The 57,671-nt window shown below is 38.7% G+C and carries 59 protein-coding genes, 1 pseudogene and 1 riboswitch (2 of these 61 only partly in view); of the genes and pseudogenes, 58 read left to right on the top strand and 2 right to left on the bottom strand.

Features of this window, described 5'->3' with window-relative positions:
• Positions 1–102: riboswitch (SAM riboswitch) on the top strand (it extends 6 nt beyond the left edge of the window).
• Between the two features lie 82 nt (positions 103–184).
• The 10 genes from LDX58_RS07265 (at position 185) to fni (ending at position 13,885) form a co-directional block, all read left to right on the top strand.
• The gene (locus LDX58_RS07265) at positions 185–1,303 is read left to right on the top strand and encodes a methionine biosynthesis PLP-dependent protein (protein WP_227936165.1); all 1,119 of its coding nucleotides are present in this window, start codon (positions 185–187) and stop codon (positions 1,301–1,303) included.
• A 14-nt stretch (positions 1,304–1,317) separates the two neighbouring features.
• On the top strand, positions 1,318–3,150 hold the full coding sequence (locus LDX58_RS07270) for a bifunctional homocysteine S-methyltransferase/methylenetetrahydrofolate reductase (RefSeq protein WP_227936166.1): 1,833 nt from the start codon (positions 1,318–1,320) through the stop codon (positions 3,148–3,150).
• Between the two features lie 29 nt (positions 3,151–3,179).
• Positions 3,180–6,632, top strand: coding sequence for a methionine synthase (gene metH, locus LDX58_RS07275; protein ID WP_227936167.1), 3,453 nt, complete (start codon positions 3,180–3,182; stop codon positions 6,630–6,632).
• Positions 6,633–6,869: 237 nt separating this feature from the next.
• Positions 6,870–7,892 carry a spore cortex-lytic enzyme gene (gene sleB / locus LDX58_RS07280; protein ID WP_372459122.1) on the top strand — a complete coding sequence of 341 codons (1,023 nt, stop codon included), beginning with the start codon at positions 6,870–6,872 and terminating at the stop codon, positions 7,890–7,892.
• A gap of 20 nt (positions 7,893–7,912) precedes the next feature.
• The gene (gene ypeB / locus LDX58_RS07285; RefSeq protein WP_227936168.1) at positions 7,913–9,262 is read left to right on the top strand and encodes a germination protein YpeB; all 1,350 of its coding nucleotides are present in this window, start codon (positions 7,913–7,915) and stop codon (positions 9,260–9,262) included.
• Positions 9,263–9,490: 228 nt separating this feature from the next.
• Positions 9,491–10,159 carry a flagellar brake protein gene (locus LDX58_RS07290; protein WP_227936169.1) on the top strand — a complete coding sequence of 223 codons (669 nt, stop codon included), beginning with the start codon at positions 9,491–9,493 and terminating at the stop codon, positions 10,157–10,159.
• 138 nt (positions 10,160–10,297) lie between these two features.
• On the top strand, positions 10,298–10,972 hold the full coding sequence (gene cmk, locus LDX58_RS07295) for a (d)CMP kinase (RefSeq protein ID WP_227936170.1): 675 nt from the start codon (positions 10,298–10,300) through the stop codon (positions 10,970–10,972).
• Entirely contained in the window at positions 10,973–11,557 is a 585-nt protein-coding gene (locus tag LDX58_RS07300; RefSeq protein ID WP_227936171.1) for a lysophospholipid acyltransferase family protein, read from the top strand.
• Positions 11,558–11,657: 100 nt separating this feature from the next.
• Positions 11,658–12,815 (top strand): 30S ribosomal protein S1, encoded by a 1,158-nt coding sequence (gene rpsA / locus LDX58_RS07305; protein WP_227936172.1) that lies wholly within the window; start codon positions 11,658–11,660, stop codon positions 12,813–12,815.
• A gap of 20 nt (positions 12,816–12,835) precedes the next feature.
• Positions 12,836–13,885 (top strand): type 2 isopentenyl-diphosphate Delta-isomerase, encoded by a 1,050-nt coding sequence (gene fni, locus LDX58_RS07310; protein ID WP_227936173.1) that lies wholly within the window; start codon positions 12,836–12,838, stop codon positions 13,883–13,885.
• Between the two features lie 63 nt (positions 13,886–13,948).
• Here fni and LDX58_RS07315 read toward each other — a convergent pair whose 3' ends face one another.
• A complete protein-coding gene (locus tag LDX58_RS07315) occupies positions 13,949–14,083 on the bottom strand; it encodes a YpzI family protein (RefSeq protein ID WP_227936174.1) in 135 nt (44 codons plus the stop codon).
• 139 nt (positions 14,084–14,222) lie between these two features.
• Between LDX58_RS07315 and LDX58_RS07320 the strand changes: the two genes are divergently transcribed.
• The 39 genes and pseudogenes from LDX58_RS07320 to LDX58_RS07510 all read left to right on the top strand — a co-directional run bounded on the left by LDX58_RS07320 (position 14,223) and on the right by LDX58_RS07510 (position 49,069).
• Entirely contained in the window at positions 14,223–14,837 is a 615-nt protein-coding gene (locus tag LDX58_RS07320; protein ID WP_227936175.1) for a YphA family membrane protein, read from the top strand.
• Between the two features lie 117 nt (positions 14,838–14,954).
• Positions 14,955–16,268 (top strand): ribosome biogenesis GTPase Der, encoded by a 1,314-nt coding sequence (gene der, locus LDX58_RS07325; RefSeq protein WP_227936470.1) that lies wholly within the window; start codon positions 14,955–14,957, stop codon positions 16,266–16,268.
• Between the two features lie 26 nt (positions 16,269–16,294).
• A complete protein-coding gene (gene plsY, locus LDX58_RS07330) occupies positions 16,295–16,927 on the top strand; it encodes a glycerol-3-phosphate 1-O-acyltransferase PlsY (RefSeq protein ID WP_227936176.1) in 633 nt (210 codons plus the stop codon).
• 5 nt (positions 16,928–16,932) lie between these two features.
• Positions 16,933–17,970 (top strand): NAD(P)H-dependent glycerol-3-phosphate dehydrogenase, encoded by a 1,038-nt coding sequence (locus LDX58_RS07335; protein ID WP_227936177.1) that lies wholly within the window; start codon positions 16,933–16,935, stop codon positions 17,968–17,970.
• A gap of 90 nt (positions 17,971–18,060) precedes the next feature.
• The gene (locus LDX58_RS07340; RefSeq protein WP_227936178.1) at positions 18,061–18,327 is read left to right on the top strand and encodes a stage VI sporulation protein F; all 267 of its coding nucleotides are present in this window, start codon (positions 18,061–18,063) and stop codon (positions 18,325–18,327) included.
• Between the two features lie 305 nt (positions 18,328–18,632).
• Positions 18,633–18,845 carry a DUF2768 domain-containing protein gene (locus LDX58_RS07345; protein ID WP_265416597.1) on the top strand — a complete coding sequence of 71 codons (213 nt, stop codon included), beginning with the start codon at positions 18,633–18,635 and terminating at the stop codon, positions 18,843–18,845.
• Positions 18,846–18,873: 28 nt separating this feature from the next.
• Positions 18,874–19,599 carry a YphF family lipoprotein gene (locus LDX58_RS07350; protein WP_227936180.1) on the top strand — a complete coding sequence of 242 codons (726 nt, stop codon included), beginning with the start codon at positions 18,874–18,876 and terminating at the stop codon, positions 19,597–19,599.
• Positions 19,600–19,823: 224 nt separating this feature from the next.
• Positions 19,824–21,302, top strand: a complete 1,479-nt coding sequence (spoIVA, locus tag LDX58_RS07355) for a stage IV sporulation protein A (RefSeq protein ID WP_227936181.1) — start codon at positions 19,824–19,826, stop codon at positions 21,300–21,302.
• Positions 21,303–21,514: 212 nt separating this feature from the next.
• Positions 21,515–21,733: a trp RNA-binding attenuation protein MtrB gene (gene mtrB, locus LDX58_RS07360; protein ID WP_227936182.1), complete on the top strand. Its 219-nt coding sequence runs from the start codon at positions 21,515–21,517 to the stop codon at positions 21,731–21,733.
• 118 nt (positions 21,734–21,851) lie between these two features.
• On the top strand, positions 21,852–22,640 hold the full coding sequence (locus tag LDX58_RS07365) for a heptaprenyl diphosphate synthase component 1 (protein ID WP_227936183.1): 789 nt from the start codon (positions 21,852–21,854) through the stop codon (positions 22,638–22,640).
• Between the two features lie 5 nt (positions 22,641–22,645).
• Entirely contained in the window at positions 22,646–23,371 is a 726-nt protein-coding gene (gene menG / locus LDX58_RS07370) for a demethylmenaquinone methyltransferase (protein ID WP_227936184.1), read from the top strand.
• Complete coding sequence (locus LDX58_RS07375; protein WP_227936185.1) at positions 23,368–24,231, top strand: UbiA-like polyprenyltransferase; 864 nt, start codon at positions 23,368–23,370, stop codon at positions 24,229–24,231. Before menG ends, LDX58_RS07375 begins: the two co-directional genes overlap by 4 nt.
• Positions 24,228–24,836 carry a UbiX family flavin prenyltransferase gene (locus LDX58_RS07380; protein ID WP_227936186.1) on the top strand — a complete coding sequence of 203 codons (609 nt, stop codon included), beginning with the start codon at positions 24,228–24,230 and terminating at the stop codon, positions 24,834–24,836. The genes LDX58_RS07375 and LDX58_RS07380 overlap by 4 nt, the downstream gene beginning before the upstream one ends.
• Positions 24,833–25,684, top strand: a complete 852-nt coding sequence (locus LDX58_RS07385; RefSeq protein ID WP_227936187.1) for a menaquinone biosynthetic enzyme MqnA/MqnD family protein — start codon at positions 24,833–24,835, stop codon at positions 25,682–25,684. The genes LDX58_RS07380 and LDX58_RS07385 overlap by 4 nt, the downstream gene beginning before the upstream one ends.
• A gap of 93 nt (positions 25,685–25,777) precedes the next feature.
• Positions 25,778–26,749, top strand: a complete 972-nt coding sequence (gene hepT, locus LDX58_RS07390) for a heptaprenyl diphosphate synthase component II (RefSeq protein WP_227936188.1) — start codon at positions 25,778–25,780, stop codon at positions 26,747–26,749.
• 187 nt (positions 26,750–26,936) lie between these two features.
• A complete protein-coding gene (ndk, locus tag LDX58_RS07395; protein WP_227936189.1) occupies positions 26,937–27,380 on the top strand; it encodes a nucleoside-diphosphate kinase in 444 nt (147 codons plus the stop codon).
• Between the two features lie 137 nt (positions 27,381–27,517).
• Positions 27,518–27,808 (top strand): annotated as a pseudogene (locus tag LDX58_RS07400) (CheR family methyltransferase); the annotation flags it as partial.
• Positions 27,809–28,010: 202 nt separating this feature from the next.
• Complete coding sequence (aroC, locus tag LDX58_RS07405) at positions 28,011–29,183, top strand: chorismate synthase (RefSeq protein WP_227936190.1); 1,173 nt, start codon at positions 28,011–28,013, stop codon at positions 29,181–29,183.
• Positions 29,183–30,277, top strand: a complete 1,095-nt coding sequence (gene aroB, locus LDX58_RS07410; protein WP_227936191.1) for a 3-dehydroquinate synthase — start codon at positions 29,183–29,185, stop codon at positions 30,275–30,277. The genes aroC and aroB overlap by 1 nt, the downstream gene beginning before the upstream one ends.
• Positions 30,270–30,641 (top strand): chorismate mutase, encoded by a 372-nt coding sequence (gene aroH, locus LDX58_RS07415; RefSeq protein WP_227936192.1) that lies wholly within the window; start codon positions 30,270–30,272, stop codon positions 30,639–30,641. The genes aroB and aroH overlap by 8 nt, the downstream gene beginning before the upstream one ends.
• Before the next feature lie 249 nt (positions 30,642–30,890).
• The gene (trpE, locus tag LDX58_RS07420) at positions 30,891–32,402 is read left to right on the top strand and encodes an anthranilate synthase component I (protein ID WP_227936193.1); all 1,512 of its coding nucleotides are present in this window, start codon (positions 30,891–30,893) and stop codon (positions 32,400–32,402) included.
• Positions 32,395–33,411: an anthranilate phosphoribosyltransferase gene (gene trpD, locus LDX58_RS07425; protein WP_227936194.1), complete on the top strand. Its 1,017-nt coding sequence runs from the start codon at positions 32,395–32,397 to the stop codon at positions 33,409–33,411. Before trpE ends, trpD begins: the two co-directional genes overlap by 8 nt.
• Complete coding sequence (gene trpC, locus LDX58_RS07430; RefSeq protein WP_227936195.1) at positions 33,404–34,177, top strand: indole-3-glycerol phosphate synthase TrpC; 774 nt, start codon at positions 33,404–33,406, stop codon at positions 34,175–34,177. The genes trpD and trpC overlap by 8 nt, the downstream gene beginning before the upstream one ends.
• Complete coding sequence (locus LDX58_RS07435; protein ID WP_227936196.1) at positions 34,161–34,799, top strand: phosphoribosylanthranilate isomerase; 639 nt, start codon at positions 34,161–34,163, stop codon at positions 34,797–34,799. The genes trpC and LDX58_RS07435 overlap by 17 nt, the downstream gene beginning before the upstream one ends.
• Positions 34,796–35,998 carry a tryptophan synthase subunit beta gene (gene trpB / locus LDX58_RS07440; RefSeq protein WP_227936197.1) on the top strand — a complete coding sequence of 401 codons (1,203 nt, stop codon included), beginning with the start codon at positions 34,796–34,798 and terminating at the stop codon, positions 35,996–35,998. The genes LDX58_RS07435 and trpB overlap by 4 nt, the downstream gene beginning before the upstream one ends.
• Positions 35,988–36,791 carry a tryptophan synthase subunit alpha gene (trpA, locus tag LDX58_RS07445; RefSeq protein ID WP_227936198.1) on the top strand — a complete coding sequence of 268 codons (804 nt, stop codon included), beginning with the start codon at positions 35,988–35,990 and terminating at the stop codon, positions 36,789–36,791. Before trpB ends, trpA begins: the two co-directional genes overlap by 11 nt.
• A 42-nt stretch (positions 36,792–36,833) precedes the next feature.
• Positions 36,834–37,934 (top strand): histidinol-phosphate transaminase, encoded by a 1,101-nt coding sequence (hisC, locus tag LDX58_RS07450; protein ID WP_227936199.1) that lies wholly within the window; start codon positions 36,834–36,836, stop codon positions 37,932–37,934.
• A 74-nt stretch (positions 37,935–38,008) separates the two neighbouring features.
• Positions 38,009–39,106 carry a prephenate dehydrogenase gene (locus tag LDX58_RS07455; protein ID WP_227936200.1) on the top strand — a complete coding sequence of 366 codons (1,098 nt, stop codon included), beginning with the start codon at positions 38,009–38,011 and terminating at the stop codon, positions 39,104–39,106.
• 11 nt (positions 39,107–39,117) lie between these two features.
• Positions 39,118–40,410, top strand: coding sequence for a 3-phosphoshikimate 1-carboxyvinyltransferase (aroA, locus tag LDX58_RS07460; protein WP_227936201.1), 1,293 nt, complete (start codon positions 39,118–39,120; stop codon positions 40,408–40,410).
• Between the two features lie 359 nt (positions 40,411–40,769).
• On the top strand, positions 40,770–41,729 hold the full coding sequence (locus tag LDX58_RS07465) for a hypothetical protein (RefSeq protein ID WP_227936202.1): 960 nt from the start codon (positions 40,770–40,772) through the stop codon (positions 41,727–41,729).
• 126 nt (positions 41,730–41,855) lie between these two features.
• Positions 41,856–43,109, top strand: coding sequence for a tetratricopeptide repeat protein (locus tag LDX58_RS07470; RefSeq protein WP_227936203.1), 1,254 nt, complete (start codon positions 41,856–41,858; stop codon positions 43,107–43,109).
• A 104-nt stretch (positions 43,110–43,213) separates the two neighbouring features.
• On the top strand, positions 43,214–43,762 hold the full coding sequence (locus LDX58_RS07475; RefSeq protein WP_227936204.1) for a ReoY family proteolytic degradation factor: 549 nt from the start codon (positions 43,214–43,216) through the stop codon (positions 43,760–43,762).
• Positions 43,763–43,896: 134 nt separating this feature from the next.
• The gene (locus LDX58_RS07480; RefSeq protein ID WP_227936205.1) at positions 43,897–44,358 is read left to right on the top strand and encodes a YpiF family protein; all 462 of its coding nucleotides are present in this window, start codon (positions 43,897–43,899) and stop codon (positions 44,356–44,358) included.
• A 235-nt stretch (positions 44,359–44,593) separates the two neighbouring features.
• A complete protein-coding gene (locus LDX58_RS07485; protein ID WP_227936206.1) occupies positions 44,594–45,094 on the top strand; it encodes a Rieske (2Fe-2S) protein in 501 nt (166 codons plus the stop codon).
• 15 nt (positions 45,095–45,109) lie between these two features.
• Positions 45,110–45,781, top strand: coding sequence for a menaquinol-cytochrome c reductase cytochrome b subunit (gene qcrB, locus LDX58_RS07490; RefSeq protein ID WP_227936207.1), 672 nt, complete (start codon positions 45,110–45,112; stop codon positions 45,779–45,781).
• 92 nt (positions 45,782–45,873) lie between these two features.
• Positions 45,874–46,656, top strand: a complete 783-nt coding sequence (locus tag LDX58_RS07495) for a menaquinol-cytochrome c reductase cytochrome b/c subunit (protein WP_227936208.1) — start codon at positions 45,874–45,876, stop codon at positions 46,654–46,656.
• Between the two features lie 74 nt (positions 46,657–46,730).
• A complete protein-coding gene (gene lhaT, locus LDX58_RS07500) occupies positions 46,731–47,330 on the top strand; it encodes a lipoprotein heptaprenylglyceryl N-acetyltransferase LhaT (RefSeq protein ID WP_227936209.1) in 600 nt (199 codons plus the stop codon).
• 154 nt (positions 47,331–47,484) lie between these two features.
• Positions 47,485–48,273: a sporulation protein YpjB gene (gene ypjB, locus LDX58_RS07505; protein WP_227936210.1), complete on the top strand. Its 789-nt coding sequence runs from the start codon at positions 47,485–47,487 to the stop codon at positions 48,271–48,273.
• 118 nt (positions 48,274–48,391) lie between these two features.
• A complete protein-coding gene (locus tag LDX58_RS07510) occupies positions 48,392–49,069 on the top strand; it encodes a zinc metallopeptidase (protein WP_227936211.1) in 678 nt (225 codons plus the stop codon).
• 47 nt (positions 49,070–49,116) lie between these two features.
• Here LDX58_RS07510 and LDX58_RS07515 read toward each other — a convergent pair whose 3' ends face one another.
• Positions 49,117–49,989, bottom strand: coding sequence for a YitT family protein (locus LDX58_RS07515; RefSeq protein ID WP_227936212.1), 873 nt, complete (start codon positions 49,987–49,989; stop codon positions 49,117–49,119).
• 149 nt (positions 49,990–50,138) lie between these two features.
• On the opposite strand from LDX58_RS07515, the gene LDX58_RS07520 reads away from it, so the two are divergent.
• The 9 genes from LDX58_RS07520 to panC form a co-directional block, all read left to right on the top strand.
• Positions 50,139–50,483, top strand: coding sequence for a nucleotide pyrophosphohydrolase (locus LDX58_RS07520; protein WP_227936213.1), 345 nt, complete (start codon positions 50,139–50,141; stop codon positions 50,481–50,483).
• Entirely contained in the window at positions 50,476–51,276 is an 801-nt protein-coding gene (gene dapB, locus LDX58_RS07525) for a 4-hydroxy-tetrahydrodipicolinate reductase (protein WP_227936214.1), read from the top strand. The genes LDX58_RS07520 and dapB overlap by 8 nt, the downstream gene beginning before the upstream one ends.
• Before the next feature lie 113 nt (positions 51,277–51,389).
• Positions 51,390–51,806 (top strand): methylglyoxal synthase, encoded by a 417-nt coding sequence (locus tag LDX58_RS07530; protein ID WP_227936215.1) that lies wholly within the window; start codon positions 51,390–51,392, stop codon positions 51,804–51,806.
• The gene (gene bshB1, locus LDX58_RS07535; protein ID WP_227936216.1) at positions 51,793–52,518 is read left to right on the top strand and encodes a bacillithiol biosynthesis deacetylase BshB1; all 726 of its coding nucleotides are present in this window, start codon (positions 51,793–51,795) and stop codon (positions 52,516–52,518) included. Before LDX58_RS07530 ends, bshB1 begins: the two co-directional genes overlap by 14 nt.
• Entirely contained in the window at positions 52,508–53,635 is a 1,128-nt protein-coding gene (gene bshA / locus LDX58_RS07540) for an N-acetyl-alpha-D-glucosaminyl L-malate synthase BshA (protein ID WP_227936217.1), read from the top strand. Before bshB1 ends, bshA begins: the two co-directional genes overlap by 11 nt.
• Positions 53,636–53,645: 10 nt before the next feature.
• On the top strand, positions 53,646–54,773 hold the full coding sequence (locus tag LDX58_RS07545) for a CCA tRNA nucleotidyltransferase (RefSeq protein WP_227936218.1): 1,128 nt from the start codon (positions 53,646–53,648) through the stop codon (positions 54,771–54,773).
• A gap of 3 nt (positions 54,774–54,776) precedes the next feature.
• Positions 54,777–55,757: a biotin--[acetyl-CoA-carboxylase] ligase gene (locus tag LDX58_RS07550; RefSeq protein WP_227936219.1), complete on the top strand. Its 981-nt coding sequence runs from the start codon at positions 54,777–54,779 to the stop codon at positions 55,755–55,757.
• 288 nt (positions 55,758–56,045) lie between these two features.
• Positions 56,046–56,885, top strand: coding sequence for a 3-methyl-2-oxobutanoate hydroxymethyltransferase (gene panB, locus LDX58_RS07555; RefSeq protein ID WP_227936220.1), 840 nt, complete (start codon positions 56,046–56,048; stop codon positions 56,883–56,885).
• Positions 56,882–57,671 carry the 5' portion of a pantoate--beta-alanine ligase gene (gene panC / locus LDX58_RS07560; RefSeq protein WP_227936221.1) on the top strand. 53 nt of this gene lie beyond the right edge of the window, so only the first 790 of its 843 coding nucleotides appear in the window; its start codon is at positions 56,882–56,884; its stop codon lies off the right edge, out of view. The genes panB and panC overlap by 4 nt, the downstream gene beginning before the upstream one ends.

Raw genomic sequence — 57,671 nt, forward strand, 5'->3', positions numbered from 1 at the left:
TCAAGAGAGACGGAGGGAATGGCCCTAGGATGTCTCAGCAACCAGCCAAAACATATGGTCAGGTGCTAATTCCATCAAGTCAAGAGACTTGAGAGATAAGGAGAAGAGCTTAATGATATAACCACCTTCTTCTTATGATTGAAGGTGGTTTTTTATTTTTTAGATTAAATTGGAGGATACAATTATGAACAGAGACAAACTTGAAACGATTTTAGTGCAATTAGGAAACCGATCTGAAGACAGAACTGGTACAATAAATACACCCGTTTACTTTTCAACGGCTTATCGACATACAGGAATTGGAGAATCAACAGGTTATGATTATTCACGTACGGGAAATCCGACCCGTGAAGTGGTTGAAGATGCCATTGCTAGACTAGAAGAGGGTGATAGAGGTTTTGCCTGTAGTTCAGGGATGGCTGCTATTCAAACGGTTTTATCTTTATTTGAGCAAGGTGATGAAGTTCTAGCATCTCAGGATTTATATGGCGGTACTTACCGTTTGTTTGAACAAGGATGGAATCGTTGGGGGTTATCATTTGTTTTCGCAGATCCAAGAAAGTTAGATCAGTTTGAAGAGTGTATTACCGAGAAAACAAAAGCCCTATTTATTGAAACGCCTACAAACCCGCTTATGCAGGAAGCTTCTATACCGGAATTAGCGAAAATAGCTCAAAAACATGGATTGCTTTTAATTGTCGATAATACGTTTTATACACCGTTATTGCAGCAACCACTCGTAGATGGGGCTGACATTGTTATACATAGTGCTTCCAAATACTTAGGTGGCCATAATGATGTCATTGCAGGATTAATCGCAGCTAAAGGAAAAGAGCTCTGTGAAAGAATCGGTTATTATCATAACGGCATAGGCGCTATACTATCTGCATTTGATTCGTATCTATTAATAAGAGGGATGAAAACTCTTGCCCTCAGAATGGATAAACATGAAGAAAATGCAAAAGCTCTTGTGCAGTATTTAGAAGAACAAGATGGAGTGACAGACGTTCTTTATCCAGGCAAGGGTGGTATGATTTCGTTTCGAATTCTGCATGAAGCTTGGGTAAACCCATTCCTTCAGCAGTTAAAGCTAGTCTCTTTTGCGGAGAGTTTAGGAGGGGTTGAGAGTTTAATGACGTACCCTGCCACGCAAACTCATATGGACATACCGGAAGAAATCAGAATAGCCAATGGTGTTTGTAATCGTCTCCTTCGCTTCTCAGTTGGTATTGAACGCGACAAAGACTTAATAGCTGATCTTGATCAAGCTTTTCGTTTTGTAAAAGAAAATATTCAGTCATAATGGGGGAAGAAGAAATGAGTTTTCTAAAACGAATAAAATCAGAAGTTTTGATTGGTGATGGAGCAATGGGGACATTGTTGTATGAGAGTGGTGTTGACCAATGTTTTGAAGAAGTTAATATACTTCATCCTGAAAAAGTTCTAAGTGTGCATAAAAAGTATGTCGAAGCTGGAGCTGATGTCATACAGACTAATACGTATGCTGCCAATAAATTAAAATTAGAGAAATATGGATTAGAAGGTCAAGTAAGAGAGTTGAATCGTGAGGCTGTGCAACTAGCAAAAGAAGCGGCAAATCAATCAGCCTATGTATTTGGAACGATTGGCGGGGTGAGACGTTTTCAGCTCGAGGAATGGAGCTTACAAGAGATTGAAGTTGCTTTTTCAGCTCAAATAAACGAATTATTAACAGAAGGTGTAGATGGCCTATTATTAGAAACATTTTATGATTTAGAGGAAGCAAAAATGGCGGTGAGTCTAGCACGGAAATTAACAAACTTGCCAATAGTCGTAAACCTATCACTTGGTGATGTAAGTGTCATGAATGGAGGCATTCCGATTTCGAGTGCTTTTGATCAGTTAACAGCAGTAGGGGCAGATGTAGTTGGTCTAAACTGTCGAACAGGTCCGTTTCATATGTTGCGTTCCTTTGAGACGATCCCGTTAAGACAAGATGCCTTTTTCTCAGCTTATCCGAATGCCAGTTTACCGGACTTTCGAGATGGGCGTGTTTATTACGAATCCAACACGGAATATTTCAAAGCGATGGGTGAGAAATTTATTAAGCAAGGTGTCCGACTCCTAGGAGGGTGCTGTGGAACGACTCCAGATCTTATTAAAGCTTTTTCAGAGGTAAGAGACATAACCGAGCCAGTCACACAAAAAACGGTCCGCCCCTTAATAAGAGTTCGTGAAGCGATTCATGTACCTAGGGAGCAAAGACCTCTACCGGAAATTGTCAAAGAACGAAAGTCCGTTATCGTTGAACTTGATCCACCGAAGAAACTAAGTACGAAAAAGTTTATGAATGGTGCCAAGGAGTTAAAAGAGGCCGGTGTCGATGCTGTCACCATGGCCGATAATTCTCTTGCATCACCAAGGGTAGATAACTTAGCGCTCGGTGCGATGATCAAAGAGCAAATTGGTGTCCGGCCGCTCGTTCATATTACTTGTCGAGATCGTAATTTAATCGGTTTGCAATCTCATTTAATGGGTTTGCATGCACTAGGGATTGATGATGTACTTGCGATTACAGGGGACCCAACAAAAATTGGTGATTTTCCAGGAGCAACATCTGTTTATGACGTAAGTTCTTTTCAGTTGATTTCATTTATCAAACAATTAAATGAAGGGATTTCTTTTTCAGGGAAAGAACTAGGTCAAAAAGCTAATTTCTCTGTGGGAGCAGCGTTAAATCCAAATGTGAGACACTTGGATAAAGCAGTGAAAAGAATGGAGAAAAAGGTCAGCAGTGGTGCCGATTATTTTATGACACAACCAATTTATAGTGTAGATCAAATTGAAGCACTTGCTCATGAAACCAAGCATATTAAAGAGCCTATTTACATCGGAATTATGCCATTGACAGGAACAAGAAATGCTGAATTTCTGCATAATGAAGTTCCAGGTATTAAATTGACGGATGATATTCGTGCAGCAATGGCTGCGTGTGGAGAGGACAGAGAAGCATCTACTAATGAAGGGATCATCATTGCTAAATCATTAATTGATGCAGCTCTAACTCATTTTAATGGAATCTACCTAATTACTCCTTTTCTCCGCTATGAAATTACGGTAGAGTTAACACAATATATAAATTCACAGAAATTAATCTTGCAAGGAAGCTAGGATATTGGGGAAGTAGAAAGGACGGACATATGATTAAGTCATTATTTGAACAACAACTTGAAAAGAAGATTCTCATTTTAGATGGTGCAATGGGGACCATGCTACAACAGGCTAATTTAACAGCAGACGACTTTGGTGGAGAAGAGTATGAAGGATGTAATGAATATTTAGCAGAAACAGCTCCTCACGTACTGGAGAAAATTCATCGTGACTATCTTGAGGCTGGTGCCGACATTATCGAAACAAATACATTTGGATCAACTGATATCGTTTTAGATGATTACGATCTCGGTTACAAGGCAGAAGAGTTAAGTCGTATTGCAACAGAGATTGCTCGTAAAGCTGCTGATGAATTTTCAACACCAGAGTGGCCTCGTTTTGTGGCTGGGGCGATGGGACCAACAACAAAATCGTTATCAGTAACAGGTGGAACGACATTTGAAAAATTAATTGATTCCTATCATGAGCAGGCTCGTGGGATTATTCGCGGCGGTGCTGACATTATGTTACTTGAAACAAGTCAAGATATGCGTAATGTAAAAGCGGGATACATTGGGATCGAACGTGCATTTGCAGAATTAAATGTAAAACTTCCTATTTTTATCTCCGGTACGATTGAGCCGATGGGAACCACTTTAGCTGGTCAAAATATTGAGGCATTTTATTTGTCACTAGAACATATGAACCCAACTGTAGTTGGATTAAATTGTGCGACAGGACCTGAATTTATGAGGGATCATATTCGCTCTTTGTCTGAGTTAGCAACGACATATGTAAGTTGTTATCCGAACGCTGGCTTACCCGATGAGGAAGGAAATTATCATGAATCTCCTCAGTCGCTTGCAACTAAACTACGAGGCTTTGCTGAGAAAGGCTGGCTAAATGTCGTAGGTGGGTGTTGCGGTACAACACCTGAACATACAAAAGCAATGGTCGAGGCAACAAAAGAGTTTGGTCCAAGACAGTTTGATGACTCTCACCCGCATGCGGTTTCAGGGATAGAACCACTTATTTATGATGACAGCATGCGCCCTTTATTCGTAGGGGAAAGAACGAACGTTATTGGCTCACGTAAGTTTAAGCGTCTTATTGCTGAAGGGAAATTTGAAGAGGCTTCTGAGATTGCCCGCGCTCAAGTGAAAAGAGGAGCTCACGTTATCGATGCTTGTTTAGCTGATCCAGACCGTGAAGAAATGGAAGATATGGAGAACTTCCTTCAATTTGTTGTAAATAAAGTAAAAGTTCCGCTTATGATTGACTCAACAGATGAGAAGGTTATTGAAAAAGCATTGACCTACTCCCAAGGTAAAGCCATTATCAATTCGATAAACTTAGAAGATGGTGAAGAACGCTTTGAAGCTGTTATACCAATTGTTAAGCGGTACGGCGCAGCGGTTGTCGTTGGAACGATTGATGAAGAGGGGATGGCTGTAACCGCTGAGAGAAAACTCGAAGTTGCAAAACGTTCTCACGATCTTCTTGTTAATAAATATGGTCTGAAATCTGAAGACATTATTTTTGATCCGTTAGTTTTCCCTGTCGGTACGGGTGATGAACAATATATTGGTTCAGCAAATGCAACGGTAGAAGGGATCAGAATGATTAAAGAGGCGCTTCCGAAATGCTTAACGATTCTAGGAGTTAGTAATGTTTCTTTCGGTTTGCCTCCTGTTGGACGAGAGGTACTAAATGCTGTTTATTTATATCACTGTACACAAGCGGGTCTTGACTATGCGATTGTAAATACGGAAAAATTAGAAAGATATGCTTCAATTCCAGATGAACAAAAAGAAATGTCAACCAAGCTTTTATTTGAAACAACAGATGAAACACTCGCTGAATTTACGGCTTTTTATAGAGGGAAGAAAGCTGAGAAAAAAGTTGATAATGCAAATTTAACACTAGAAGAACGATTAGCTTCCTATATTGTCGAAGGTACAAAGGAAGGGCTTATTGAAGATTTGGACCTAGCATTAGCAACTTATCCTGATCCACTAGAGATCATCAATGGTCCTCTAATGGTTGGAATGGATGAAGTGGGTCGGCTCTTTAATAATAATGAACTCATTGTTGCGGAAGTTCTTCAAAGTGCCGAAGTAATGAAGGCATCAGTTGCTCATTTAGAGCCACATATGGAGCAAAAAGAAAACGATAATGGTAAAGGGAAAATCTTACTTGCGACCGTTAAAGGTGATGTTCATGACATCGGAAAGAACCTAGTTGAGATCATTTTAGGCAATAATGGTTTTAAAATTGTCAATCTCGGTATTAAGGTTACATCAAATGAATTGATTGAAGCAATTAAGAGAGAGAATCCTGATGCCGTAGGTTTATCAGGTCTACTTGTAAAATCCGCACAACAAATGGTGTTAACCGCGCAAGATTTGCGTCAACAACAAATTTCGATTCCGATTCTTGTTGGTGGTGCTGCTTTAACGAGGAAATTTACAAATACAAAAATTGCCGCTGAGTACGATGGACTTGTTTTGTACGCAAAAGATGCCATGAATGGCTTAGAAATTGCCAATCGTCTTGCTAAGCCGGAAGAACGCGAACGTTTAGCAACTGAAATTGCTGAAGACCGAGCGAAGAAAGATGCAATTCGTCCGGCAGAGCGCAAACCCATTAATGAACGACCGATAGATGAAAATGCGCATTCTGATGTAAAACGTGACGGACCTATTTTTACGCCAACTGACTTAGATCCTCATATTTTACGCGATTATAAATTATCACACTTGGAGCCGTATATTAATATGCAAATGCTTCTTGGAAGACATCTTGGAGTTCAAGGGAAAGTGAGCAGACTTCTTGAAGAAAAAGACCCTAGAACAGTAGATCTAAAAGAAAAGGTAGATGAATTTTTAGTTAAAGCGAAACAAAACCAAGTGATCCAAGCTCATGGGATGTATCAATTCTTCCCGGCACAAGCCGACGGAAATGATATTATTATTTATAATCCAGCTGATCAAAAAACAGAAATAGAACGATTTACTTTTCCGCGACAAAGTCATAAGCCATTTTTATGTTTAGCAGACTATTTGCGTCCTGTTTCTAGTGGAGAAATGGATTATGTGGGCTTTCTTTCCGTAACAGCAGGTCATGGGGTAAGGGAACTGGGAGAACAAGCAAAACGTGATGGTGATTATTTTTATAGCCATCTCGTTCAGGCAGCTGCCTTAGAAATAGCTGAAGGATTCGCTGAGCGTGTCCATCAACAAATGCGTGATCGAATGGGCTTCCCTGATTCGGCTGATATGACGATGGAAGATCGCTTTTCTGCTAAATATCAAGGAGTGCGTGTGTCCTTTGGTTACCCGGCTTGTCCTAACTTGGAAGATCAAGAGAAATTATTTAAGTTACTGAAGCCTGAGAAGATAGGGGTTCAATTGACGGAAGGATTTATGATGGAACCTGAAGCATCGGTTACTGCAATGGTTTTTGCTCATCCAGAAGGACGTTATTTTAATGTGTTAGCTTAAAAAAATATCATGTAAACACATGCTTTTATTAAAACTGTTGAGATTCCTCAGCGGTTTTTTTTCTTGAAAAAAACTGTATTATCAAGGATCAACAGGGATGTTTAGGAAGATTTATGGTAAGTTTTTGGTCAGAAGTTGTATAAAAAGAGAATGCCAACAAACAATATCAATATCAATCATGACCAAAAAAAGGATGTGTCATGAAACAGATAACATGAACATAAGGAGGTCTACACCATGAAACGTAATCTGTTATCGTTTAAAGCTCCACTAATCATGGCATTAGTTTGTATCGGCTTGATCAGTCAAGCTTCTCCGACGTACGCATTTACTGATCAAATCATTCAAAGAGGTGCAACAGGTGACGATGTCGTTGAATTGCAATCACGTCTTCAGTACAACGGCTTTTATAACGGTACCATTGACGGTGTTTACGATTGGGGTACTTACTGGGCTGTCCGTAATTTTCAAAGTCAATTTGGTCTAGAGATTGATGGTCTCGTAGGTCCTAGTATGAAAGACATGTTAGTTCGTGCAACTAAATACGATGAAGAATTTGTGCAGAAAGCATTGAATGAGGGCCGTAAATTCACTCATTACGGAGGAACACCTAAAGAAATTCAAAAAGGTGAGAAAGGTAGTAAAAATGGTCAATCGCAGGCGCAACAACCAAAAGCTGGTCAACAACCAGGGGCAGAAGAAGCGCCGCAACAACAGCCACAACCTGAGCAACCGCAAGCAGAAGCAGGTCAAACGCCACAACCTGAAGAACCACAAGCAGGAGCAGCAGGCGACACCACGCAACCGGAGCCAACTCCCGGAGAACCCGTACCTTACCCGGAGGAACCTGAAGAGGGAAATAACGATGTAAATATTCAAAAGGCAACAAATGTTCCTCCAGGGTATTCAGAAAATGATATTCAAATCATGGCGCAGGCTGTATATGGTGAAGCGCGTGGAGAATCGTATGTAGGGCAGGTAGCTGTAGCTGCAGTTATTATTAACCGTGTTAATAGTCCAACATTTCCTAATACAGTATCTGGTGTTATTTTCGAACCGCGAGCTTTTACAGCCGTTGCTGATGGTCAAATTTATATGACACCTAATGAAACATCACGCCGAGCTGTTCTTGATGCTATCAATGGACAAGATCCAACTGGAAACGCTATTTATTACTTTAATCCTGATACAGCCACATCTGGGTGGATTTGGTCAAGACCACAAATTAAAAAAATCGGAAAGCATATTTTCTGTCATTAAATTATTGGAGGTGATTAGTTATGGTACGAAATTTTGTGATTGGACTATTAGCGATTGCTGTAGTGGCCATTGGTATATGGGGTTTCCAAGAACGTGAAGAAAAGCAAGTGCTTAAAATTACGGCAGAAAACAATTATCAGCGTGCTTTTCATGAACTTGCTTATCATATCGACTTAATTGAAGACCAATTAGGTGCAACTCTTGCGATGAACACACGTCGACAATTAACGCCAGCTCTAGCTGATGTTTGGCGGGTAGTTAGTTTGGCGCAAGAGAGCATTGGGCAACTTCCATTAAGTTCTGTTGATCTTGGAAAAACAGAAGAGTTTTTATTCAAATTAGGTCGTTTTAGTTATCGGACATCGATTCGTGATCTTGAAAAAGAGCCGCTAACTGATCAAGAATATGAAACGTTACAAAAACTTTACGGATATTCACAGGAGATTAGAGAAGAAGTACGTAAGTCACAGTCTATGATGCTTGCAAATGGCGATCAATGGGTTGATATTGAGGCGGAAATGGCCGCATCGAAGGAGCCTCTTGATAACATGATAGTTAATAATTTAGAGGTAATGAATAAATCGATTAAAGGTTATAGTGAAACAGAATGGGGAGCAGGGTTAGCAGCGATTGATGATATAAATGGCGAATTAAAAGAAGCCTTAGATGGCAAACCTGTTTCTAAAGAAGAAGTTGAAAAAATTGCTCGTGACTATTTAGAAGTTGGTAAGCAAGCAAATGTGCATGTTTCAGAGACGGGTAATGGTTTAGCTTACCCTGCTTATACAGTTGTTATTGATGATCCTGACCATGAGACTAATTATTACATGGACGTTAGCGTTAATGGTGGGGAACCGATTTGGTTTTTACAAGATCGACAAATTGATGAACAAAAGATGAGTTTAAACGAAGCTGTAGAAATAGCGAAAGCGTTTCTAAAGAAACAAGGAAAAGAAGATATGCAATTAATTGACAGCAAGCAATATGATTCAATTGCGTTACTAGAATTTGTTCATCTTGAGGATAATGTACGAATTTATAATGATTTGATTTCATTAGAGATAGCCTTAGATGATGGGGATGTCTTAGGTTATGAAGCGAAAGCTTATTTAATTAATCATAAAGAACGCAATATTCCAGAACCTAAACTTACAAGTGATGAGGCTAAAAAACGTTTAAATCCTCGTTTAGAAGTAATGGAAGATCACATCGCAGTAATAGAAAATGATCTAGGTGAAGAAGTACTTTGCTATGAATTCTTTGGTGTAATTAATGATAACACGTATCGTATCTTTATTAATGCTGAAGATGGAGAAGAAGAAAAGGTAGAACGGTTAAATAATTCAGAACCAGTCTATGATTTCACATAAGGATGAAAAGAAGAAGCGGGAGATGCTTCTTCTTTTTTTTTACTTTTCATGCGATAATAGATAGTAAGTGTACATAATAAAAATTTGTTCCAATAGAGTAGCGTAATGGGTTAACGGCACTCGTATAGATGATTTTATTTAGCTAAAATCGGAAAAACATTTTTGGAAATAGGTTAATAACTTTCTTAAAACAGTCTCTTTAGAAAAGGCTTGGAAGGAGTAAGAAGTTTGATTACTATTGGTACTACAATCTTCTTAGAATTAGAGGAAATAAAAGAGTTTGAGAAGAAGAAAACTCGTTTTCGTTGCAGGTTAGTTGATCGAACAGACTCTATTTACGTTATTGATTATCCCATTAAAGAGGAAACGAATAAACCTAGTTTTTTCTTTGATGGAACAGAGTTTCGAGCTTCATTTGTTGTAGATGATGCGGTATATGCATTTGACACGGAAATTATTGGGAGAAGAAAAGGTAATATTCCTGTACTTCTTCTGAAGGACCCAGGAAAAGATAAATACATGCGAATTCAGCGTCGAAACTATGTTCGAGTTGAAACTTCAGTAGACGCAGCTATTTATCCTATTGAAAAGGGATTTGCTCCGTTTAGATCGATTACTCTGGATTTAAGTGGGGGGGGTTGTGCCATACTTATTCCACAAGATCAATCTTTACCTGAGGCTGGGGAACTAAATGTATGGCTTATACTACATATGCAATCCGGAGATATCATGTATGTAAAAGCGTACTGCAAAATTGTTCGAGTCTTTCAACCAAGGCCAGATGCAAGGCTTCGAGCTTCCTTGCAATTTTTGGATGTAGACGAACGAGATCAACAAAAAATAATCCGCTTCTGTTTTGAACGGCAATTGGCGCTACGTAGAAAAAACGAAGCTTAATTTCGGAAATATCTGACAGATCGAAAGCTTTCGTTAGACCGAGTGGTCATTGTATGATAAAATAATCATGAGAACAATTGGAATGATTGACCAATTGAAAACACTTTCAATTGTTTGTGTTATGAGGTGCATATGTAAATGAACAAGAAGATGAATATTGCAATTGATGGTCCTGCAGGAGCAGGGAAAAGTACAGTTGCTAAATTAGTTGCTGAACAACTTTCGTTTCTTTATATTGACACGGGTGCGATGTATCGTGCGCTAACCTATGCAGCTTTAAGGGACGCAATAGACCTGACTAATGGACAGTCTCTTTTTAAATTACTAAGTAAAATAACCATTATTCTTAAGCATGAAAAAAGTGGTGTTCGAGTTTTTATCAATGAAGAGGATGTTACGGACGCTATTCGGACAAAAGACGTCACGTCCAATGTATCACTCGTTTCAAGTCACGAGTTAGTTCGGGTTGAAATGGTAGAAAGACAAAGAAAGTTAGCCGGAAACGGGCAAGCTGTGCTTGATGGTAGAGACATTGGTACATTTGTCTTACCTGATGCTAAATTAAAAGTTTTTCTAACAGCTTCTGTCGAAGAGCGTGCTAGACGTCGTTTTGAAGAACAGCAAGAAAAAGGAATTGATTCTAATTTAGACCAGTTGAAAGATGATATTGCTCGTCGTGATGAACTTGATTCCACACGTGAGTTTGCTCCTTTAAAAAAAGCTGATGATGCAGTAGAAATTGATTCAACAACGCTATCAATCCCTGAAGTGGCTGAATTAATTATCGAATTAGCAAAGGAGAGAGCAATGTAAATGGGTATTTATCATTTTGGTCGAAATGTTTGTAGAATGTTTCTCTCAGCTTCATATAAAGTAGAGGTAATTGGAAAGGAACATATTCCAAGCACTGGGGGAACGATTCTTTGTTGTAACCATATTCATAATTTTGATCCACCACTGCTCGGTGCTTTCATAAAGCGCCAAGTACACTATATGGCGAAGCATGAATTATTCGAAAAACCGGTTTTAAAACAGCTATTACCTAAATTAGGTGCTTTTCCCGTTCGCCGAGGTATGAGTGATAAACAAGCTCTTCGGACAGCTTTAAAGCTATTAAAAGAGGGACAATTGCTCGGCTTATTTCCTGAAGGAACAAGGAGTAAAGATGGGAAACTACAAAAAGGTTTATCGGGAGCCGGATTCTTTGCTCTTCGAACAGATGCAGTAGTAATCCCATGTGCAATTATTGGACCTTATAAACGTTCTAAGACATTAAAACTCGTCTACGGAACCCCGATTGATTTTACTAAATTAAGAGAAGAAAAAGTAACAGCAGAAGTAGCAACTGAGGTTATTATGAATGAGATTCGATTGTTAATCGAAAGCCATTCTAACTAATTAAAAAGGTATGAATGAACTTTTGCTATCTGTAAAAGTTCGTTAAAATAATAGTAAGTTGACCGCATATTAACTGCGGGCTTGAAGGAGGCAAAAGTCAATGGTCGAAGAAATGAACAGCGAAGTGACAAAAATGAAATCATTTTCTGTAGGGGAAATTGTTACAGGGAAAGTGTCGAAAGTAGAAGATAAACAAGCATTTGTAGATGTAGGATTCAAGGTAGATGGGGTTGTCCCGATAAGTGAATTATCTAGCTTGCATGTTGAAAAAGTAAGCGATGTTCTTTCAGTTGACGATGAGCTAGAATTAAAAGTTCTCAAGGTAGAGAACGATGAGCTTATCCTTTCAAAGCGTGCTGTGCAAGCAGAGAAAGCATGGGACGAACTTCAGCAAGCTTATGAATCTGGGCAAATTCTCGAAGTGGAAGTTGCGGATGTAGTTAAAGGTGGGTTGGTTGTCGACTTAGGTGTAAGAGGATTTATTCCAGCTTCTTTAGTCGAACGACATTTTGTTGAAGATTTTTCTGATTATAAAGGGAAAACACTTCGATTAAAAGTGGCTGAAATTGACCAAGATAATAATAAATTAATTCTTTCTCAACGTGCGGTCCTAGATGAAGAATTAGAAGATAAGAAACGTACAGTTCTTCACTCACTTAAAGCTGGCGATATCGTAGAAGGTAAAGTTCAACGATTAACGGATTTTGGAGCTTTTATTGATGTTGGTGGAGTCGATGGTTTAGTACATATTTCTCAACTTGCACATCATCGAGTAGACAAAACATCTGATGTCGTAAAAGAAGGCGAAACCATCAAGGTGAAAATTCTTTCAGTTGATCAAGACAGTGAACGTGTGTCTTTATCGATTAAGGATACTCAACCTGGACCGTGGGAAAGTTTCTCAGGACGTGTTTCTCCTGGTGATGTATTAGAAGGAACTGTTAGAAGGTTAGTTACTTTCGGAGCTTTTGTTGAATTAGCTCCTGGTGTTGAAGGGTTAGTTCATATTTCGCAACTTGCTAACCGACATATTGGTACACCTTCTGAAGTGCTTTCAGAGGGAGAGACTGTTCAAGTGAAAGTACTCGATGTGAATATTAAGGAGAAACGTATTTCATTAAGTATCCGTGATTTGCTTGAAAAAGAAGATACTTCAGATGAAGATTACCAAGCTTACGAATCGTCAAAACAAGATGATCAAGGTGGTTTTTCACTTAGTGATTTGATTGGCGATCAATTAAAGAAATATAAAAACTAATGATAACAAGGTGATGAGATGTGGACAGATCGGCTCGGAAGCTAGATCATATTAATCATGCTCTTTTAATCGGTCAAGCAAAATCACATGGGTTTCAGGATCTTACATTTGTACACAATAGCATACCTGAAATTAACTTTAGTGATGTTAGTCTCACATCAAAAATCGGCGAACTTACATTAAGTTCGCCGATTTTCATCAATGCCATGACTGGTGGTGGTGGAGAACGAACAAAAGAAATTAATAAGCAACTTGCAGAGGTAGCCAGTGAAACAGATATTGGAATGGCCGTAGGTTCACAAATGGCGGCGCTTCGAGATGAGGAACAACGATCAAGTTATGAGATTGTTCGTCATATTCATTCAAAGGGAATTATTTTTGCGAATTTAGGAAGTGAGGCAACTATTGATCAAGCAAAGAAAGCGGTTGATATGCTTGAAGCTGATGCATTTCAGCTGCATGTGAACGTCATCCAAGAGCTTGTGATGCCTGAGGGAGATCGAGATTTTACGAATACACTAAGTCGAATCGAGACTCTTGTTCGTGAATTAGAAGTGCCTGTCATCGTTAAAGAGGTTGGTTATGGAATGAGTAAAGTAACCGTTCAAAAACTCGCTTCAGTTGGAGTAGCGGCAGTGGATATTGGCGGTTTTGGCGGAACGAATTTCTCGAAAATTGAAAATGGACGTCGACAACGTCAGTTAGATTTTTTTGATGAGTGGGGTATAACGACGACTTGTTCTCTTCTAGAAGCATTTGATGCAAAAACGCCAGTTAAAGTATTAGCGTCAGGTGGATTACAAACGGCCCTAGACCTCGCTAAAGCAATGTCATTAGGTGCTTGTGCAGGTGGCTTTGCTGGTCACTTTTTAAAGATTTTAGTAGAACAAGGTCAAGAAGCCCTAATAGTAGAAATAACAGAGCTTAAACGAGACTTGAAGATGATCCTCACAGCACTTCAACTGAATAATCCACAACAACTGGGACAAGTACCAATTGTCATTTCGGGTAATACCTTTCATTGGGCTTCTCAACGTGGATTAGATATAAGTGGATTTAGTCAACGTTAATGATTTCTTGTAAAGGAGGCGAATTCTAAAGAAATCGCCTCCTTTATAATTGTTTGTTGATTTTTATGGTCGTTGCTGTTTTCTAGCTTCCTCAGGGCCTTGTAACTTTGCAGCTCCTCGATATTCTAAACTTTGATCACGATCAGATTCAACTTGATCTGATTTTTTTAATTTACGCTCTTGACGATCTTTTCCCATTTCTATCCCTCCTTATTAATTTTCTATCGAATGTTCTGATTTAATGTTCCATCAAAGGTTAATGTTTATGTATTTCAATGGTTAGAAATTGAGACCTTAGTCGATACTTATAATAAAGGATTAAAAGAGGTGATATGAAATGGAAGGTGTTTTTGTATATTGGTTTGGTTGGGGACTATGGGCAATCATTAGTTTTTTTTGGTCTAAGACGAAAGAGAGAGTTTCAAGCGCGATTCTTATTCTTGCCTTGTTAATTGTCCTTCCCATCTCCTTTCAAATCGGACAAGTCCATATTCATCTGGCCTTTATTTTATTCTTTATTTATTTGTGTTGGTATATGAAGACTTATAAAATTGCACGTCTTGCACACATGTTTATTGTATCAATAACGATTGCAGCAGCGCATGGTGGTTTTCAAATGCTTCTCATTTTTGATCCTGTTATTGAATACGCAGATAGTAGATGGATGGCATCTTGTCTAACTACTATTATCGCTTTTTTCCTTTTTCACACTTTTAAAGAGCGGCTATACGTTGCGTTTTTAGGTCTTGTTCAAGGAGAACTGTTATCAAGCATGGTACTCAGTCGCCATATGAGAATAGAACAAGCAATTGGCGACCTTTATTTTTTTGATATCGTTGCCATTGTAAGTTTATTGTTTTCAGTTGTTTGGATGATCCAACAAATTTCTAGTTGGATAGCAAACCTTCTTATTGCTGATCCAAAACAAAGGGTATTGAAACATAGTTCTTAACTAAGAAACCAAGTTGTTCTGAGAAAACATCGACAAGTGCCAAGAAATCAAGTAAGATAATTAAGTTACATTGAAAAATGGATGATTTTACATATGAAAAAGAAAGGTTGTGACGTGATGACAAAGCCTGTTGTAGCAATAGTCGGACGTCCTAATGTAGGGAAGTCAACAATTTTCAACCGCATAGTAGGAGAACGAGTTGCCATTGTCGAAGATATGCCAGGGGTAACACGTGATCGTATTTATAGTAAAGGTGAATGGTTGAACCGTGAATTCAATTTAATTGACACGGGTGGTATTCAATTAGGTGATGAGCCGTTACTCATTCAAATGCGTGCACAAGCAGAATTGGCTATTAAAGAAGCTGATGTGATTGTATTTATTGTTAATGGTCGTGAAGGGATTACGAGTGCTGATCAGGAAGTTGCTAAAATTTTATTTCGCTCAGACAAACCAGTTGTTCTAGGTGTTAATAAAATTGATAATCCGGAGATGCAGGAAGAACTATATGAATTTTATTCTTTAGGCATGGACACGCCATATCCAATTTCTGGTTCTCATGGATTAGGCCTTGGTGATTTACTTGATCAAGTGATTAAACATTTTCCTGACGAAGAAGAAGATCCGTATGATGAAGACACGATTCGTATAGCATTGATCGGAAGACCAAATGTGGGGAAATCGTCACTAGTTAATGCGATGCTTGGAGAAGAGCGTGTCATCGTTAGTGACATTCCTGGCACAACTCGAGATGCAATTGATACACCGTTTTCAAGAGACGATCAGGATTACGTTCTTATTGATACAGCTGGAATGAGAAAGCGTGGAAAAGTATATGAAGCGACAGAGAAGTATAGTGTTCTCAGGTCTCTCAAGGCTATAGAACGTTCAAATGTGGTTCTAGTTGTGATAAACATTGAAGAAGGATTAATTGAGCAGGATAAGAAAATTGCGGGATATGCTCATGAAGCTGGTCGTGCTGTCATCATCGTAGTCAATAAATGGGATGCAGTTGAAAAAGATGATAAAACGATGAAGAATTTCGAGACGAAATTAAGAGAAGAATTATTATTTTTAACGTATGCTCCGATCTTGTTTGTCTCCGCGAAAACAAAGCAACGTTTACAACATGTATTGCCAATGGTGAAAAAGGTTTCAGAAAATCATCATCTCCGTGTCGCTACGAATGTTTTAAATGATATGATCATGGATGCTGTTGCAATGAACCCAACACCTACGGATAAAGGAAAACGGTTAAAAATTAATTATGTCACTCAAGTAGCTGTAGAACCCCCGACATTTGTGTTCTTTGTAAATGAGCCAGAGTTAATGCACTTTTCGTATGAGCGCTTTTTAGAAAATCGATTACGTGCCACATTTGAATTCGAGGGAACCCCAATTAAAATTTTTGCTAGAAAGAAAAACGTTTAGGGGAGAAGTGAAATGGGGGAAGTTTTATGATCATTGCACTCATTTTTACTGTTTTATTTGGTTACCTTTTAGGTTCATTAAGTTTTAGCTACATTATTGCTAAGAAAATTAAAAAGGTTGATATTCGGCAACATGGTAGTGGAAATGCAGGAGCGACTAATACATTAAGAGTGTTAGGAATTGGACCAGCTATTTCTGTTTTAGCTTTGGATGTTTTAAAAGGCATTGTAGCTGTTATTGTAGCTGCTTGGGTTGCGCCAGATGATTCTGGATTATTTCCAGCTTTGGCAGGATTAGCAGCAATCTTTGGTCATAATTGGCCGGTGTATTATGGTTTTCGTGGGGGTAAAGGAGTGGCAACCACCATTGGTGTTTTAGCTTCTCTTTTGTTTTTCCCTGCTTTGTGGGCAGGAATTGTCGCTATTTTTAGTATTGTTGCCACAAAATATGTGTCACTTGGTTCCTTATTGTTCGCTGTACTAACACCTGTATTTTCCTTTTTTCTTTATAACTATTATGACTATCCAGTTGTCTATCTTTATTTAGCTGGAGTCGTTGCGTTACTTTCTCTGTGGCGGCATAGAGGAAATATTAGTCGCTTGTTAACTGGAACGGAGAGTAAATTAGGAAAAAAGTCACAGGTGGAGCGTAAGGAGTGATCTAATTGAAAAACATTGCTGTTATTGGAGCAGGAAGCTGGGGAACAGCTTTATCCATAGTTTTAGCAGATAACCATCACAATGTCCATTTATGGGCGAGAAGGTCAGAGCAAGTAGATGAAATTAACCAATATCACACAAATTCCAAGTACCTACCGAATATAATGCTATCAGAACGAATCATCGGTTTTACAGATTTATCGAAAGCTTTGGATGCCGTTGAAATCGTAGTTTTGGTTGTACCAACTAAGGCAATTAGAGAAACGGTACAACAAATGACTAAGGTTCTATCTCAACCGATTACGATTATTCACGCAAGTAAAGGAATTGAGCCGGGGACACACAAACGAGTCTCTGAAATGATTGTAGAGGAATTTTCTTCTTCTCAGTTGCTTATAGATGTTGTTGTTCTTTCCGGTCCTAGTCATGCAGAGGAAGTAAGCCTTCGTCAACCTACGACGGTAACGGTTTCTTCAGAAAGTTATGAGGCTTCTGAGCTTGCGCAGGACTTGTTTATAAATAAACATTTTCGGGTATATACGAATTCCGATTTAGTTGGTGTCGAAATTGGAGGAGCTTTAAAAAATAGCATTGCGTTAGTTTGTGGATTAACGAATGGACTCGGACTAGGTGATAATACCAAAGCTGCCATAATGACTCGTGGCCTAGCAGAAATAACTAGGATGGGTATCAAGCTTGGAGCAAACCCGTTAACGTTTGCTGGTCTCTCTGGATTAGGTGATTTGATTGTTACTTGTACAAGTATCCATTCACGTAACTATAGAGCTGGTAGGATGATAGGTGAAGGTAAATCCTTGGATGACGTTTTAGCTTCTATGGGAATGGTTGTAGAGGGAATACGGACGACGAAAGCCGCTCATGAATTAGCGATTAAAATGAATGTGGATATGCCGATTACTAGTTCTCTATATGCGGTGTTGTTTGAAGGCCTGTCTCCGAAGCAAGCAACAGAACAATTAATGGGGCGTGTCAAAAAACATGAGGTCGAGCAGGTATCTACGAATTTTATTGAATATAAATAAGTTCAGTTTTAACGAATTTTGAATTACGGTGCACCGTCTTTCTTCTCACGCATATGATATCGTGATATTAGAATGAGGGAGGGCACATCAATGGTTCAAAATAATGACTCATCTTTCATGGATCAAATTCAAAAGAAGGCCAATGTAAAACCTGATGAATTACTCAAGTTAGCTAGTTCAGTTAGTAATACAAACCTTCAAGATGAAGCTGCTGTCAGGCAACTAATTGCACAAGTAGCTAAACTTGCCAATAAACCTGTTTCAAAAGAAAAAGAAGATCAGATTGTTGAGGCGATCACGAAAAACAACATGCCAATGGACTTTGCTTCACTTGCCAAAATGTTCAATAAAAAATAACGCTGTGTAGGCTAAAACCACAAACACTTACGTGGTTTATGCATATACTTGTAAAGAACGAACATTACAATAGGGCTGTGTTAGACGAAGGGTTTCGTCAAGAATAGAGAAGTGTGCCCCCACTTCTCTATTCTTTTTTTTTGAGTTTTTAAGGTCGCTTCTTTAAGACTAAAGAGCATCCGAATAAAGAGTAATTGTAAACCATTAAAAGAGTGGGACTGGATATAACTAAATTGACTAGAACCTGACACCGACTTTTTGGACAAGCTGTGCTATAATGTGTCATGGAAAAAGTTAAATGGAGGATGATAATCGTGTCACAAGCGATGTTAAATATGTGGATCTCATTATTTGCTCTTATATTAATGTTTGTTTCAGCAGGGGCTGCTATCTTTAGCCGAGAAAAACTTAAAGGGTGGGTACAAAAGATGGTATTAGCCTTTTCATTTATGTGTCTACTTGTTTCTGGAATCATTGTCTTTCTTATTGTTTTAGGTGGGCCGACAGCTACAATGTAATAATAAGTAAGGAGTTGAGAGTAACCGTATGAACCGTCTTGTTTTAATTAGTATAGCTTTGATTTTCTTTTTACTAAGTGGATGTATGTATCCAGATGATCAAAGGGCAGAGAATCGAATAGCTTATCCTGATCAATTGGAGTCTGTTCAACACGCCATTGAACGTTTTCAATCAGATACTGGTGTTTTACCTATTCGGACTTTTGATGAAAGTACGCCATTGTATCAGCGTTATGTAGTAGACTTCAATCAACTCTTACCAAAGTATTTACAACAACCTCCGGGTACCGCATTTGAAAATGGAGGCGTTTTTCAATATGTGCTTGTAAACGTTGAAGATTCTCCTGAAGTGAAGGTGATTGATTTGACCTCTCAAGGGGAAATTAGACAACTACAGCAGCGATTGAATGAATATATGGGGCAACATCGTTTTGCACCAATTAAGGAAATGCTTGATGTTGGTCTTTTTCAGCTTGATCATGAAGCTCTAAATTACAAGGAAGCTCCTCATGTTAGGAGTCCTTATCATGATACATGGCTCCCCTTATTATTAACAAATGATGGAGAAATCATTATTGATTACCGAATCGATTTAAATATGATGCTCCAGCAACATGAGCATCAATTTAAAGAAGGCGAAGATATTCGACCGCTCTTGTTCGAACATGCGCCATTTGTACCCGTTCGAAGTGTTCCATATGTGGTTGATGAAAATGGAGAACCAACTTATTCAATGGATTTAAGAAAAAAATAATAGAATTCTTTGATGTTTATGGTCTAATGCCCCTACCTTGTTGATATACATATCAGAGGAAGGGGCATTTTTTAACTCCCCTTCTCGGTAGCCCAAAAACGAGATCTTACTTTCTTTCAAGAACAGTTGTCATAAACTTTGGACAACATCATAGATATGATAGTGTCAAAGGTTTACCGGAAGAAGTTGAATCTCAAATTTTTACTCGATCGGGAGGGGATCACGTGGAAAAGATTGATATTTTTAAAGATATTGCTGAACGCACAGGCGGCGATATTTATCTTGGGGTAGTAGGTGCAGTTCGTACAGGGAAGTCGACATTCATCAAAAAATTTATGGAGCTAGTCGTTCTCCCGAATATTGCTAATGAATCTGAAAAAGCTCGCGCTCAGGACGAGTTGCCACAAAGTGCAGCTGGAAGGACAATTATGACAACGGAACCGAAATTTGTTCCGAATCAGGCGATTTCTATACATGTCGATGAGGGGCTTGATGTAAATATCCGTTTAGTTGATTGCGTTGGGTATGCGGTTCCAGGAGCTAAAGGATACGAGGATGAACACGGCCCTCGAATGATTAATACACCTTGGTATGAGGAACCAATTCCATTTCAAGAAGCAGCTGAAATTGGAACACGGAAGGTCATTCAGGAACATTCTACTTTAGGTGTTGTTGTTACAACAGACGGATCAATTGGAGAAATTCCACGTCATGATTACTTAGAATCAGAAGCTCGTGTTGTTGAGGAATTAAAGGAAGTGGGTAAACCATTTATTATGGTGGTTAACAGTGTCCGTCCTCATCATCCTGATACAGAGGCATTACGTGCACAGTTAGCCGAGGATTATGACATTCCTTGTTTATCCATGAGTATCGAGAGTATGACAGATCAAGATATTAATAATGTTCTTCGCGAAGTGTTATATGAATTCCCAGTTCATGAAGTAAATGTGAATCTCCCAAGCTGGGTCATGGTACTTAGAGAAGATCACTGGTTACGTCAAAGTTATGAAGAATCTGTTCGCGAAACAGTTAAGGATATAAAACGCCTTCGTGATGTCGATCGTGTTGTTGGACAATTTACAGAATATGAATTTATTGATGACGCCAGGCTAGCTGGTATTGAAATGGGTCAGGGGATTGCTGAAATTGACCTTTACGCTCCAGATGACTTATACGACCAAGTGTTAAAAGAAGTAGTTGGGGTGGAAATTAGAGGAAAAGACCATCTTCTTCAATTAATGCAAGACTTTGCTCACGCGAAGGAAGAGTATGATCAAGTGGCTGACGCGCTTAAAATGGTAAAGCAAACGGGTTACGGAATTGCAGCTCCAGCTTTGTCTGATATGAGCTTAGATGAACCAGAAATTATTCGCCAAGGATCACGTTTTGGTGTTAGGTTGAAGGCTGTAGCACCATCTATTCATATGATTAAAGTAGATGTTGAGTCTGAATTTGCTCCAATTATTGGTACAGAGAAACAAAGTGAAGAACTTGTTCGTTATCTAATGCAAGACTTTGAAGAGAATCCACTTTCTATCTGGAATTCCGATATTTTCGGTCGCTCGCTTAATTCGATTGTTCGCGAAGGAATTTCAGCTAAGCTATCTCTAATGCCAGAAAATGCTCGTTACAAGTTGAAAGAAACACTAGAAAGAATTATAAATGAAGGTTCTGGTGGGCTTATTGCGATTATCCTTTAATCCTATAGACTTATAATCTTCATGTAACGTTTTAAGAATCCCCTTCGGTTAGGGGGTTCTTTTTGCCTTATAAGCAATGTTTATGCTAAGATTTTAACGTGTAATGGGGATTTGATTAGGAAATTTTCTGAACGGAAGCGAAAAAGTCTTTTTCATGTTAAAATGAACAAAGTGGAATTATCTGTGGAGAACTATTGAATAGGAGAGTTGAGATGAGCAATCAAAATGAATTTTTTGTTATTAAAGCAAAGGAAAACGGTGTAAATGTAATTGGGCTTACCCGTGGTTCCGATACTCGCTTTCATCATTCTGAAAAACTGGATAAAGGCGAGGTCATGATCGCGCAGTTTACAGAACATACATCAGCTGTAAAAATTAGAGGTAAAGCGATTATACAAACAAGTCATGGCACGATGGATACAGAAGAATAAGATTAGAATAAAAGACAGTTAATCTAGTTTCATTTTCTCGTAGGTAAAAACCTATGGTATAATAGTTGCGATATAAAAGTGATTACAACAACGATGGACGGAATTTGGGGGATTTTTAATGGTGAGTATGAGTCAGTTTGATGACAAAGTAAAAGAAATCAAAAAAAGCTTCTATAGCTTAACCAAGCATCTATATTTACAGTCATATGTTCAAGAACCGGATTTAGATGATGATAAGGTTCGTTTTTTGTATGCAATGATGCAAAAAAGGCTTTCAACTAAAGAGGCTAAAATGTTTACGATTTCAGCGTTATTACTTCAAGCTGGTCTTGATGTTCACGATGAGGTCTCCCTTGATCCTATTAATTCGGATCGATTGCGTAAAAATAGGCAACTGACTGTTTTGGCTGGTGATTATTATGTCAGTCTTCATTACTATTTATTGGCAGAAAAGCAACAAATACCAATGATCAGAGTATTTAGTCAATCCATACAAGAAATTAACGAGTACAAATTGAATCTTTGTGATTCTAGTGAACTTTCTTATGAAGAAATACAGTTAAACGCTTCTCAAATTGAATCGGTTTTGATGCAAAACATGGCTGATTACTTTGAACAAACAGATTGGAAAAATGTGATAAAAGATTTCTTTTATTTAAAACGTCTTTTAGAAGAAAAAGTAGAGTGGATTGAAGGGAGAACAACACCGATTATCCAAGCCATTATTAGAGAATTTAATGGAACTGGAAATGAATTGCAGTGCATTGATAAGAGGGTAGAGGACGTAAAAGATCGGTTGCTCTTAAATAGTAAAGCATTGAATTCGTTTGAGAAATTTGTTATAGAACATGTTGATGAATTGATCGGTCGTACGTCGTTACACGAGATCGTATCAGAAGAAGGGTGAGCAAGATGACACAATCGAAAGAAGAGCGAGTTCATCAAGTTTTTGAATCTATTTATAAAAAATATGATGTTATGAATTCCGTTATTAGTTTTCAGCGTCACAAAGCATGGCGTAAAGACACAATGAAAAAAATGAATGTACAAATTGGAAACCATGCACTTGATGTATGCTGTGGTACGGCTGATTGGACGATAGCTCTTGCCGAAGCAGTGGGTAAAGAGGGTAGGGTAGAGGGTTTAGATTTCAGCAAAAATATGTTAAAGGTGGGTCAAAAAAAAGTAAAAGAACAAAACTTGACTCAAATTCATTTAACGCATGGAAATGCAATGGAGCTTCCATATGACGATAATAGTTTTGACTTTGTTACGATTGGTTTTGGCTTAAGGAACGTACCTAATTATAAGCAAGTATTGCGAGAAATGTATCGGGTTACGAAACCAGGGGGTAGTGTCGTATGCTTAGAAACATCCCAGCCGACGATTCCCGTTTTTAAACAGCTTTACTTTTTTTACTTCAGTCAAATTATGCCGATATTTGGAAAGTTCTTTGCAAAGAGTTATGACGAATATTCTTGGTTGCAGGAATCAACTATGTCTTTTCCAAATCGAGAAAAGTTAGCTAGCATGTTCAGAGAAGCAGGATTAAGTAATGTTGAAGTAAAAAGTTACTCAGGTGGGGTAGCTGCCATGCACATTGGTAAAAAGGAAATAGAATTGGGGCAGATAACGTGATTAGGAAAATAAAAATCATCTTAGAAATGATTAAATTTGAACATACGGTATTTGCCTTGCCGTTTGCTTATTTTGGCGCCATCTTAGGAGCTTTTATTATTAATGGACAGTTCCCTTCCATCTCCCAGTGGGTTTGGATTACTCTAGCGATGGTCGGGGCAAGAAGTGCAGCTATGTCATTAAATCGAGTGATCGATGAACAAATTGATAAACACAACCCTCGAACAGCAACTAGAGCGATTCCAGCCGGTTTAGTATCGAAGTTGGAAGTTCTTTTGTTTATCATTGTTTCATTTGCCCTTCTTTTTTATGCAGCTTTTCAACTGAATATGTTAGCCGTTTATTTGCTACCGCTGGCGGTCTTTTTTCTTGTTATTTATTCTTATACAAAACGGTTTACATGGGCTTGTCATCTTATCTTAGGTGTAACCATTGCCATTGCTCCACTTGGGGGGTGGGTTGGTGTAACAGGAACATTAACATGGGAAGCGTTTCTGCTGTTTCTTGCTGTTGCTTTATGGACAGCAGGCTTTGATGTGATTTATGCGACTCAAGACGCTGATTATGATCGAGAAAATAACTTGTATTCAATTCCGAGTAGGTTTGGAATTGGACGAGCATTGAAGATTGCTCGTTTTCTGCATGTAATCAGCTTTTTATCGTTTGTTAGTTTGTTTTTCATCACACCGCTTGGATGGATCTATTTTATTGGTGTGATGATTGCAGGTGCGATTATGGTTTATGAGCATTCACTTGTTTCGGAATATGATTTATCTAAATTGGATGTGGCTTTCTTTACGATGAATGGCATACTCAGCCTTGTGATGTTCATTTTTGCGATTGGAGATATACTTATATGAGTGAAAAATCTAAAGGGGTATACATAGTAGGAATAACGGGTGCGAGTGGTGCCATTTATGGAGTGCGTCTTGTACAAGAGCTTTTAAGGCAATCATATAAAGTCCATCTTATTCTAACTGAGGCTGCTTGGCGTGTATTTAAAGAAGAATTATTGTTAGATACAACGGATCGTGACACTGTTATTGAAGATTTATTTGGTCAACATGAAGGGATGCTTTATACTCATCACCTTTATGATTATGGTGCCCCGATTGCGAGTGGCTCTTATCAAAATGATGGGATGATTATTATTCCTTGTTCAATGGGAACCCTTTCAGGAATTGCCACTGGAGCATCAGGTAATTTAATAGAGCGAACGGCTGATGTCATGCTCAAAGAAGAGCGTAAGTTAATTCTTGTTCCTAGAGAAACACCATTAAATCAGCTTCATTTAGAAAATATGCTTCGTGTTTCAAAGGTTGGAGCAAAAATATTGCCCGCGATGCCAGGTTTTTATCATCAACCACAATCTATGGATGATCTTATAAACTTTTTGGTGGGGAAAGCTTTAGACAGTCTTGGAGTTGACCATAAATTGTTTGCAAGATGGGGGGGTGGGCAGTGAGCGTGATCATTGGAGAAATCTCTTATACAAATATTTTACCGTTCTTCTATTATCTGGACCGTGAAAAGTTAAAAGAGCAAAATTGTTCTTTTGTACCGCAAGTTCCTGCTCAGTTAAATCAAGCAATGTCAGCTGGGGAAATTGACGTTGGTGGCATTTCATCATTTGCGTATGCAGATAATGCGGATCGTTTTACGTTGATGCCTAATTTATCGGTTACTTCGTATGGTCCGGTTGGCTCTATTTTCTTATTTTCTAAGAAACCTCTACAACAGTTAGGTGAAGCAAATATTGCTTTAACAAGTAGTTCAGCATCTTCTGTGCACCTTTTAAAAATTATATTAGAGCATTTCTATTCATTGAAGTTGTCATATACAACGATGAGACCTCATTTAAAGACGATGCTAGTTGAGCATGATGCCTGTTTACTTATTGGAGATGATGCCATAGTAGCTAAACGTGAGGTTGGCGGGTCATACCATTGTTATGATTTAGGGGATTTGTGGTTCGAGCATACAGGATTACCAATGACATTTGCTGTCTTTGCTGTTCGGAACGAAACTTTAAGTGAACATACAAGTTTACTAGGAGCTGTTTATCGTTCTTTTCTTGAAAGTAAAAGAATGAGTGAAACCAATCAATATCAGTTAATGATTGACGACATTTTAAAAACACATGGTGGAGAAAAGGCATTTTGGGTCAAGTACTTTCACAACCTTTGCAATGACTTTGGAGAACAAGAACAAAAAGGATTATCTTACTATTTTGAACTTCTTTACCAAATGGGATATCTCTCGAATCAAGTTAAAACGTTAAATATTTGGGATCCGGCCAGAGTGGTTAAATAAGAACTTGCAAATATAGGGGATCAATGATCTAATAAATACAACGATCGTAGTAACGGCGATGAGATATCGCCTTGATTAAATAAGGTGGACGACATGAAACTAGCAGAAATTTATATGCAATTTCAATCTGATATTACAATTATTGAGAAAGAACTTGAAGCATCAGTTCGATCAGATAATGACATAGTACAAGAGGCATCTATACAATTACTTAAAGCGGGAGGAAAAAGAATTCGTCCTGTATTAGTTTTGTTAGCTGCTAAATTTGGGCAGTATGATATTAGTGCACTTAAGCGTATTGCTGTGCCACTGGAATTAATTCATATGGGATCTCTCGTACATGATGATGTTATTGATGATGCTGAGCTACGTCGTGGTAAAAAAACGATAAAATCTCAATGGAATAACCGGATCGCTATGTATACCGGAGATTTTATTTTTGGGAAAGCAATTGAGACGACCACGTTTTTTGATAATCCACAAATTCATCAAATTTTATCGAATGCGATGCTTGAGATGTGTTTAGGAGAAATTGAGCAAATTAGAGACCAATATAATTTGGGACAAAATTTCAGGATTTACTTACGGAGAATTAAACGAAAGACAGCTTTACTGATTGCGGTTAGTTGTGAACTAGGAGCGTTAGCTGCTAATGCGGATTATAAAACTCGAAGAAATTTGTATCAATTTGGTTATAATGTCGGAATGTCATTTCAGATTACAGATGATGTGCTTGACTTCGTTGGTACCGCAGAACAACTAGGTAAGCCAGCAGGAGGAGATCTACGTCAAGGTAACGTGACATTACCAGCCTTGTATGCCATGCACCATGATTCACAGATTAAAAAAATGATTGAAGAGGTTCTTGAGACAAAATTTCCGGAAAATGTTGATTTAACGGAGCTTCTAACATTGATTAATCAGTCTGGTGGAATTGAGTATTCACTCTCAATAAGTGATCAATACTTGAAAAAGGCTTACGAAGCTTTAGAAAAGCTACCTGATATTGAAGAAAAGACGTATTTACGAGAAATTGCTGCTTATATAGGGAAACGTAAATTCTAATAAAAAGAGACCTCAGGAGACCCTAATACTAGGAAAATTTAGGGGATTGTATGAGTTCTCTTTTCTCTTTTTTGGGAATGATTGTGTTTTCAAAGAAAAAAGCCTCAGGAGTTGTTGTTACTCCTTTGATTGTTTGCTATACTAATAAAGGTTTTAATTACATGATTTGATTGGAGAGATAGAGAAAATGGAACGTACATATTTAATGATTAAGCCAGATGGTGTACAGCGTAATTTAGTTGGAGAGATCGTTTCACGTTTTGAACAGAAAGGGTTTACATTAGTGGCTGCTAAATTAACAACTCTTTCAAAAGAAACAGCCGAAACTCATTATGGAGAACATAAAGAACGTCCTTTCTTCGGTGAGCTTGTTAGTTTTATCACTTCTGGACCAGTATTTGCTATGGTATGGGAAGGTGAAAATGTTATTTCTACAGCTCGTACGATGATGGGCACAACTAACCCAGCAGAGGCTGCACCAGGAACAATCCGTGGGGATTTAGGTGTTCAAGTTGCAATGAATGTAATTCACGGTTCGGATTCTCCTGAAAGTGCAGAACGTGAAATCTCGATTTTCTTTAAAGAAGAAGAACTAAGTGACTATGAGAAATCAGTCAATAAGTGGGTTTAATGAAAGCGTTTATCATTTGTAAGCTCGTCCATTTTTTTGGACGAGCTTTATTTGTGATGGTATTTATGTTTATTTCATCGTATCATTAGCTTATTATGATATGTTGAGGGGTAAGCAATATGAGTCAAGATTATCAACAATTTATCGAAGGTATAAAAAAGAAAACGGCAATTGATTTATCTTTATACAAGGAAGCCCAAATACAGCAAAATTTATTAACGGACCGGTTTGAAGAACAATATGATTTAATCATTTGTCGAAATGTCATGATTTATTTTACAGAAGAAGCAAAGCATGAATTGTATCATAAGTTCAGCCGCGCCTTACGTCCTGGCGGTGTATTGTTTGTTGGTAGTACAGAACAAATTTTTAATCCATCTACATATCAACTCAATACTGAAGATACTTTTTTCTATAAAAAAATCTAATTATTTTAAAGAAAGGTTGGTAACTCTAGAATCAGAGACGATAAGGTTCAACTTTTTTCTTAGACTATACTGTCCGAATTTGTTACAATGTTTAATTAATAACTAAATTATCTAACTTTTTCGAGACAATGTTTTAAAATCATGTTATAATTTAACGCATAAAAGCGGTAAAGAGAATGAGTTGTAATGGAGGAGTAGAGAGATGAGATATTTAACAGCTGGAGAGTCACATGGACCACAATTAACAACGATTATAGAGGGTGTTCCTGCGCAACTTGAGTTGGTTGCTGAAGATATTAATGTCGATTTAGCACGTCGTCAAGGTGGTTATGGACGTGGAAGAAGAATGCAAATTGAGAAAGATCAAGTCCAAATTTTAAGTGGCGTGCGTCACGGGAAAACAACAGGTGCACCAATTGCTCTTGTTGTCGAAAATAAGGACTGGACTCATTGGACAAAAGTTATGGGAGCTGAACCAATTGGCGAAGACGAAGAAAAGGAAGTAAAACGCAAATTGACACGACCACGTCCAGGTCATGCTGATTTAAATGGTGCGATCAAGTATGGTCATCGTGATATGAGAAATGTGCTTGAACGTTCATCAGCTCGTGAAACAACGGTACGGGTAGCGGCTGGTGGAGTTGCAAAAAAAATTCTTGCTCAATTTGGAATAAAGGTTGGCGGACACGTGCTTGAAATTGGCGGTGTAAGAGCAGAAAATGTTTCTTATGAGTCAGTAGAAGAATTACAAGTGCGTTCTGAAGCATCGCAAGTTCGTTGTTTAGATGAAGAAGCAAGTGCAAAAATGATTGAAGCGATCGATGTAGCTAAGCAAGATGGAGATTCAATTGGTGGCGTTGTCGAAGTTGTGATTGAGAATGTACCGATTGGACTAGGGAGTCATGTCCATTATGACAGGAAGCTCGATGCCAAATTAGCAGCTGCTGTGATGAGTATCAATGCCTTTAAAGGTGTCGAGATTGGTATTGGATTTGAAGCTGCGCGTTTACCAGGTAGTCAGGTTCATGATGAAATCCTTTGGGACGAAGAAAAAGGCTATACGCGTAAAACGAATCGTTTAGGAGGTTTCGAAGGTGGAATGACAACGGGGATGCCGATTGTTGTTCGTGGAGTGATGAAACCTATTCCAACCCTTTATAAGCCACTCCAAAGTGTTGACATTGAAACAAAAGAACCGTTTGAAGCGAGTATTGAACGTTCTGATAGTTGTGCAGTTCCTGCTGCCGCTGTTGTTGCTGAGGCTGTTGTAGCATGGGAAGTGGCAAATGCGCTTTTAGAAACGTTTGGTCAAGATCAAATGAGCACGATTCAAGCAAATGTGAAACGTCATCAGGATGACGCGAGGTCTTTTTAATGAAGCAAGTTCAGATTGAAGCCAAATCGAAGGACTACCTTGTTTACATAGAGCCTGGTATTCGCCATCTGATTGGTGAAAAAATAAGAAGTGTGCTGACAGAACCAGTTTCTTCGGTTCTTGTCATCACGGATTCTCATGTCGCTCCTCTTTATTTAAAGGATATTGTAGCGACTTTTCACAATCAGCTTCCTGTTTATACTGAAGTGATTAAAAGTGGTGAAGCGTCCAAATCAATTGCTGTCTATGAACAAGTGCTTACTAAGGCACTTACAAGCTCTTTAGATAGAAAATCTCTAATTGTTGCTTTAGGTGGAGGAGTTGTTGGAGATCTTGCTGGATTTGTTGCAGCAACGTATATGAGAGGGATTCGTTTTGTTCAGGTTCCGACAACATTATTAGCGCATGATAGTAGTGTTGGAGGAAAAGTAGCTATTAATCACCCTCTTGGTAAAAATATGGTTGGAAGCTTCCATCAGCCTGAAGCTGTTTTTTACGACACCGAAGCATTGTACTCATTGCCTGTAAGGGAATGGCGTTCTGGATTCGCTGAAGTGATTAAACATGGATTTATTCACGATCAATCTTTTTTAAAATGGTTACAAGAACTGAAGAGGATAGATCAGCTGCCTGTCGAACAATTAAATACAATGTTAGAAAAGTCAATCACGGTAAAAGCAAAGATTGTAAAGGCTGATGAGAGAGAGACTGGAGATCGTGCCTTTTTAAACTTTGGTCATACACTTGGTCATGCTCTAGAATCTGAACTTGGTTATGGAGTTCTGACGCATGGAGAAGCGGTCGTAATCGGCATGATTTTCGCATTAAGAGTTAGTGAAGAAATGTATCAGATCGATCTAAGTGTTAATAAATATGAGAGTTGGCTAAATCAGATAGGGTTTCAAACAAAAATCCCATCAAGTTGTAAACCAGCTCATCTTCTTGCAAAAATGCGTCAAGATAAGAAAGCGGAGGCAGGGGCGATTAGGATGGTTCTTTTGAAGAAAGTAGAAGAAGCAACAGTGATCGATATTCCTCCCGCACTAGTTGAAACATTACTAGTTGAAAGAATGGAGGTTGAAAAGATTGGTTAGAGGGATTCGCGGAGCAATTACAATTGAAGCAAATACTGAAAAAGACATTACAGAAGCATCTTCTGAACTTATACAAGTACTAATTGATCAAAATCAGATTGATCCAAATACGGTTGCACAAGTTCTCTTTACGGTAACTGAAGATATTACAGCTGCTTTTCCAGCCAAGGTATTAAGAGAATTTCCGGGTTGGTCATTTGTTCCCGTTGTTTGCGCACAGGAAATACCAGTTTCTGGTGGATTGCCCCTGTGTATACGTGTCTTACTTACTGTTAATACTGAGATAAAACAAGATCAAATTGCTCATGCATACTTACGAGATGCGATCAAACTCAGACCGGATTTAACCTTGACGAACGATTAATAAAAAGGTAGACTGAGGGCAGATGAGATGAAGGAAAAAGAATTCCTTCGAGCCTTAGTTAGAAAAGTAAGAATATTGAGATGAGTTGAGAATGAGATTGAGTTGAGGAGAGCTGAGTTTAGTTGAGGGATAAGTCTATCTATTCACCTCCTAAACAGATATGTTTAGGAGGTTTTATCTTACTATAAGTATAAAAGTACATCCCCCTCCCACTCATTTTGTTCATTCCCAAATAAGGAGTGATTGTAAATGATAACCCCAACATTTTTAGAATTTGAAAAAACAGCTGAAACCTATCAAACCATTCCGGTTTATCAACGCTTTTTTGCTGATGGGTTAACGCCAGTTCAAATTGTTCATCAATTGCAAGATCAAGTTTCGTTCTTGCTTGAAAGTAAGGATGAACAATCCCCATGGTCTAGATACACATTTATAGGTTTAAATCCAATGTTTGAATTAATTGAAGAAAATTTAGTGTACCGCACATATTCCAATAATCGTGAACTGGTGATCGAAGCAAAAACGTTTCAACAAGCTTTTGATGAAACCATGACTTTTTTAAATGTTCAACCGGTTGATATTCCTATCCCGTTTCGTGGTGGGGCAGTAGGATACATGGGTTATGACGCGATTGAAACGATCGAACCAGCGCTTGTAACAGAAGTCGAAGAGCGTTTACCTCATTATCATTTTCTATTTTGTCAAACATTGATTGCCTATGATCATATTAGCAAGGAGCTATCGATTTTAGTTCATGTAAGACCAAATGAGGAAGAATCGTTAGTGCATACGTATCATGGTGCTAGGACGGAAATAAAACGCATTTCCTCGATATTAGAAAAACCGAGTACTGGCCTAATGTTAAAAAATGTTCCTAAAACAGATGAAGATGTCCCCTTTGAACGTGTGACATCTAATTACGAGAAAGAAGCATTCCTAAAAGATGTTGAAAAAATTAAAGAATACATCAGAGCAGGCGATGTATTTCAAACGGTTCTTTCACAGCGATTTGAAATGGACATTTCAGCTTCAGCTCTTGATGTGTACCGCGTATTGCGGATGGTGAATCCTTCTCCGTATTTATTCTATTTGAAGTTTGAACAAATGGAGATAGTTGGAAGTTCACCTGAGAGACTCGTACAGGTTCAAGATGGACACGTGGAAATTCACCCGATTGCCGGTACGAGAAAACGAGGTAAGGACGAAAAAGAAGACCTCGACTTAGAAGAAGAGCTACTTGCAGACGAAAAAGAAAGAGCTGAACATTATATGCTTGTTGACTTGGCTCGCAATGATGTTGGCCGAATAGCTGAATATGGTTCTGTTGAAACACCTACCTTATTAGAAGTTGGTAGATTCTCACATGTTATGCACATTATTTCTAAAGTGACAGGCAGGCTCCGTCAAGGAACAAAGCCTTTAGAAGCACTTATGGCTTCATTTCCAGCAGGTACTGTGTCAGGAGCGCCTAAGATTCGAGCGATGCAAATTTTGCAAGAGCTTGAACCAACTAAAAGAGGGGTCTATGCTGGAGCGATCGGTTATCTAGGCTATGACGGAAATATTGATTCATGTATAGCAATTCGAACAATGGTTATTCAAGAGGGGAAAGCGTACATTCAAGCTGGTGCAGGAATTGTAGCAGATTCCGTTCCAGAGAAGGAATATGAAGAAACTCAAAATAAAGCTAAAGCACTGATTCGTGCGGCACAATTAGCCGAGAAAATGTTTGGTGATAAGGAGGTCACGCATTATGTTTAAGTCTATTCTTAGATCGTGTATGGAAGGGAACACCATGTCAGAACAAGAAGCAGAGCAGGTCATGGACGAAATTATGAACGGTCAAGCGACACCGAGTCAGATTGCGAGCTTACTTACAATAATGCGGTTTCGAGGAGAAACCATCGAAGAGATGACAGGATTTGCTCGCTCTATGCGAGCTCACTCGCTCCGAATCCCAACAGAAAACCTATCCGTAGTAGATACATGTGGAACAGGTGGAGATGGCCTAAGTACATTTAATGTCTCTACAGCTTGTGCCATTGTTCTTTCAGGAATGGGTGTCCCTGTGGCTAAGCATGGAAATAGAGCTGTTTCTTCTAAAAGTGGGAGTGCTGATGTATTAGAAGAGCTGCAAATCCCTATTCAACATACGACGGAAGAAGCTAGACAGTCTTTAATTGATTCGAATCTATGTTTCTTATTTGCACCTCTTTACCATCAATCGATGAAGCATGCTGTTACACCGAGAAAAGAAATTGGATTTCGAACGATATTCAATGTACTTGGGCCATTAGCGAATCCAGCTAATGCACAGCATCAATTAATTGGTGTTTATGATCATCAATTTGCTCTAAAAATGGCCGAAACATTATCGCGTTTAGGGACGACAAGAACGTTGTTGGTAACAGGTGGAGAAGGTCTTGATGAACTGTCGATCACAAGTGAATCAAAGGTAATAGAGGTGAACGGGAAGGAACAAACGACTTACACCATTTCTCCTGAAGATGTCGGATTAAAACGAGGATTGCTTGAGGAGATTCAAGTAAATACACCAGCTGAAAGTGCGCAATTAATCAAAGCCGTTTTAAAAGGCGAAGCGAACGAATCGGCTACAGGAATTGTTACACTTAATGCTGCAGCTGCTCTTTATGCGGCAAAACGGGTGGCTTCGATTCAGGAAGGCATTGCGTTGGTAGATGAGGCTATCCAATCTGGAATAGTAAATCGTCATTATCATACATTGCAGGGGGAACAGCAACATGCTTAAGAAAATACTTGAAATCAAAAAAGAGGAAATTGCAGCTTTGATGTTACCAGAGCAAGTAGATGTGCCTCATTATTCTCTTTACGAAGCATTACAAACACCGAAGCGTTCGATAGGGTTAATTGCTGAAGTGAAAAAAGCTTCACCTTCTAAAGGGGTGATTAAAGAGCAGTTTGATCCAATAAAGATAGCAAAGGGTTATGAAGTTGGCGGTGCAGATGCGATTTCAGTGTTAACAGATGTTCAGTTCTTTCAAGGACATAGAGATTTCTTAACCGCTATTAAAAAGACAGTTGCTCTTCCAGTTATGAGGAAAGACTTTATTATAGATAAAAAGCAAGTCGATGAAACAGTAAGAATGGGTGCGGATGCTATGCTGCTCATCGTAGGAACCGTACCGATTCTGCAAATAAAGGAGCTTTATGATTATGCTTACAGCCTTGGACTTGAATGCTTAGTTGAAGTTCATGCTAAAGATGAGTTAGAAGAGCTTTTAAAAACGTTCAGCCCCAAAATAATAGGTGTAAACAATCGTAATCTTAAAACATTTGAAACTTCATTATCGCAAACGGAGGAAATGTCTGAGCTGATTCCAGGTGGAAGTTTATTTGTAAGTGAAAGTGGAATACACCTTAAACAAGATCTTGATCGTGTTGGAAAAGTCGGCGCTGCTGGAGTACTTGTAGGGGAATCACTTATGCGTGCTGATTCCCCTGAAGTTGGAATTTCTACTTTATTTGGAGGAGAAACCATTGCAACCTCTTCTTAAGTTATGTGGGAATCATTCCGCTGATGATACAGTCTTAGCATTAATGAGTACGACAGATTATGTTGGGTTTGTGTTCGCCGAGAGCAAAAGACAAGTGACGCGTGAACAACTAAAAATGTGGTTAATAAATCAAGAAAAAAAAGAAAAAAATTTTGTTGCCTTATTTGTAAATGAGACACCAGAGTTTATAAAAGCTGCTATTGCAGATTTGCCCATTGATATTATTCAGTGTCATGGAAATGAAACGGTTAAACAAATAGCAGAAATTAAAAAGGTTACTAGCTTACCAGTTTGGAAGGCCATTCACCACAATAATGAAGCATTGCAAGAAATGAAGACTTATCAAGGGCTTGTCGATGGCTATATTGTTGATTGTAAAGTTGGGAATCAGTGGGGAGGAACCGGTGTTTCTTTTGATTGGGCTTATATTCCTGCTTATTTAAATGAGGGTAGGAAGCAGGAAGTTCCTGTTTTTATAGCGGGAGGCATTAGACCTGATAATATTGATCGCGTTCTTAGCTATCAACCTGACGGAATTGATGTTTCAAGTGGAATTGAGGAAAATGGAAAGAAGTGTAATAAGCTAATAAGGCAGCTTGAGGAAAGGATGAATCGAATATGACAGCTATACATCCGGATAAGCATGGACGTTTTGGAGAATTCGGTGGGAAGTATGTCCCCGAGACTTTAATGAGTGTAATCGAGGAACTAGAAGTCGCTTTAGATGAAGCGATGGAAGATGAATCATTTAAACGTGACTATTTAGACAATCTAAGAGAATATGCTGGTAGACCAACCGCTTTATCTTTTGCTGGAAATTTAACCGATACTCTAGGTGGAGCCAAGATTTATTTAAAACGTGAAGATTTACTTCATACGGGTGCACATAAGCTTAATAACGCGATGGGACAAGCGCTCCTTGCAAAGAAAATGGGGAAAACAAAAATCGTTGCTGAAACAGGTGCGGGGCAGCACGGTGTTGCTTCTGCAACAATTGCAGCTAGATTTGGACTTGAATGTAAAGTATTCATGGGCGAAGAAGACATGGAGCGTCAAGCGCTTAATGTGTTTCGAATGCAGTTGCTAGGGGCGGAAGTGATTCCTGCGATATCAGGTAGTAAAACTCTAAAAGACGCCACGAATGAAGCGATTCGCTACTGGGTTGCAAACGCCGAGGATACGTTTTATTTAATTGGTTCTGTTGTTGGTCCACACCCTTATCCAAAAATGGTACGTGATTTCCAACGTATCATTGGAGACGAATCAAAAAAGCAATTTTTGGAACGTGAGGGAAGTCTTCCAAGTGAAATTATTGCTTGTGTTGGGGGCGGGAGCAATGCTATTGGCATGTTTTACCCTTTTCTAGAAGATGATGTTAAGTTAATTGGTGTTGAAGCTGCTGGACTTGGAGTTCATACGGACAAACATGCTGCAACGATTACTAATGGACGTAAAGGAGTTATTCATGGCTCATTAACCTATTTATTACAAGATGAGGCTGGTCAAATTACGGAGCCTTATTCGATTTCTGCAGGCTTGGATTACCCAGGTATTGGCCCGGAACACGCATTTTTAGCTAGTAACGGACGAGTTACATACGAAGCCGTTACGGATCAACAAGCTTTAGATGCATTAAAACTCTTGTCTGAAAAAGAAGGGATTATTCCGGCGATAGAATCAGCTCATGCTCTAGCAAAAGCTCTTGAACGAGCAAAAGAATTGACACCAGACGATACGATACTCGTTTGTTTATCTGGTAGAGGAGATAAAGATGTTCATACATTAATGAAACACTTTCGAGGTGAAGAAAATGGCGAATAAACGTATGGAGATGGCTACGCAGTCTGATGCACCTTTATTCATTCCTTTTATTACGGCAGGGGATCCAACTGCTGACGTAACTATTGATCTTGCACTATGTCTACAAGAAGCAGGGGCATCTATTTTAGAATTAGGAATTCCGTATTCCGATCCTCTTGCAGATGGACCAACGATTCAGGCAGCGTCAAAACGGGCGCTTCAGGGCGGGATGTCGCTAGAAAGAGCTTTAAATCTTGTACCAGTGATGAGAGAACGTGGATTAACCATACCTGTTATTATTTTTACTTACTTTAATCCATTATTACAATTTGGAGAAGAACGGTTTGCGAATTTAGCGACTGAGTTAGGAATTGATGGGTTGCTTGTTCCTGACTTGCCATATGAAGAAAGTGATTACTTATCGAACCTTTGCGATGAAAATAATCTCTCCTTGATCTCACTAGTTGCACCAACTTCTAAACAAAGGATGATTAAGATTGCTGAGCGGGCGAAAGGCTTTTTATATTGTGTTTCTTCTCTAGGAGTAACAGGAGCTCGGAATGAGTTGGATCCAAGGGTTTATGACTTCCTTAAAACCGTTCGTGAAGCCAGTCATATCCCTACAGCAGTTGGTTTTGGTATTTCTTCAGCCGAGCAAGTCAAGGCGATGAGGGATCATGCTGATGGTGTGGTCGTAGGAAGTGCACTTGTTACAGAAATAGCGGCACGAGAAAAGGAGCTTACAAACAAGGAAACACGTGCTCAAGCTCTCCAAGAAATAAAAAAGTTTGTCTCATCACTAATTTCATCGTAACATATTAATGTAGGATATTTCTGATAAGATGAGGTGCTATGCATGCAAGCAAAACCACAATTAAACGGTTTGCCTTCTTATAAACCAGGTAAGCCGATTGAAGAAGTGAAAAAAGAGTTAGGTCTTTCTAAAGTCACTAAACTAGCTTCTAATGAGAACCCATATGGTTCATCACCAAAGGCGGTTGAAGCGATTCGAGAAATTGTCACGCAGACAGCTATTTATCCAGATGGGTACGCAGCTTCTATTCGTGAAAAGGTTGCAGCTAAACTAGGAGTTACGGAAAATCAACTTGTGTTTGGAAATGGTTCCGATGAAGTGATACAATTTTTATGTCGTGCATTCCTTTCATCAAATACAAATACGGTTACAGCTGACCCAACATTTTCTCAGTATAAGTTAAATGCGGCCATTGAAGGGGCTGAATTACGTGAAGTACCTTGTGTTGATGGTGTACATGATTTAGAGGCAATGCTAGAAGCTATTGACGAGAACACACGGATTGTTTGGGTGTGTAATCCAAATAATCCTTCTGGTACATATGTTGGTGAAAAAGCATTTATTAGCTTTTTAGAGCGAGTTCCTGCTCATGTTCTTGTTGTTTCAGATGAAGCTTACTATGAATATGTAACGGCTAATGATTATCCTGAAACATTGCCTCTGCTAGAAAAGTTTGATAATTTAATGGTTCTGCGGACTTTCTCTAAAGCCTATGGTTTAGCAGCTCTTAGAATTGGCTATGGAGTAGCCAATCCGAAACTTATTTCAACGATTGATCCGGTTAGGCCGCCATTTAACAACTCTACTTTTGCCCATGTTGCAGCTGTTGCAGCACTAGACGATAATGAATTTATCACCAATTGTGTTGATAAGAATACGAAGTCATTAAAGCAATTTGAAGGGTTCTGCCAAAAACACAATTTAAAATTTTACCCATCACAGACAAATTTCATCTTAATTGATTTTAATTGTGCTGGTGATGAGGTATTTGATTATATGTTGAAAAAAGGGTTCATTATTCGCTCAGGAGAAGCACTTGGCTTTCCTACTTGTGCACGTATCACAATAGGAACTGATGAACAAAATCAAGAATTGTTTTCCGCACTAGAAGAAATGCTTCAATTAAAAACAGTAGAACAATAATTTGTTTTGAGAAAATCGTCTTTCATCAAAATTGAAGGGCGTTTTTTCTTAAGAGTTGCTGAAGGGAGCTTAAAATGAAGCGAACGGTTTTCATCGTTGGTCTCGGGTTAATTGGTGGTTCGATTGCTCTTTCGATACGAAGAGAGCATGATGTCCATATCCGCGGCTTTGACATTTCAAAAGAGCAGTTAAAAGTAGCTTTATCTTTAAAAATTATTGATGAAGTAGCTTCTACGATCGAAGAAGGGGTTAAGGAAGCAGATTTAATTATTTTCGCTACTCCGGTTATTAAGACAGAACAATTTATTCAAGAGCTTACACTTTATAGCTTGAAAGCTGGGGCTATTGTTACTGATGTTGGTAGTACAAAACGGCGTATCGTCGAACAAGCTGTTTGTCTGAAAGAAAAAGGCGTAACTTTTATTGGGGGTCACCCAATGGCAGGTTCTCATAAAACGGGTGTGGAGGCTGCTAGAGCCCATTTATTTGAGAATGCATTTTATATCTTAACACCTGTGAAAGGAACGGATTTGCGTTTAATTATTCAACTTCAAAATTGGTTGAAAGGGACAAAAGCGACCTTTATTGAGTTAACTCCTCAGCAACATGATCGATTAGTTGGAGCTATCAGTCATTTTCCACATGTGATTGCTGCTAGTCTTGTTCATCAAATTGCGAAAATAGAAGGAGAAGACCCACTTGTTTCAAGGTTAGCTGCTGGGGGCTTTCGTGATATCACTCGGATCGCATCATCGAACCCTACGATCTGGAGGGATATCCTTTTACATAATAAAGAGAGTTTATTACAGTTACTTGAATCTTGGACGAGAGAAATGGACTATATTAAAACCTTAATTGAGGAGGAAACTGCCGAGGCGATACATACTTATTTTCAAGACGCTAAAGATTTTCGGGATGGGCTCCCTGTAAGAGAAAAAGGGGCTATTCCATCTTTCTACGATTTGTTTGTGGATGTTCCAGATCATCCAGGTGTCATTTCAGATGTAACAGGAATTCTTTCTCAGCATCAAATCAGTTTAACCAATATTCGTATTTTAGAAACAAGAGAAGATATTATGGGGGTTCTACGGTTAAGTTTTCGTTCTGAAGAAGACCGGGAAAGAGCTCAAATTCATTTACAACAAGAAATGTACGATACGTATATTTTGTGAGGAGGAATAAGATGAGTAGCGCTATTGTTAGTCAAATCAAAGTTGGTTTAAATGGTTCGGTTAAAATTCCTGGGGATAAGTCGATCTCACATCGCGCTGTTATGTTTGGTGCAATTGCAAACGGAACGACGACAGTTGAAGGATTCTTACCAGGAGAAGACTGCTTAAGTACGATTGCATGTTTTAAGAAGTTAGGTGTGACAATCGAACAAGATGGAGAAAAGGTAACGATTGAAGGAAATGGATGGGATGGCTTATCAGAACCGAGTGACATTCTAGATGTAGGGAATTCAGGAACGACAACTCGCTTAATGCTTGGTATTTTAGCAACTCGCCCATTTCACTCGGTTGTAATAGGTGATGACTCGATTGCTAAGCGTCCGATGGCGCGTGTAACAGAACCTTTGCGTAGTATGGGGTCAACGATTGACGGTCGTGATCATGGAAATTACACGCCTCTATCAATACGTGGTGGAGCAACAAAAGGAATAGCCTATCAATCGAAAGTTGCAAGTGCACAGGTGAAGTCTTGTATTCTTTTAGCTGGATTGCAAAGTGAAGGAACAACATCTGTAAGTGAACCGGCCCTGTCTAGAGATCACACAGAAAGAATGCTTGAAGCGTATGGAGTCGAAGTAAAGCGCGATGGCTTAACTGTTTCAGTAGAGGGCGGACAAGCGCTAACCGCGCAACATATTGTTGTGCCAGGGGATATTTCTTCAGCTGCCTTTTTCTTAGTTGCCGGAGCTATTGTTCCAAATAGTAATATCACTTTAACGAATGTAGGTTTGAACCCTACAAGGTCTGGTATAATCGATGTGTTACAGCAAATGGGGGCAAACCTTTCTATTGAAAATGAAAGAATGGCTGGTGGCGAGCCAATTGCTGATATCACTATTTCTACTTCCAATCTAAAAGCAATTGAAATTGGTGGAGATCTTATTCCAAGGTTAATTGATGAAATTCCAGTTATTGCTGTTCTAGCAACGCAAGCCGAAGGTAGAACGATCATTCGCGATGCGGAGGAATTGAAAGTTAAAGAAACCAACCGAATTGATACTGTCGTTAGTGAGCTAAAGAAGCTAGGAGCAAGTATTGAAGCAACAGAGGACGGAATGATGATTGAAGGTCGTACACCTTTAAACGGGGCGAAGGTGAGTAGTTTTGGAGATCATCGGATTGGCATGGCGATGGCTATTGCTGGTCTTATCGCTAATGAAGAGGTAATGATCGAGCGTAGCGAGGCCATTGCTGTTTCCTACCCTACCTTTTTTAACGATATTGAGAAATTACAAAGCAAGTAACAAGCCACAAGGGGATTTAGGTCATAACTTGATTTAAGTCCTCTTTTCTTTATAAAAATCGGAAATCTAAATTTTTTTATTGACTGGAATAAAAAATAATGAACATCATTTTACGAATAAAAAAAGCTCCTCACCGAAAACGTAAGCGTTTTCAATAAGGAGTTTAGCAAAGGCTAAAAGTTGTATGGATAGGAGTGGAGAGAAACCATACGCTTAATTCTTATTATAACTAGATCTTGAAAGATGTCAATAGAGTAATGCGAAAATTATGAATGGAAAATTAATTTTTTCGATTTGTTGTTCTGTTTTGCTAATTTTTCTCATAGCTTGTCTATATCAAGCTGTAGGAGGAATAAGAGATGTACTTATTAGACAAAGCGACAAAAGTAGACGAAGAAGTAAATACACTACGTTCCTATTTAATTAAAGATGGGCAAATCCAATATACAACTTCTACTTTTGATAAATGGAATAAAAGCCGTGTAGCGATGAATGGTACACTAATGACAAATGGAAGAATCACTTTTGATGATCAGATGTTAAACTGTTTGAACTTTCGAGATTTTCAAGAACATCAAACTCAATTAATTACAAAAGGTTTTACTACTGTTACTGTTGCCCCATTAGTGAAATATGAAAAACAAATTGAGGCCGAATTCAAACGGTCGAAACATGCATTAGCGAGTAGTACACTAGATTTTGTAATTGGACTCACTTTACCAATTAATTTGTTGCGGACTTCTGTATTGCGATTATGTCAAAATTTACGTATTCCTTTTCTACGAATTCAAATTCAATCATTCAATGAAATTAGAAAACTCCCGTGGACACATTTATCACAAACTTTATTAACGTATCCAATTGTCCTCATTCCAGTGATGGAACCTTCATCTATGAAGCTTGAAAATGTCCTGACAAAAGAGTGGGAGACACATTGTGCAACCTTTCAGATTCACACTGCAACTTCACTACAACCATTGGAGAGTTGGACTAAACCATTGTTACAAAAAGTTGGATTATATCCACGTAAAGGAACGCTGTTAAATGGCAGTGATGCAGATTATTTGCTTTTTCATGAAGAAAACAAAAATAATCATCATTTTATAGAACAAAAAGTTGCATGGGAAGATCAGAATGTTTATCATAAGAAAGAACCGGTTATTGTTGTGATGAAAGGTGAAATTGTAAAATCAAATGACACAATTTCACTCAGGCCCGGATTTGGACGGTTAGTTGAGGTGGTTAGACCAGGAAGATTTTTGTCATTATCAGAAGCCTCAGATACCGATCAACTATTTCAACAATCTAGTGGAAGTTGACTTTACACTTGGACATTGAAACCGTCATTCAATAGAATGGTGGTTTTTCTTTCTCTAATCGAAGGTCGTATGTGTTTTTAGTGTCGAAGTGTGAATCATGGTTTTTAAACATTGGAGGAATTATACATGAATGTGATTGAAAAAGTAATACAAGATATTGAGAACGGTAGTGTTGAAGAAGGACTAAGAGAACTTGCTAAAATGGAAAAGCAAGCAGATCACCAGATGAAATATGATATTGCTGAGGTCTATCATGGACTAGGACATATAGATAAAGCCAAAAAAATAATCGACGAATTGCTAATGCTTTATCCTGATGAAGGGAGTTTATACGCTTTGGCAGCAGAGTTGCTTATAGACTTGGATCAAGAAGATGAAGCAATTGAGTTACTTCTAGAAATTAAAGAAAGCGATCCAGCTTTTTTACAAGCACAGTTATTACTTGCTGATTTGTATCAAATGCAATCTCTAGATGAAGTGGCTGAACAAAAATTATTACTTGCTGCCCAAAAAGCTCCAAATGAAACGATTATTTCTTATGGGCTTGGGGAATTTTATTTAGAGCGTGGGGATTACATAAAAAGCATTCCGTATTTAAAAAAAGCTGTTCATGCAACCGAAGCAATCCCTAATGTTCAAGTAGAATTACTATTAGCTGAAGCCTATAGTGCTAGTGGTCAATTTGAAGATGCACTTTCTTATTACAAGGAAGGAATTAAGAATCGTGCAGAACCGAATGCACTATTTGGTTATGGGTTTACTGCGTACCAAGTAGGAGATATGATCCTTGCGATTGAACAATTAGAGTCATTGCTATCGTTAGATTCGGACTATTCTAGTTTGTATCCTTATTTAGCTAAAGCGTATGAGGCGGAAGGCAGATTAGATGATGCTCTTGAGACATTGGAAAATGGAATTAAGGTGGATGAGTATAATGAACAACTATACGTACATGCGGGAAAGTTAAGCTTTAAGCGCCAAAATCCGGATGAAGGGGAGCTGTTTTTACGAAAAGTCATTGCGTTAAACCCATCGAATGTTGATGCCGTTCAAACCTTGGCAGCTTATTTTAAACATAATAGCTTATTTGAAGAGTTACTCGATTTAATGACGCATATGAGAGAATTTAGTGAAGAAGACACGCTTTATACGTGGTATGAGGCTACGGCTTTAAAAGAGTTAGATGAATTCGAGGAAGCATACAAGTGTTACACAGAGATTGAGCTTCATTTTCAAGAAGATATCGATTTCTTAGAAGAGTATGGTTACTTTTTATTGGAATTTGGAATGAGGGAAGAAGCTAAGAAGAAGTTTCAACAGTATTTAACCTTTCAACCAGATCATGCTGTTATGATCGAGTTGCTCGAGAGCCTAGATTAAATTTCTGCAAAAAAAGGAATATAACTATTTTTAGAGAATATATCATCATACAAACTTCTTTATGAATACCTATGAAATGAGAAGATCTTAAGGAGGGATGAAGCGTGGGCAACATCATTCCAGTTGTAGACAAAAAAGAGTTCCTTAAATGTTTCTTGCAACAGTTTGAGTTGAAACGTCGTGAGTGCGCTTGGTTGTTAAATTACTTGATGAGTGATGATGAATTAATGGGAAGAGTTCACTTTGTTGAACAGGCAGCGCATACTCCTAAAGCTTTAATTATCTCAGCAAAAGGGGTCGATACTATACCATTTTCTTTCCATAAAGAAAAGCATATAACGACTGATGCTGAAAAAGCATTTCATGATATTCGTTTGAATCAAAATGAGGAAATTTATATTGAACTACATTTTAACGGAGCAAAACACTATCCACCGTATCTAGTCGTTCTTGAAGATAATCCTCACATTCCTGAGAATATTGAACTGACGGTCGCTTTTCAAAAAGAGGCTGAACAATTGTTAGACCGTTCGATCCTTAAATTTAGAAAAGAACAACTGTTAACAGCAATTGATCACGCTTTGGATCAACAAGATGAGGCGACCTTTTCATCATTAGTTAAACAGTTACAGCAATTAGGTGAAACTAAATAGAGAAGATGGTTCAAATGATGGATGATTCGTCAGGTCAAATAAAAATGACCGCCTGAATCATCCTTTTTTATTTGTGTGTTGTCCGATTAACCGTTAAAATAAAAGTCGAATGTTATTAGAAGGGGTGTATACAAATGAAATGGCAAGCTACTGAGATGGATACATACTTGCAGGCAAAGGAATACGTTGATACAGCTCTCGTTTCATTAATCCCGGTATCGTGGGAAAAAGAAATTAAACAAACGGTTGCGATGGGAGAATTCATCTCGATTATTGCATCTGAGGTCGAGAAACAATTTCATGGAAGGGTTGTTCAGTTTCCCGTGTTCTCCTACTTAAAAAGTGAAGGAAAGCCTGGTCGTCTTGAACGCATCCGTAATTGGGAAAAGGAATTAAAAGTTGGTGGAGTGAACCATATTATTTATTTAACATCAGATAGTGAGTGGAAGAGTATAGAGGATGAGTTAGACGGCATGCTGCTTTGGTTACCAACGATTCCTCTTGAACATATGGAAGCCGATTATAGACGCAATGTAATCACGGATCAAATTAAGCAAATCATTCCGATTATGACAAATAAGTGGCAAAGTCGATAAATTTTCGGGCGATTTAATCATTACCTTGGAAAAATTTATTTGTATTACATGCTAAAAAACATTGAAAACGCAGAACAATAAGTTTCATCACATTAATTATGCCGATTTTGTGCCAAATTGCGGAAAATGTTGCTTATTGAGTCTCATTATATTATCATGGGTATGTCCTAGTATAATATGTGTTTAATAATGCCCATTTTTGGGTCTACCTTATTAAGTAAGGGGGGGAAAACGAGTGAGTGAAAGAGACCACAGAGTTTCGCGACGACAATTTTTGACATACACACTTACAGGTGTTGGCGGCTTTATGGCAGCAGGTATGTTAATGCCAATGGCGCGATTTGCGCTTGACCCAGCTTTAAAGGCTGGAGCAGAAACAGATATGAAATATGTATGTGATGTTGCGGATTTAACTGAGGTACCTCAAAAATTCCAATTCACATTTGAGCAAGTCGACGTTTGGTATGAATCTGAAGTTACAAACGAAGCGTACATTTATATCCGTGATGACCAAGTAATGGCATTATCACCAAAGTGTACTCACCTAGGCTGTACAGTGGCGTATGGAACGAACGAAGAACATCCAGAACGATTCTTTTGTCCGTGTCATTTCGGAATGTTTGATGAAAATGGTATCAATATTCCAGGAACACCGCCACAACGTCCACTTGATGTCTACGATGTTGTTGTGGAAGACGGAAAAGTTTACGTAGGTCAAATTAATCAACGAACATAAGGAGGGGCGTAATCGATGCTTCAAAAAATTTACGACTATGTTGATGAGCGTCTTGATATTACGCCTATGTGGCGCGATATTGCTGACCACGAAGTACCTGAGCACGTTAACCCGGCTCACCACTTCTCTGCGTTCGTCTACTGTTTTGGAGGATTAACTTTTTTCATTACGGTGATTCAGATATTATCTGGAATGTTTTTAACGATGTATTATGTACCAGATATTGTCAACGCTTATCAATCAGTAGCATACTTACAAAATGAAGTCGCTTTCGGTGTAATCGTACGTGGAATGCATCACTGGGGTGCAAGTTTAGTTATTGTTATGATGTTTTTACACACATTGCGTGTCTTCTTTACAGGATCGTATAAGAAGCCTCGTGAATTAAACTGGGTAGTCGGTGTCCTTATTTTCTTTGTTATGCTTGCGCTAGGAGTAACGGGTTACTTATTACCTTGGGATATGAAGGCATACTTTGCAACAGCGGTTGTTCTTCAAATTGCAGAAAGTATACCGATTGTTGGTGGATTCTCAAAAACGTTGTTGGCTGGTGGCCATATTATTGGTGCGGCTACTCTTGCACGTTTCTTTGCGATTCATGTCTTCTTCTTACCAGCAGCATTACTCGGCTTGCTGGCGGCTCACTTCTACATGATCCGTAAACAAGGTATTTCTGGTCCGTTGTAAATCTTTTAAGGCTGTCAAAAGAACTGTGGTTTAAAGTTGTTAAATAGTTTCTTTTGTACATACTTGCAGACAAATGAAAAGGAGGGAACGAGATGGAACGTGGTAAAGGGATGAAGTTTGTCGGTGACTCTCGTGTCAAGGCAAATAATCGCAAACCTAATATACCTAAAGACTACTCGGAGTATCCAGGTAAAACAGAAGCGTTCTGGCCAAACTTCCTCTTGAAAGAGTGGATGGTTGGTGCGGTATTCTTAATGGGGTATCTTCTCCTCACAGTGGCTCACCCAGCACCGCTTGAGCGTATGGCAGATCCAACTGATGCAGGATATATTCCATTGCCTGACTGGTACTTCTTATTTTTGTATCAATTATTGAAATACTCATATGCTTCTGGTGACTATAATGTCATCGGTACAATTGTTATGCCTGGTCTTGCTTTTGGTGGGTTATTACTTGCACCTTTCTTAGATACAGGGAAAGAGCGTCGACCATTTAGACGTCCGATTGCAACAAGCATGATGATTTTAGGGTTTATCTCAGTTTTTTATTTAACTTGGGAATCTGTAGATCAACATGACTGGGAAGCGGCTGCTGAACAGGGAGCAATTGTTGAAGAGGCAGATATCAATACTGAGGCCGAGGGATATGAAATTTTCTCTGCGCAAGCATCATGTATTGGTTGTCACGGTGATACGATGGCAGGCGGAGCTGGTGGCCCGTCATTACTAGAAACAGAGAAAACTGCTGAAGAAGTAATGGATACAATCGTTAACGGTCAAGGGGCTATGCCAGCTGGATTGTTTGCTGGATCAGATGAAGAACTTGAGATTCTTGCTGAATACATCGCAGCACATGGTCATCCTGAAGAAGAATAAGAGAAAAAGCTGACTGTTTCAGTCAGCTTTTTTCTTTACGATTTACAGACAAAACATAAAAGGTAGGAATAACGATGAAAATTTATCTGCTACATTTTTTTGGTCAAAAATGGATGATTTTATTATTGCTACTTATCAACATTCCAGGTACGATCTACGGATATATGTGGTATGGAGGACAGTTAAATCAGACGCCAGCCCATTTTATCATTTTTGTGCCCGATAGTCCGACGGCAAGTTTGTTTTTTGTTTTTGTCTTGATGACATTTTTGCTGAGACGAAATTGGCCAATGATGGAGGCGTTTGCAGCTGTTACATTAATTAAATACGGAATTTGGGCTGTAGTGATGAATGTGGCTGGTAGTTGGGTTGGTGATCCGCTAAACTGGAAAAATTATATGCTTATTTTCTCCCACGCAGGAATGGCGCTACAAGCAATCCTTTATGCCCCGTATTACCGAATGAAACCTTGGCATTTACTCGTTGCAGCTGGATGGACATTACATAATGATATCATTGACTATGTGTTTATGATGCATCCGTGGGTTTCTCCGCGCTTGCTTCCAGAAATAACTCTGATTGGTTATTTCACTTTTTGGCTTAGTGTATTTTCGATTTTACTTGTATATATGATTGGAGTGCGTAAAAGTAGAGAAACGCTAGAATTAAATTGATATAGGTCACATAGTAAAGATCAAGGTTGTTGTTCACAGAGCTAATTCCAACTAGAAAAAGTTTAACTCCAACTATTTGACAGTTTGTCTCTCTTAATTGGTCTACTCTTGTCCATCTCTTCATAGGATGGAAATAGAAGAAGGAGGGACAAACATGCGTCAAGTAATCATCCTATTGATAGTCGTATTTCTTTTCAGTGTTCCACAAAGTATTCATGCCGAGGAGACGACATCCCTACATACATGGAAAGAATTAAATCACACATCAGACCAAATCCTTCAGTTAGTGAAGCAAGAGAATTTTGAAGAAGCAAAGCAATTGTTGGATTATTTTTCTGTTTCTTTTTTAGAAGTTGATTTTCAAGAAGAAGGAATAACAATGAGCTCATTAAGAACCGTTACGAGCTCATTTGAAAAAGCAGTCGAGGCAGTAACGGCTATAGAGATGCCTTTGGATCAACGAATCTTTACGGTAACCGCTTTTCGTTTAGCCATTGATGCTTTGTCTAGTGATCATCACCCTTTATGGTTGCATTCTGAAAAATCGGTCATGAGTGCAATAACGACGATGAAAGAGGCAATTGAGCAGGGGGAAACTCAAGCATTCCAACATCGATTTAATGAATTCCAACGCCATTATGATATGATTAGACCTGCCTTATTCATTGACATTGAACCACAGCATTTGCAAAGGATTGATTCTCAAATTACTTTTTTAGAACGAATAAGAACTGAAAGCTTAGATGAAGATAAGGTGATGTCTCATCTAGAAATAATGGAAGAAGAGTGGATGGATCTCTATCAAAGAATTAAGGAAGATAGTGCTGATCCTTCTCTTTGGTGGGTCATGTTCACAATTGGTGGTATGATCATCATGTCCCTTTCTTATGTAGGATGGAAAAAATACAGAGCGGAAAAGCAAAAAGTACGGGTTAAAGAGTAATGTGACAAAATTGTGGAGAGCTGCCTGAAACTACTGTGATAAAGGTGTTTTTGTTTGACTTTGTCCGATGTTCAATCTAAACTAATAATAAGAAATACACATAGAGGTGGTTTATTCGATGGTTTTTCTGATTTACTTTATCCTGCTACTCATTATTCCAATTTGGGCGCAATCAAGAGTAAAAGGAGCTTTCCGTAAGTATTCCAAAGTTCATGCTTCATCAGGATTAACAGGTGCACAAGTTGCCAGAAAAATCTTAGATGAGAATGGCTTGTATGATGTAAAAGTCGAAGAAACTCGCGGTACATTAACTGACCACTACGACCCTCGTTCAAAAGTTGTACGCTTATCAACAGACAACTATTATGGTACATCGGTTGCTGGTGCAGCTGTAGCAGCTCACGAAGTCGGTCATGCCATGCAAGATGCAGAAGAGTATGCGTTCTTACGTTTTCGCCACGCATTAGTTCCTGTTGCAAGTTTTGGGTCAAACGCTTCCTTCTTCTTGATTTTAGCTGGTATGTTAATGGGAGCTTCTGGTTTTATTTTACTAGGTATTTTCGCAATGGCAGCTGCTGTTCTTTTCCAATTGGTGACATTACCAGTTGAATTTAACGCGTCAAGTCGCGCAATGGAACAAATTGTTTCATCTGGTGTGATTCGTAATGATGAAGAACGAGATACGAGAAAAGTGTTAAATGCTGCAGCGTTAACTTATGTTGCTGGTGCACTTGTTGCTTTATTAGAGCTAGCTCGTTTTATCTTAATGTATATCGGAATGAATAACGATGATTAAAAAAATCTTGGGGCTCAAGCTCCAAGATTTTTTTATAACGCACCATTTTATTCTCTAAGGGGTTTCTTGTTTTCATCTAAAGTAAACCCTTCTCCTATCACATCTTGTACATCGTTAACGGTTACGAAAGCGTGAGGGTCAATCCGCTCAACTAATGTCTTTAAGCGAATGAGTTCGTTACGACCAACAACACAATAAAGAATCTCCTTTTCTGTACCAGTAAAGCTTCCTTTTCCTTTTAAAATGGTTGCGCCTCGATCCATCTCTTTCATGATTGTGGCAGCTATTTCAGGAACTTTATCAGAAATAATATGAGAAGCTTTTGCAGAATACGCCCCTTGTTGTATGAAATCAATCACCTTAGCAGCAATGAACACGGCAAGAAGGGTATACATGGCTTCACGGTAATTTAAATAGATAAGTGAGGTTGCAATAACTAGTGCATCAAACATGAACATCGTTTTTCCCATGCTCCAACCAAGATATTTAAAACCGAGTTTTGCAATAATATCAACTCCGCCTGTTGTACCACCATATTTAAAAACAATACCGAGTCCGACACCGATGAACACTCCAGCAAATAAAGCAGCGAGGGTCATGTCATCATGTAGAGGAATGCTTATCACCTGAAAGCGCTGAAAAATTTCGAGAAATATAGAAACGCCTACTGTTCCAATAATGGTATAGATAAACGTCACCTTCCCTAGAATTTTCCAACCGATAAAAAAGAGGGGAATATTTAATAAGAGGTTGGAAATAGCTGGATTGATCAGGAAGATAAAATAAAGAATAAGAGTAATACCTGTAAAGCCGCCATCTGCTAAATTATTTTCCATATTAAAATATACAAGACCAAATGATAATATTGCAGAACCAAGCAGAATAAAAAGAATATTTTTAACATGAACCTTGTAAGCCATGAAGCCCTCCTGTGAAAAAATAAAAAATGGAATTTCATGCCTATTATATAGAAAGAGTAATCGAACGGCAAATGTTATGAGAACTTATATTTGTCAAACGGTTAACAATTCGCTAACATAGATGTGAAGAAAGTCGAGGTGAGTGTCAAATGGATAAATCCCTGAAACAAATGCAAGAAAATGTGGATACATATATAGGCCAGTTTAAAGAAGGATATTTCAGTCCTCTAGCTATGCTTGCTAGAATGAGTGAAGAAGTAGGTGAACTGGCTCGTGAGGTTAATCACTTTTATGGAGAAAAACCAAAGAAGTCTGAAGAAGAAGCAAACACGATGGAGCAGGAAATGGGTGATATTCTGTTTGTATTAATTTGTTTTGCAAATTCGCTGAATATTGACTTAGAAGAAGCGTTTGATCTTGTTATGAAAAAATTTGAAGTCCGAGATAAAGATCGGTGGACAAGAAAAGAAGGAGAAGAAATGACTCATGAATAATATAAAAATTGTTGTAGCAGGGCCGCGGGGGAATATGGGGAAAGAAGCGGTGAATATGGTTACCAATACGGAAAACTTTCAGCTGGTTGCTGTTGTGGATTCTAGACATGAAGGAAAGAGCTTAAGTGAGGTTGAAGGTTTCCATGGGATTGATGTTCCTGTCTTCACAAATATGCAAAAATGTTTTGAAGAGCTTGATGTCGATGTACTAATTGATTTAACAGCTCCAGCTTTTGGGAAAAAACATATGGAGACAGCTTTTCTAAATGGTGTACGACCTGTTGTTGGTACAACTGGATTTACAGAAGCAGATATAACTGAGCTACGAACAATTGCAGAAGATAAAGGGCTTGGAGCGATTATTGCCCCCAATTTTGCTATTGGTGCTATTCTTATGATGAAATTCTCACAGATGGCTGCGAAGTACTTACCTAATGTTGAAATAATTGAGCGCCATCACGATCGCAAGTTAGACGCTCCTTCTGGAACAGCAGTGAAAACCGCTCAATTGATTGCGGAGGTACGTGAACAAAAACTACAAGGGCATCCGAACGAAACAGAAGAATTAGAGGGGGCTCGAGGGGCTAATTTTGAAGGGATGCGCATACATAGTGTTAGGTTACCTGGACTTGTCGCTCATCAGGAAGTGATTTTTGGAGGAATTGGTCAAACGTTAACGATTCGCCATGATTCAATTGACCGAACGTCGTTTATGCCCGGTGTTAAATTAGCTGTTGAGTCTGTGCTGAAGATTGATACGCTTGTTTATGGGTTAGAACATATTATCGAGTAAAAGAGCGTGTATTTTACTATTTTCTGATGGTGTACGTACAACCATTCATTCGACAAAAGGATTTTTAGTGTTCGTCTTATAACTAGTTTGACCTAATTAAAGGGGGAAGTTGGATGAGAATCGCCTTAATTGCACATGACCAGAAAAAAGAGGAAATGATTCATTTTACGATTGCTTATGAAGCAATATTAGCTAAGCATGAACTATTTGGAACGGGAACAACAGGAACGAGAATCATGGAAGCTACGAAATTAAATGTTACTCGATTTAAATCCGGACCACTGGGGGGCGATCAGCAGATAGGGGCACTCGTCGCTGAGAATAAGTTCGATTTAATTTTATTTTTCCGAGATCCTTTGACTGCTCAACCTCACGAGCCTGATGTCACAGCACTTATTCGTTTATGTGATGTGCGTAAGGTTCCTCTCGCCACAAACTTAGGAACAGCTGAGGTGTTAATAAAAGGTTTAGATCGAGGGGACTTTGCTTGGAGAGAAGAAGATAAGGATGAGCTTAATGGGAAAGCTTGATATTCTTGCTTTTGGTGCTCATCCTGACGATGTTGAAATTGGGATGGGTGCAACATTAGCTAAATATGTAGAAGCTGGTTATCGTGTTGGGATTTGCAATTTAACAAAAGCAGAATTATCTTCGAATGGGACAGTGGAAATTAGACAGGAAGAAGCCAAACGTGCTAGTGCCGTTCTTGGTGTAGACGTTCCGATTCAATTAACATTGGCTGATCGTGGACTTAAGACGGTTTCAGATCAACAGCTATCGGAATTGGTTTCCGTCATTAGAGAGCTTCAGCCAACGATCGTCTTTGCCCCTTTTAAAGAGGATCGGCATCCAGATCACGGCGCTTGTGCCACACTTGTTGAGGAAGCTGTATTCAATGCAGGAATCAAAAAATATCAGTGTGCGAGCAAGTTGAAAGCCTATCGACCTCTGAACCTTTTTTATTATTTTATTAACGGATATCAACATCCTGACTTTGTCGTCGATGTTACTCATTTTATGGATAAAAAAATACAAGCGTTATTAGCTTATAAAAGTCAGTTTGTGAAGACAGACGATTCTATTGATACGCCATTAACGAATGATTACATAGCGGTTGTTGAAGCGAGGGAACGTTTATTCGGAAATGAAGTGGGTGTGCCTTTTGCAGAAGGATTTATGAGTTCCAAACCAATCATTGTTACGGATTTCTTTGCGGGAAAGGATCGTGACAATGAAACTTAAAATCGGTATTAGCTGTTATCCTACTGTAGGTGGCTCAGGTGTCATTGCAACAGAGTTAGGCAAGTTATTAGCAGAACGAGGGCACGAGGTACACTTTATTACGTCAAGTGTACCGTTTCGTTTAGATCGAGTGTATCCGAATATTTATTATCATGAGGTTGAAGTCAACCAGTATTCTGTGTTTCAATATCCACCTTATGATTTAACACTTGCAAGTAAAATGGCAGAAGTGGCTAAGAGACAAAAGTTAGATCTAATCCATGTCCACTATGCCGTCCCGCATGCGATCTGTGCTATTTTAGCTAAACAGATGCTTGGTAACAATTTAAAAATTATTACAACATTGCATGGGACAGATATAACGGTATTAGGTTATGATCCGTCCTTAAAAGATATAATTAAGTTTGGAATTGAACAGTCTGATCTTGTCACAGCGGTATCAAATGATTTAGTGACTCAAACAAGAGAATTAGTTCCAACCGAAAAAGAAATTGAAACTGTTTATAATTTCATCGATGAACGAGTTTATACAAAACGTGATGTAGAAGAGTTAAAAGTTCATTACAAAATAGCTAAAGATGAACGAGTGATCATCCATATTTCCAATTTCCGTCCAGTCAAACGTGTTCCTGATATCGTAAAAAGCTTTGCTTTAATTTCAAAAAAAGTGAAATCAAAATTACTTCTAATTGGGGATGGACCAGAATTAGCGGTTGCTAGACAACTGGTAAAAGAGTTTGAGATTGAAGATCAGGTGTTGTTTTTAGGAAACCAAAAGCACATTGCAGAATTGCTTTCTATGAGCGACCTGATGTTGCTTTTAAGCGAAAAAGAAAGCTTTGGACTCGTCGCATTAGAAGCAATGGCTTGTGGCGTTCCAGTTATAGGAACAAATGCAGGAGGAATCCCAGAGGTCATAACAGATGGCGTAACTGGTTATTTATGCGATGTAGGCGACGTCACATGTGTGGCTGACAAGGCGATTATGTTATTATCAGATAATTCGAGTTATGCTGCTTTCTCATTGCGGGCAATTGAGCATGTGAGATCTGTTTTTCACTCTCAGATCATTGTGTCTGAATATGAGAACCTGTACAAAAAAGTATTGCAGAAATGAGGCAAAGACTGTGGTACAAGAATGGATTGAAGCGAGAACGCTTATTCATAAATTAAATCAGAACGGATATCAAACCTATATTGTTGGTGGCGCGGTTCGTGATCTCTTTTTAGGTAGAAAAATAGCTGATGTAGATATTGTGACAACTGCTACCTCAAAAGAAGTCTCAGAACTATTTGAGAAAACAGTTCAAATGAACAATCAGCATCAGACCGTCCTAGTAAGAGTGGGTCAGGAACTGTTTGAAGTAACCACGCTTCGAGGTGCTCGTTTTGAAGAGGATTTGATGCGTAGGGATTTGACTATAAACAGTTTGGCCATGGATGAACAAGGTGTTTTGATAGATGTAGTAAATGGTAAGCAAGATCTATCTTTAAAACGGCTACGATCGTTTGATGCTAAAACTCGAATGATAGAAGATCCCCTGCGAATGCTACGGGTCGCTAGGTTCATGAGCGAACTTGGATTTACGATAGACTCTGATCTTCTTACAACAATCACAGACAACCATTCTGACATTAAAAAAGTAGCTGTTGAGAGAGTTGTCAAAGAATGGATTAAGATTCTAAAAGGAACATACCGTAATCAAGCTTTTTTTTTATTATTAGAAACCGGTTTGTATAAGTCAATACCAAGACTTTCTCTAAATCCAAAAGCGCTAGAACAGTTATTAACTCTGAAGTCCTTAGCAGATCAATCAGAGATCATTTGTTGGACTGCCTTTTGTCTGTGTATGGATTATAAAAATGAAGAACCATTAAAGCAATTATGTCTTTCTAATGATCTGCTACGAGCTGTTAAAGTGAGGCTTTCCTTTAATCAAAAAAGAGAGAAGCATAGTTGGACGAGTATAGATTTATATTATTCGTCAATTAAAGTCGCTCAAGATGTTGAGAAATTGCGATTTTTGCGAGGACTCCCGAGACAGGATGAATGTGAGTTGAATTCTATTTGGCAATCACTGCCTATACATAGTCGGGCAGAACTAGCAATCACGGGGAAAGACCTATTACAGGAGTTTAAAAGAGAACAAGGTCCTTGGCTTAAAGATAGGTTGCTTTTAGCAGAGAAGCTAGTTGTAGAGCGGAAATGTCTGAATGAAAAGTTCGAAATTATCGACGCATTAAAGGAGGTGTGAGCATTGCTAAAAGAAAAACTTTTGAAGGTCTTTGCTGATCACCCAGGAGAATTTGTATCAGGCGAAAAGATCAGTCAACAATTAGGTTGCTCGAGAACGGCCATATGGAAACATATAGATGAATTAAGAAAAAACGGTTATATATTAGAATCAGCACCTAGAAAAGGCTATCGACTAGTGAGTAAAGGAGATGGCATTCATTCACATGAAATTAAAGTAGGACTGAAAACGACTCGTCTTGGGATGGAGATCACCTATTTTGATGCGACGGAATCCACTCAAATTGTTGCCCAAAAGTTGGCTCATAATGGTGTGAAGGAGGGACATGTCGTGATCGCCAATGAGCAGACAGCTGGAAAAGGGCGACTTGGTCGAAAATGGCATTCAAGATCGGGAACAAGCGTGGCGATGAGTATTATTTTACGCCCCGAGTTACCGCCTCAAAAAACACCTCAACTTACATTATTAACCGCTGTAGCCGTTGTACGTGCGTTAAAAAAGGAAATAGGTGTTAATTCGGAAATTAAATGGCCTAATGATATTTTAATTAATGGAAAAAAGCTTGTTGGTATTTTAACGGAAATGCAAGCAGATCCAGATAGAGTTCATTCAGTTATTATTGGTATAGGTCTCAATGTCAATCAAAAGGAAGAAGATTTTGATCCTGACATTCGAGAGCTCGCAACTTCTTTAGCGATTGAAAAAAAAGAAACAGTTGAACGAGCACGAGTGATTTCTGCGATATTAAATGAATTTGAACAATTATATGACATTTATCTAACAGAAGATTTTCGTCCCATTAAAGCTCTGTGGGAAACTCATTCCATCAGTGTTGGTACGTATATTTATGCTAGAACGGTACGTGAAGTGATTTATGGATATGCCAAAGGGATTACAGACGATGGTATCTTATTACTTGAGGATGAACAAGGAAAGACACATCACATTTATTCAGCTGATATTGAAATTGCTTCCCAAATATAAAAGTTACTGTTATAATTTTGGCAATGGGCGGTATCCTTTTTGGAACTGCACCGAACAACTAATTTATATACGGATCTGCCTTGATCCAGCTTGGACTAGGACAGAGGGGTTCATAACATAAACGTTAGAAACTTTTTCTTAACTTGAAATGGTTCTTAAGATTGGCCATAAGGCTGTAAGGGTTACCTCTGTGCTCAAGGTGTACGAATCTTGTGGGGTAATCCTTTTTCTTTTTTGTTCTGACGTTTATCGTGATTTGAGGCCCTCCTTATAAGGAGGAAAATGACAATGAAAACAACAGCAAATTTTTCGAAAATGAAAAGGGAACAAGAAAAGATTACGATGATGACTGCGTATGACGCTCCAGCAGCTAGACTTGTTGAAGAAGCTGGAACAGATATGATTCTTGTTGGGGATTCACTTGGAATGGTCGTACTCGGTTATGATTCAACTGTACCTGTGACCATTGATGACATGGTGCTTCATACGAAAGCAAGTCGCCGTGGTGCTCCAAATACGTTTATTGTAACAGATATGCCTTTTCTCACTTATCATTCAAGCATTCAAGACACACTTAAGCACGCTGGACGATTGATGCAAGAAGGTGGAGCGAGTGCTGTTAAGCTTGAAGGTGCTGGCGATGTCGTTGAGACTATCAAAAAGCTAACAGCTGCTGGGGTTCCTGTTATGGGACATCTTGGATTGACTCCACAATCGGTAGGTGTTCTAGGCGGCTATCGAGTTCAAGGAAGAGATGCTGCATCAGCTCGTACTCTTGTAGCTGATGCTAAGGCATTAGAACAAGCGGGTGCTTTTGCCATTGTAGTAGAATGCGTTCCAGAGCAGGTAGGGGCAATGCTTTCAGAAGCTTGTGATATCCCTATTATTGGGATAGGAGCTGGAGTCGATACTGACGGACAAGTACTTGTATATCATGATGTAATAGGTTACGGCGATGTTCACGTGCCAAAGTTTGTAAAAAACTATGCCCAAGTTTCACCAATTATTGGAATGGCGCTTAAATCATATGTGGATGAGGTCAAAACAAAAAGATTTCCAACACGAGATCATTCATTTACGATGAGTGAAGAGGAACTTAGAGGACTATATGGGGGAGTTCATTCGTGAAAGTCATTGAAACCATTGCAGAGATGAGACAACAAGTCACTTTGGCAAGAAAAACGGGACAGACAGTCGGTTTTGTCCCGACAATGGGTTTTTTGCATGAAGGCCATTTAAGTTTGATTGAGGCAGCTAGAGAAAAGCATGATCTTGTCGTTGTTAGTATTTTTGTCAATCCGTTACAATTTGGACCAAATGAAGATTTAGAGCGCTATCCTAGGGATTTCGAAAGGGATGAACGTCTCGCTAAGCAGGCTGGTACGGACATCATTTTTTATCCATCTGTTCAAGAAATGTACCCTGAGGCAATGCCAATGACGATTCATGTGATCAAAGGTGTGGATGTCCTTTGTGGGGCAAGTCGGCCTGGTCACTTTGATGGTGTAGCGACGGTAGTGATGAAATTATTTCAGATTATTCAACCAGATAAAGCTTTCTTTGGTCAAAAAGATGCGCAACAAATTGCTGTTATTATGAACATGGTTTCAGCTTTTAATCTACCTGTTCAGGTTATTGCTCGCCCGACCATTCGCGAAGAGGATGGACTAGCAAAAAGCTCAAGAAATGTTTATTTGTCAGAACAAGAACGGCAAGAAGCTTCATTTCTATATGAAACGCTCCAGATTGGAGCTGAAATTATTAAATCTGGAGAGAAAAATCGCGATCGTGTTTTAGATCAAATGAAGGCTCGTTTAGATAAGGGGTCTGGTCAGCTAGATTATTTAACGATTCTTAGCTTTCCAAGTCTTAATGAAACGAAAACATTAACAGGTTCGATTATCATTGCGATTG

This window comes from Alkalihalobacillus deserti (assembly GCF_020734105.1).
GTDB classification, from domain to species: domain Bacteria; phylum Bacillota; class Bacilli; order Bacillales; family Bacillaceae_D; genus Halalkalibacter; species Halalkalibacter deserti.

Coding starts and splice junctions, on each gene's coding strand:
- LDX58_RS07265 (WP_227936165.1), top strand. CDS start 185: ATGAACAGAGACAAACTTGAAACGATTTTAGTGCAATTAGGAAACCGA.
- LDX58_RS07270 (WP_227936166.1), top strand. CDS start 1,318: ATGAGTTTTCTAAAACGAATAAAATCAGAAGTTTTGATTGGTGATGGA.
- metH (WP_227936167.1), top strand. CDS start 3,180: ATGATTAAGTCATTATTTGAACAACAACTTGAAAAGAAGATTCTCATT.
- sleB (WP_372459122.1), top strand. CDS start 6,870: ATGAAACGTAATCTGTTATCGTTTAAAGCTCCACTAATCATGGCATTA.
- ypeB (WP_227936168.1), top strand. CDS start 7,913: ATGGTACGAAATTTTGTGATTGGACTATTAGCGATTGCTGTAGTGGCC.
- cmk (WP_227936170.1), top strand. CDS start 10,298: ATGAACAAGAAGATGAATATTGCAATTGATGGTCCTGCAGGAGCAGGG.
- LDX58_RS07300 (WP_227936171.1), top strand. CDS start 10,973: ATGGGTATTTATCATTTTGGTCGAAATGTTTGTAGAATGTTTCTCTCA.
- rpsA (WP_227936172.1), top strand. CDS start 11,658: ATGGTCGAAGAAATGAACAGCGAAGTGACAAAAATGAAATCATTTTCT.
- LDX58_RS07315 (WP_227936174.1), bottom strand. CDS start 14,083: ATGGGAAAAGATCGTCAAGAGCGTAAATTAAAAAAATCAGATCAAGTT.
- LDX58_RS07320 (WP_227936175.1), top strand. CDS start 14,223: ATGGAAGGTGTTTTTGTATATTGGTTTGGTTGGGGACTATGGGCAATC.
- der (WP_227936470.1), top strand. CDS start 14,955: ATGACAAAGCCTGTTGTAGCAATAGTCGGACGTCCTAATGTAGGGAAG.
- plsY (WP_227936176.1), top strand. CDS start 16,295: ATGATCATTGCACTCATTTTTACTGTTTTATTTGGTTACCTTTTAGGT.
- LDX58_RS07340 (WP_227936178.1), top strand. CDS start 18,061: ATGGTTCAAAATAATGACTCATCTTTCATGGATCAAATTCAAAAGAAG.
- LDX58_RS07345 (WP_265416597.1), top strand. CDS start 18,633: ATGATAATCGTGTCACAAGCGATGTTAAATATGTGGATCTCATTATTT.
- LDX58_RS07350 (WP_227936180.1), top strand. CDS start 18,874: ATGAACCGTCTTGTTTTAATTAGTATAGCTTTGATTTTCTTTTTACTA.
- mtrB (WP_227936182.1), top strand. CDS start 21,515: ATGAGCAATCAAAATGAATTTTTTGTTATTAAAGCAAAGGAAAACGGT.
- LDX58_RS07365 (WP_227936183.1), top strand. CDS start 21,852: ATGGTGAGTATGAGTCAGTTTGATGACAAAGTAAAAGAAATCAAAAAA.
- menG (WP_227936184.1), top strand. CDS start 22,646: ATGACACAATCGAAAGAAGAGCGAGTTCATCAAGTTTTTGAATCTATT.
- LDX58_RS07380 (WP_227936186.1), top strand. CDS start 24,228: ATGAGTGAAAAATCTAAAGGGGTATACATAGTAGGAATAACGGGTGCG.
- hepT (WP_227936188.1), top strand. CDS start 25,778: ATGAAACTAGCAGAAATTTATATGCAATTTCAATCTGATATTACAATT.
- ndk (WP_227936189.1), top strand. CDS start 26,937: ATGGAACGTACATATTTAATGATTAAGCCAGATGGTGTACAGCGTAAT.
- aroC (WP_227936190.1), top strand. CDS start 28,011: ATGAGATATTTAACAGCTGGAGAGTCACATGGACCACAATTAACAACG.
- aroB (WP_227936191.1), top strand. CDS start 29,183: ATGAAGCAAGTTCAGATTGAAGCCAAATCGAAGGACTACCTTGTTTAC.
- trpE (WP_227936193.1), top strand. CDS start 30,891: ATGATAACCCCAACATTTTTAGAATTTGAAAAAACAGCTGAAACCTAT.
- trpD (WP_227936194.1), top strand. CDS start 32,395: ATGTTTAAGTCTATTCTTAGATCGTGTATGGAAGGGAACACCATGTCA.
- trpC (WP_227936195.1), top strand. CDS start 33,404: ATGCTTAAGAAAATACTTGAAATCAAAAAAGAGGAAATTGCAGCTTTG.
- trpB (WP_227936197.1), top strand. CDS start 34,796: ATGACAGCTATACATCCGGATAAGCATGGACGTTTTGGAGAATTCGGT.
- trpA (WP_227936198.1), top strand. CDS start 35,988: ATGGCGAATAAACGTATGGAGATGGCTACGCAGTCTGATGCACCTTTA.
- hisC (WP_227936199.1), top strand. CDS start 36,834: ATGCAAGCAAAACCACAATTAAACGGTTTGCCTTCTTATAAACCAGGT.
- LDX58_RS07455 (WP_227936200.1), top strand. CDS start 38,009: ATGAAGCGAACGGTTTTCATCGTTGGTCTCGGGTTAATTGGTGGTTCG.
- aroA (WP_227936201.1), top strand. CDS start 39,118: ATGAGTAGCGCTATTGTTAGTCAAATCAAAGTTGGTTTAAATGGTTCG.
- LDX58_RS07465 (WP_227936202.1), top strand. CDS start 40,770: ATGTACTTATTAGACAAAGCGACAAAAGTAGACGAAGAAGTAAATACA.
- LDX58_RS07470 (WP_227936203.1), top strand. CDS start 41,856: ATGAATGTGATTGAAAAAGTAATACAAGATATTGAGAACGGTAGTGTT.
- LDX58_RS07480 (WP_227936205.1), top strand. CDS start 43,897: ATGAAATGGCAAGCTACTGAGATGGATACATACTTGCAGGCAAAGGAA.
- qcrB (WP_227936207.1), top strand. CDS start 45,110: ATGCTTCAAAAAATTTACGACTATGTTGATGAGCGTCTTGATATTACG.
- LDX58_RS07495 (WP_227936208.1), top strand. CDS start 45,874: ATGGAACGTGGTAAAGGGATGAAGTTTGTCGGTGACTCTCGTGTCAAG.
- lhaT (WP_227936209.1), top strand. CDS start 46,731: ATGAAAATTTATCTGCTACATTTTTTTGGTCAAAAATGGATGATTTTA.
- ypjB (WP_227936210.1), top strand. CDS start 47,485: ATGCGTCAAGTAATCATCCTATTGATAGTCGTATTTCTTTTCAGTGTT.
- LDX58_RS07510 (WP_227936211.1), top strand. CDS start 48,392: ATGGTTTTTCTGATTTACTTTATCCTGCTACTCATTATTCCAATTTGG.
- LDX58_RS07515 (WP_227936212.1), bottom strand. CDS start 49,989: ATGGCTTACAAGGTTCATGTTAAAAATATTCTTTTTATTCTGCTTGGT.
- LDX58_RS07520 (WP_227936213.1), top strand. CDS start 50,139: ATGGATAAATCCCTGAAACAAATGCAAGAAAATGTGGATACATATATA.
- dapB (WP_227936214.1), top strand. CDS start 50,476: ATGAATAATATAAAAATTGTTGTAGCAGGGCCGCGGGGGAATATGGGG.
- LDX58_RS07530 (WP_227936215.1), top strand. CDS start 51,390: ATGAGAATCGCCTTAATTGCACATGACCAGAAAAAAGAGGAAATGATT.
- bshB1 (WP_227936216.1), top strand. CDS start 51,793: ATGGGAAAGCTTGATATTCTTGCTTTTGGTGCTCATCCTGACGATGTT.
- bshA (WP_227936217.1), top strand. CDS start 52,508: ATGAAACTTAAAATCGGTATTAGCTGTTATCCTACTGTAGGTGGCTCA.
- panB (WP_227936220.1), top strand. CDS start 56,046: ATGAAAACAACAGCAAATTTTTCGAAAATGAAAAGGGAACAAGAAAAG.